General features: G+C 69.9%; 46 protein-coding genes, 3 tRNA genes and 6 pseudogenes (1 of these 55 running past the window's edge). 27 read left to right on the forward strand and 28 right to left on the reverse strand.

The features are described 5' to 3' along the window. The first annotated feature begins 1068 nt into the window (after nt 1–1068). The 4 genes and pseudogenes from FHX80_RS06915 to FHX80_RS36700 all read left to right on the forward strand — a co-directional run. A complete protein-coding gene (locus FHX80_RS06915) occupies nt 1069–1428 on the forward strand; it encodes a UBP-type zinc finger domain-containing protein (RefSeq protein ID WP_145763393.1) in 360 nt (119 codons plus the stop codon). Nucleotides 1429–1489: 61 nt separating this feature from the next. Beyond that, nucleotides 1490–2443 carry a DUF5996 family protein gene (locus FHX80_RS06920; RefSeq protein ID WP_145763394.1) on the forward strand — a complete coding sequence of 318 codons (954 nt, stop codon included), beginning with the start codon at nt 1490–1492 and terminating at the stop codon, nt 2441–2443. A 287-nt stretch (nt 2444–2730) separates the two neighbouring features. Continuing rightward, nucleotides 2731–3090: pseudogene (locus tag FHX80_RS35525) on the forward strand (transposase); the annotation flags it as partial. A 42-nt stretch (nt 3091–3132) separates the two neighbouring features. After that, nucleotides 3133–3273 (forward strand): annotated as a pseudogene (locus tag FHX80_RS36700) (helix-turn-helix domain-containing protein); the annotation flags it as partial. A 694-nt stretch (nt 3274–3967) separates the two neighbouring features. Here the strand turns inward: FHX80_RS36700 and FHX80_RS06940 are convergent. Then, a complete protein-coding gene (locus tag FHX80_RS06940) occupies nt 3968–4315 on the reverse strand; it encodes a hypothetical protein (protein ID WP_244318156.1) in 348 nt (115 codons plus the stop codon). A gap of 95 nt (nt 4316–4410) precedes the next feature. Then, entirely contained in the window at nt 4411–4800 is a 390-nt protein-coding gene (locus FHX80_RS06945) for a hypothetical protein (protein WP_244318157.1), read from the reverse strand. An 824-nt stretch (nt 4801–5624) separates the two neighbouring features. On the opposite strand from FHX80_RS06945, the gene FHX80_RS06950 reads away from it, so the two are divergent. Together FHX80_RS06950 and FHX80_RS06955 are read left to right on the forward strand one after the other, a co-directional pair. Beyond that, complete coding sequence (locus FHX80_RS06950) at nt 5625–6086, forward strand: helix-turn-helix domain-containing protein (RefSeq protein WP_145763398.1); 462 nt, start codon at nt 5625–5627, stop codon at nt 6084–6086. 3 nt (nt 6087–6089) lie between these two features. Continuing rightward, nucleotides 6090–6647 (forward strand): PIN domain-containing protein, encoded by a 558-nt coding sequence (locus FHX80_RS06955; protein WP_145763399.1) that lies wholly within the window; start codon nt 6090–6092, stop codon nt 6645–6647. A gap of 575 nt (nt 6648–7222) precedes the next feature. On the opposite strand, the gene FHX80_RS06960 is transcribed toward FHX80_RS06955, so the two are convergent. From FHX80_RS06960 to FHX80_RS06970, 3 genes are all read right to left on the reverse strand, one after another. Then, nucleotides 7223–7296 (reverse strand) — tRNA-Ile (locus FHX80_RS06960). Between the two features lie 245 nt (nt 7297–7541). Beyond that, a tRNA-Asn gene (locus FHX80_RS06965) sits at nt 7542–7614 on the reverse strand. 5 nt (nt 7615–7619) lie between these two features. After that, nucleotides 7620–7692: transfer RNA gene (locus tag FHX80_RS06970), tRNA-Asn, on the reverse strand. Between the two features lie 180 nt (nt 7693–7872). On the opposite strand from FHX80_RS06970, the gene FHX80_RS06975 reads away from it, so the two are divergent. The 4 genes from FHX80_RS06975 to FHX80_RS06990 all read left to right on the forward strand — a co-directional run bounded on the left by FHX80_RS06975 (nt 7873) and on the right by FHX80_RS06990 (nt 13606). Beyond that, entirely contained in the window at nt 7873–8172 is a 300-nt protein-coding gene (locus FHX80_RS06975; protein WP_145763400.1) for a YtxH domain-containing protein, read from the forward strand. Nucleotides 8173–8238: 66 nt separating this feature from the next. Then, the gene (locus tag FHX80_RS06980; RefSeq protein WP_145763401.1) at nt 8239–9684 is read left to right on the forward strand and encodes an FGGY family carbohydrate kinase; all 1446 of its coding nucleotides are present in this window, start codon (nt 8239–8241) and stop codon (nt 9682–9684) included. 257 nt (nt 9685–9941) lie between these two features. Then, nucleotides 9942–11675: an ABC transporter ATP-binding protein gene (locus FHX80_RS06985; RefSeq protein ID WP_145763402.1), complete on the forward strand. Its 1734-nt coding sequence runs from the start codon at nt 9942–9944 to the stop codon at nt 11673–11675. Further along, nucleotides 11675–13606, forward strand: a complete 1932-nt coding sequence (locus FHX80_RS06990) for an ABC transporter ATP-binding protein (RefSeq protein ID WP_145763403.1) — start codon at nt 11675–11677, stop codon at nt 13604–13606. Before FHX80_RS06985 ends, FHX80_RS06990 begins: the two co-directional genes overlap by 1 nt. A 61-nt stretch (nt 13607–13667) precedes the next feature. Here FHX80_RS06990 and FHX80_RS06995 read toward each other — a convergent pair whose 3' ends face one another. The 6 genes and pseudogenes from FHX80_RS06995 to FHX80_RS07020 all read right to left on the reverse strand — a co-directional run. Next, complete coding sequence (locus FHX80_RS06995) at nt 13668–14813, reverse strand: RNA polymerase sigma factor (RefSeq protein ID WP_145767120.1); 1146 nt, start codon at nt 14811–14813, stop codon at nt 13668–13670. A gap of 191 nt (nt 14814–15004) precedes the next feature. Then, nucleotides 15005–16912 carry a DNA primase gene (gene dnaG / locus FHX80_RS07000; RefSeq protein WP_145763404.1) on the reverse strand — a complete coding sequence of 636 codons (1908 nt, stop codon included), beginning with the start codon at nt 16910–16912 and terminating at the stop codon, nt 15005–15007. Nucleotides 16913–17039: 127 nt separating this feature from the next. Beyond that, the gene (locus FHX80_RS07005; protein ID WP_145763405.1) at nt 17040–18299 is read right to left on the reverse strand and encodes an NAD(P)/FAD-dependent oxidoreductase; all 1260 of its coding nucleotides are present in this window, start codon (nt 18297–18299) and stop codon (nt 17040–17042) included. 344 nt (nt 18300–18643) lie between these two features. Beyond that, a complete protein-coding gene (locus tag FHX80_RS07010; RefSeq protein ID WP_145763406.1) occupies nt 18644–19963 on the reverse strand; it encodes a deoxyguanosinetriphosphate triphosphohydrolase in 1320 nt (439 codons plus the stop codon). A gap of 44 nt (nt 19964–20007) precedes the next feature. Beyond that, a pseudogene (locus FHX80_RS07015) lies at nt 20008–20690 on the reverse strand (sirohydrochlorin chelatase); the annotation flags it as partial. 230 nt (nt 20691–20920) lie between these two features. Continuing rightward, nucleotides 20921–21718, reverse strand: a pseudogene (locus FHX80_RS07020) (Cof-type HAD-IIB family hydrolase); the annotation flags it as partial. Between the two features lie 224 nt (nt 21719–21942). On the opposite strand from FHX80_RS07020, the gene FHX80_RS07025 reads away from it, so the two are divergent. Beyond that, a complete protein-coding gene (locus FHX80_RS07025) occupies nt 21943–22677 on the forward strand; it encodes a SanA/YdcF family protein (RefSeq protein WP_145763407.1) in 735 nt (244 codons plus the stop codon). Nucleotides 22678–22707: 30 nt separating this feature from the next. Here FHX80_RS07025 and cutA read toward each other — a convergent pair whose 3' ends face one another. Both cutA and FHX80_RS07035 read right to left on the reverse strand, forming a co-directional pair. Further along, nucleotides 22708–23052, reverse strand: a complete 345-nt coding sequence (gene cutA, locus FHX80_RS07030; protein ID WP_244318158.1) for a divalent-cation tolerance protein CutA — start codon at nt 23050–23052, stop codon at nt 22708–22710. 68 nt (nt 23053–23120) lie between these two features. Then, nucleotides 23121–23765: an NADPH-dependent FMN reductase gene (locus FHX80_RS07035; RefSeq protein ID WP_145763409.1), complete on the reverse strand. Its 645-nt coding sequence runs from the start codon at nt 23763–23765 to the stop codon at nt 23121–23123. Nucleotides 23766–23853: 88 nt separating this feature from the next. On the opposite strand from FHX80_RS07035, the gene FHX80_RS07040 reads away from it, so the two are divergent. The 4 genes from FHX80_RS07040 to FHX80_RS07055 all read left to right on the forward strand — a co-directional run bounded on the left by FHX80_RS07040 (nt 23854) and on the right by FHX80_RS07055 (nt 27718). Continuing rightward, nucleotides 23854–24654: an aminotransferase class IV family protein gene (locus FHX80_RS07040; protein WP_145763410.1), complete on the forward strand. Its 801-nt coding sequence runs from the start codon at nt 23854–23856 to the stop codon at nt 24652–24654. Between the two features lie 204 nt (nt 24655–24858). Further along, a complete protein-coding gene (locus FHX80_RS07045) occupies nt 24859–25341 on the forward strand; it encodes a DUF5990 family protein (RefSeq protein WP_145767122.1) in 483 nt (160 codons plus the stop codon). Nucleotides 25342–25729: 388 nt separating this feature from the next. Beyond that, nucleotides 25730–26995: a hypothetical protein gene (locus FHX80_RS34615; RefSeq protein WP_167523332.1), complete on the forward strand. Its 1266-nt coding sequence runs from the start codon at nt 25730–25732 to the stop codon at nt 26993–26995. 99 nt (nt 26996–27094) lie between these two features. Next, nucleotides 27095–27718, forward strand: a complete 624-nt coding sequence (locus FHX80_RS07055) for a class F sortase (protein ID WP_145763411.1) — start codon at nt 27095–27097, stop codon at nt 27716–27718. A 180-nt stretch (nt 27719–27898) separates the two neighbouring features. Here the strand turns inward: FHX80_RS07055 and FHX80_RS07060 are convergent, their stop codons facing one another. After that, the gene (locus FHX80_RS07060; protein ID WP_145763412.1) at nt 27899–28687 is read right to left on the reverse strand and encodes a sulfite exporter TauE/SafE family protein; all 789 of its coding nucleotides are present in this window, start codon (nt 28685–28687) and stop codon (nt 27899–27901) included. Between the two features lie 712 nt (nt 28688–29399). On the opposite strand from FHX80_RS07060, the pseudogene FHX80_RS07065 reads away from it, so the two are divergent. The 3 genes and pseudogenes from FHX80_RS07065 to FHX80_RS07075 all read left to right on the forward strand — a co-directional run. Then, nucleotides 29400–30511 (forward strand): annotated as a pseudogene (locus FHX80_RS07065) (nitrite reductase large subunit NirB family protein); the annotation flags it as partial. 40 nt (nt 30512–30551) lie between these two features. Beyond that, a pseudogene (nirD, locus tag FHX80_RS07070) lies at nt 30552–30913 on the forward strand (nitrite reductase small subunit NirD). Between the two features lie 151 nt (nt 30914–31064). Continuing rightward, nucleotides 31065–31994: an oxidoreductase gene (locus FHX80_RS07075; protein ID WP_145763413.1), complete on the forward strand. Its 930-nt coding sequence runs from the start codon at nt 31065–31067 to the stop codon at nt 31992–31994. A gap of 55 nt (nt 31995–32049) precedes the next feature. Here the strand turns inward: FHX80_RS07075 and FHX80_RS07080 are convergent, their stop codons facing one another. The 4 genes from FHX80_RS07080 to dusB form a co-directional block, all read right to left on the reverse strand. After that, a complete protein-coding gene (locus FHX80_RS07080; RefSeq protein ID WP_145763414.1) occupies nt 32050–32460 on the reverse strand; it encodes a VOC family protein in 411 nt (136 codons plus the stop codon). A 174-nt stretch (nt 32461–32634) separates the two neighbouring features. Continuing rightward, a complete protein-coding gene (locus FHX80_RS07085; RefSeq protein WP_208764594.1) occupies nt 32635–33654 on the reverse strand; it encodes an ArsR/SmtB family transcription factor in 1020 nt (339 codons plus the stop codon). Between the two features lie 554 nt (nt 33655–34208). Continuing rightward, nucleotides 34209–36971, reverse strand: coding sequence for a pyruvate, phosphate dikinase (ppdK, locus tag FHX80_RS07090; RefSeq protein ID WP_145763415.1), 2763 nt, complete (start codon nt 36969–36971; stop codon nt 34209–34211). Between the two features lie 760 nt (nt 36972–37731). After that, nucleotides 37732–38880, reverse strand: a complete 1149-nt coding sequence (gene dusB / locus FHX80_RS07100; protein ID WP_145763417.1) for a tRNA dihydrouridine synthase DusB — start codon at nt 38878–38880, stop codon at nt 37732–37734. 277 nt (nt 38881–39157) lie between these two features. Between dusB and FHX80_RS07105 the strand changes: the two genes are divergently transcribed. Further along, a complete protein-coding gene (locus FHX80_RS07105; RefSeq protein WP_145763418.1) occupies nt 39158–40840 on the forward strand; it encodes an MFS transporter in 1683 nt (560 codons plus the stop codon). A 255-nt stretch (nt 40841–41095) separates the two neighbouring features. Here the strand turns inward: FHX80_RS07105 and FHX80_RS07110 are convergent, their stop codons facing one another. Continuing rightward, nucleotides 41096–41338, reverse strand: coding sequence for a DUF6243 family protein (locus tag FHX80_RS07110; RefSeq protein WP_145763419.1), 243 nt, complete (start codon nt 41336–41338; stop codon nt 41096–41098). 371 nt (nt 41339–41709) lie between these two features. On the opposite strand from FHX80_RS07110, the gene FHX80_RS07115 reads away from it, so the two are divergent. Together FHX80_RS07115 and FHX80_RS07120 are read left to right on the forward strand one after the other, a co-directional pair. Continuing rightward, nucleotides 41710–42723: an aldo/keto reductase gene (locus FHX80_RS07115; RefSeq protein WP_145763420.1), complete on the forward strand. Its 1014-nt coding sequence runs from the start codon at nt 41710–41712 to the stop codon at nt 42721–42723. Nucleotides 42724–42879: 156 nt separating this feature from the next. After that, a complete protein-coding gene (locus tag FHX80_RS07120) occupies nt 42880–43467 on the forward strand; it encodes a TetR/AcrR family transcriptional regulator (RefSeq protein WP_145763421.1) in 588 nt (195 codons plus the stop codon). 172 nt (nt 43468–43639) lie between these two features. Here FHX80_RS07120 and FHX80_RS07125 read toward each other — a convergent pair whose 3' ends face one another. Together FHX80_RS07125 and FHX80_RS07130 are read right to left on the reverse strand one after the other, a co-directional pair. Next, entirely contained in the window at nt 43640–43846 is a 207-nt protein-coding gene (locus FHX80_RS07125) for a hypothetical protein (RefSeq protein WP_145763422.1), read from the reverse strand. A gap of 91 nt (nt 43847–43937) precedes the next feature. Next, the gene (locus FHX80_RS07130) at nt 43938–45320 is read right to left on the reverse strand and encodes a glycine--tRNA ligase (protein WP_024491652.1); all 1383 of its coding nucleotides are present in this window, start codon (nt 45318–45320) and stop codon (nt 43938–43940) included. A 210-nt stretch (nt 45321–45530) separates the two neighbouring features. Between FHX80_RS07130 and FHX80_RS07135 the strand changes: the two genes are divergently transcribed. From FHX80_RS07135 to FHX80_RS07150, 4 genes are all read left to right on the forward strand, one after another. Beyond that, the gene (locus FHX80_RS07135; RefSeq protein WP_145763423.1) at nt 45531–46484 is read left to right on the forward strand and encodes a metal ABC transporter substrate-binding protein; all 954 of its coding nucleotides are present in this window, start codon (nt 45531–45533) and stop codon (nt 46482–46484) included. A 125-nt stretch (nt 46485–46609) separates the two neighbouring features. Further along, a complete protein-coding gene (locus FHX80_RS07140) occupies nt 46610–47392 on the forward strand; it encodes a metal ABC transporter ATP-binding protein (protein ID WP_145767124.1) in 783 nt (260 codons plus the stop codon). A 2-nt stretch (nt 47393–47394) separates the two neighbouring features. Next, nucleotides 47395–48288, forward strand: a complete 894-nt coding sequence (locus FHX80_RS07145) for a metal ABC transporter permease (protein WP_145767125.1) — start codon at nt 47395–47397, stop codon at nt 48286–48288. A gap of 64 nt (nt 48289–48352) precedes the next feature. Continuing rightward, nucleotides 48353–48787 (forward strand): Fur family transcriptional regulator, encoded by a 435-nt coding sequence (locus FHX80_RS07150; RefSeq protein ID WP_145763424.1) that lies wholly within the window; start codon nt 48353–48355, stop codon nt 48785–48787. A 40-nt stretch (nt 48788–48827) separates the two neighbouring features. Here the strand turns inward: FHX80_RS07150 and FHX80_RS07155 are convergent, their stop codons facing one another. The 5 genes from FHX80_RS07155 to leuA form a co-directional block, all read right to left on the reverse strand. Beyond that, on the reverse strand, nt 48828–49646 hold the full coding sequence (locus tag FHX80_RS07155) for an isoprenyl transferase (protein ID WP_145763425.1): 819 nt from the start codon (nt 49644–49646) through the stop codon (nt 48828–48830). Nucleotides 49647–49681: 35 nt separating this feature from the next. Continuing rightward, complete coding sequence (gene recO / locus FHX80_RS07160) at nt 49682–50428, reverse strand: DNA repair protein RecO (RefSeq protein ID WP_145763426.1); 747 nt, start codon at nt 50426–50428, stop codon at nt 49682–49684. A gap of 318 nt (nt 50429–50746) precedes the next feature. Beyond that, nucleotides 50747–51499, reverse strand: a complete 753-nt coding sequence (locus tag FHX80_RS07165; RefSeq protein WP_145763427.1) for a hypothetical protein — start codon at nt 51497–51499, stop codon at nt 50747–50749. Between the two features lie 80 nt (nt 51500–51579). Then, nucleotides 51580–52284 (reverse strand): TerB family tellurite resistance protein, encoded by a 705-nt coding sequence (locus FHX80_RS07170; RefSeq protein WP_145763428.1) that lies wholly within the window; start codon nt 52282–52284, stop codon nt 51580–51582. 180 nt (nt 52285–52464) lie between these two features. After that, a complete protein-coding gene (gene leuA / locus FHX80_RS07175; RefSeq protein ID WP_145763429.1) occupies nt 52465–54261 on the reverse strand; it encodes a 2-isopropylmalate synthase in 1797 nt (598 codons plus the stop codon). Nucleotides 54262–54585: 324 nt separating this feature from the next. Here leuA and FHX80_RS07180 point away from each other — a divergent pair, with 324 nt between their 5' ends. Together FHX80_RS07180 and FHX80_RS07185 are read left to right on the forward strand one after the other, a co-directional pair. After that, on the forward strand, nt 54586–55662 hold the full coding sequence (locus tag FHX80_RS07180) for a M4 family metallopeptidase (RefSeq protein ID WP_145763430.1): 1077 nt from the start codon (nt 54586–54588) through the stop codon (nt 55660–55662). Between the two features lie 41 nt (nt 55663–55703). After that, entirely contained in the window at nt 55704–55970 is a 267-nt protein-coding gene (locus FHX80_RS07185) for a protealysin inhibitor emfourin (RefSeq protein ID WP_145763431.1), read from the forward strand. A gap of 190 nt (nt 55971–56160) precedes the next feature. Here the strand turns inward: FHX80_RS07185 and era are convergent, their stop codons facing one another. Continuing rightward, the gene (era, locus tag FHX80_RS07190; protein WP_208764595.1) at nt 56161–57135 is read right to left on the reverse strand and encodes a GTPase Era; all 975 of its coding nucleotides are present in this window, start codon (nt 57133–57135) and stop codon (nt 56161–56163) included. Between the two features lie 63 nt (nt 57136–57198). Next, nucleotides 57199–57671: the 3' portion of a WxL protein peptidoglycan domain-containing protein gene (locus FHX80_RS07195; RefSeq protein WP_145763433.1), read on the reverse strand. 472 nt of this gene lie beyond the right edge of the window; 473 of the gene's 945 nt are visible here — the last part of the coding sequence; the start codon falls outside the window, past its right edge; its stop codon occupies nt 57199–57201.

The raw sequence follows: 57671 nt of genomic DNA on the forward strand, positions 1-57671 counted from the left end.
TCCACAGGCGCCGCCGCCGGCGCTTCCACACGGTCCCCACGAGGATCCGCAACAGAACCAGCTCGTTTCACCAGCCCACAGGCTGGTCGATCCGCATGCCATAGTGCCGCCTCTCTCAGTTGGATTGACGAGTTCATGTCAAATGCAGAAGTCGTGCTCGGAGCAACCCCATGATGCTGATGTCTACGCGCGTTGGCTAGAGGGCGCCTCAAGAGCCTGCCGGGACGCTCCCCACGGGCGGCCACGGTCCGGCACGCACACTTGTCGCGCCGTCGGGAGCCGGTACCGGGCTCGCCGGGAGCCGACGCCGGGTACCGCAGGAGGGGCTGATCCATACCGGGCGGGCCGGGGCTCGTTCGCCCCGAGGGGCCGGAACCGCCGAAGGCCCCCGCGCAGTGGTGTCAGCGAGAGGTCCGGGGCGCTGCGCCGCACTCACCGGGGGACGCCGACCGGCAGTCACCTGCGTCACGGCGAGTGGAAACGTTCCTGCCTGGGCAACGATTGGTGGGGCGGGTGGGACTCGAACCCATAAGCGTGACACGCCTCTCACCTGCAACGATGGCGAAACAACGGACATAGTCACCCGTTTCCATCCGGCTGCGTCCCCCTCGATCCCGCTCGGATGGGGATCGGTTAGGCGTTCGCCACACCACCCGTTCTCCGTCGCGTACGCGCCTGCTTCCGAGGTGCACGACGAGAATCTCACCTTGCAGCACTATCGGATCGTCTCCGCAAAGCGGTCGGCCGAGCTGTCCCTCTTGACCGTAAGAGGTGACGCTCCGTAGCGAGGCGCGTCTTTGCCTGCATCCGGCGGCAGGTCCGACCGACCGGTGATGGCGCTTCGTAACCGTCCGGCGGGAGGATCGAGGGGCGGCCTGTCCCGGTGCACCCCCGGCCCCGGCGGGTCACGCCACCACCTCTTCCTCGGGCAGATCACCCGGTGGTCGTTCGTCCCCGAGAGCGGCAACCGGGTGTGCGCGGCGGCGTCACCGCTCCCGCCGGCAGTGGCGTGCAACGCGGACCCGGGGGACGCTGAGCGGGGGGCTGGACCAGACCGAGGAGGAGCACATGGCCGATGAGCGGATACCTGGCATCGATCCGGGCGTCCCGCCGAGCGGTGACGGCTGCGATGAGTGCCTGGCGGGCGCCGACCCCGGCTGGTGGTTCCACCTCCGCCGCTGCGCCGCCTGTGGGCACATCGGCTGCTGCGACTCCTCCCCGGCGCAGCACGCCACACGACACGCCCGCGAGTCCGGGCACGCCTTCCTGACCAGCTTCGAACCGGGCGAGGACTGGTTCTGGAACACCGGGACCCAGGAGTACTACGACGGCCCCGGCCTGGCCCCGCCCAGTTCCCACCCGGCCTCCCAGCCCACGCCCGGCCCTGCGGGCAGGGTGCCCAAGAACTGGGAACAGCTGCTGCACTAACCCTGTCCGTCGTCGGCTGTCGCCTTCGGCCTGACCCCCTCGACACACTGGGAGGCTCTCCGTGAGCGAATGTCGCAATGCGTGGCCGCCGCTGGTCTATGAGGATCTGGCGCCCATGGTCGGATACGTCAACCGCGTGGTACAGGTCGCAGGGAAGTACACCCTCGACGAGCCCTTCGAAGTCGGCTGGGGAAACATTGTCCTCGACGTCACCCCCCGCGGGCTCAGGACACCGACGTTGCGGCAGCGAGGGGTGACCTTCTCGGTGCATTACCGCCTGCTCGACGGCGACGTGGTCATCGAGTCCGACGCGGGCTCACGGGCGGTGCACTTGTCAAAGGGATCAGTCGCCACGTTCTATGGGGCGTTCTGCGACGCGGCGGCCGAGCTGGGCATACACCGGCCGCGTACCTTGCTGATCTGCGAGATTCCAGATTGCGCGCCGACTTTCGAGGACGATCACGTCGAACGCAGCTGGGATCCTGGCGCGGCTCGGCTGATGTGGGAAGCGTTGAACCTCACCGCCGACGGGCTCGAAACGTGGCAGGCGTCCTTCCTCGGGCACCGCCCCCGGGTCGGTGTGATGTGGGGCGGCTTCGACCTGTCCGCCACGCGGCACCGGGTGCAGCCCACTGAGCCACCGCCCGATCGTCCGACGTTTATGCAGAACGCCCAGCTCGAGGGGTATGTGGCGGTGGGGTTTTCCTTCGGTGCTGCAACGGCGCCCAGCGCCGGTGTGTACGCCTACATCTGGCCGCAGCCGGACGGTCTTGAAGGCCGGTCCTGGGGTGTCGACGGCGCGTTCTGGAATGCCGATGCCGGTCTGGTTCTTCTGCCGTGGGACAAACTCAGGGAGAGTACCGACCCGCATCAGGCGATCGTGGCGTTTGGTGACGCCGTCTACGACGCCGCTGTGGAGCTGGCAGGCTGGCCGTCCGACCTCATCGCGCCCCGCGTCGACGGTTGGTACATGAGTAGGACAGCGCCGGAGGTTGTTCGGGCCCAGCACCACTGAGCTCAGTCACCCCGCTTCGGGTATGAAGGCAACCACTGTGGTAGCCAGCGAACCCGACCTGAGGCGGGACTGTAAAACGTTCGGTGTAACTCCCGATCATGGAAGATGCATCGATGACCAGCAACAACGTGACCGAGGTCGAGACTGTCGAGCCGTCTGAGGCGGGGCCGGCGAAGTCTGTGGACGACCGGCTGATTGACGAGCTGGTGGGCCGGGCTCAGGCCGAGGGCTTGCAACTGACCGGCGAGGGCGGGCTGCTCCAGCAGCTGACCAAGCGGCTCCTGGAGTCGGCCCTCGAGCGGTTCGCCGAGTTCGCCGACGCGTGGGGCCGAAAGTATCCGGCGATCGTCCGGCTCTGGGAGAACGCGTGGGAGGAGTTCACCCCGTTCCTTCGCTTCGACACCGAGATCCGCCGCATCGTCTGCACAACGAACGCGATCGAGTCCGTCAACGCCAGGATCCGGCGGGCGGTCAAGGCCCGCGGACACTTCCCGAACGAGCAAGCCGCCTTGAAGTGCGTCTACATGGCGATCATGTCGTTGGACCCGACCGGCAAGGGCCAGGCCCGCTGGACCATGCGCTGGAAGACAGCCTTGAACGCCTTCGACATCACCTTTGACGGCCGACTTTCCGCGGCCCGTCAGTAACCCTCAACAACCCGAGTTACACCGCTCGTTTGACAGACCCGTATTCGAGGGTGGGGCCTGACCGCTGAGCGTCGGGCGTTTCGTGAGGAGATCCGGCTTCAGGCCGGGCAGCGGTTCGCGGCGGGTGAGAAGACCTCGGTGATCGCGAAGGACTTGCGAGTGAGCGTGCGGTCGGTGGAGAGAGAACCCTCCTCCAGCTCGCGAGCCTTCTTCCGCAGGGCGGCGTTCTCCGCCTCCAGGTCCTCCGTCCCGCCCGATGTGATCGAGCGCGGTCCCGGCAAGATCACCGTTGGACAGCGGTCAAGCGCGGACGTCTCGCTGCTGCACCTCCTTGAGGGCACCGCCAGCGTGTTGACGTCGTTGTCCACGTGGAGCACGGTGTGACCGTGGTGGACCGCTGTCGCACACACCACAAGGTCGCCGGCATGGTGAGCTTGCCGTTGCGTTCAATGGCTGCCTCTTCGGCGTCGTGATCGAATGCCCGGTATAGCTCGAACAGTGCCCGCATCGCTCCCGGAGCCTCGAAGTAGCGAGCGGTAGTACTCCAGATCCTCAGGCAGGACGGCGTCGGGGGTGGAGGAGAGGTCGTCGAAGGAGCGCTTGATGTAGAAGCGCTCTTTGCCCTCCGTGAGGATCTCCGGGACGTCGCGGGCGGCATGAAAGTTGAAGTGCCACAGCCCCTTGCTGCCCTTCTGCTCGTACTGCGAGGTGCCGGGTACCGCTCAATGCCGGCCGGCATGAAATCGGCTGCCTGGAACCGCCCACTGCGGACGATTGCCCGCCGGCGCGGGCCGGATGCCACCGCGCCCCGGCGCGGCACCCGGGGCGCGTCCCTCGTCTCTCTGCCATGACCGAGGCGGCAGCCCGGCGCCTGCGGTCAGACCCTCTCCACCCGGATGCGATGGTCCGCCAAGAACTTGTCCATGTCGTCGACATCCGAGGTGAAGACGGTGACCTCGAAGCCGCGCCCCGCCATCTTGACGGCTACGGCAGCCAAGACGGCGTCGACGGCGTACTTGTGCCCGTGCAGCCCAGTGGTCTTCAGCATGCCGCGGGCGAGGGAGATCACCTGGTCATCAGTGTGCTGCACATCGATCCGGGACAAGGCCCAGTCCCACAGCCCTTCGCGCGCACCCTGCTGAGGGTTCCACGCCTCCAGCGTGGTGAGCGCGCTGGTGACGACAGCGATGTCCAGGCGTGGCGCCGCCTTCACCAAAGCCGTCATCCTACGGTCGCCCTGGACTGTCTTGGACAACGCTTGCGAGTCGAGGACGAAGGCGCGCCGACGCGCGGATGGAACACCGGCGCGCTTCGAACGGCTCACGCCGCGGCGCCGGGCGAGCGCTGCTCGTCATGCCAGTCATCGATGGCCGCGATGCGCTCCAGCGCCGCCCCTTCTTCCTCGGCCGATACCGGACCGAACTCTGTCTCCAGGCGGTCCGTCAACTCCCGGAGCCGGTCCATGGCATCCTGATGCGCCGCAGCTGCCGCGATATAGGCGGACACCCCCCGGGCATCAACCCGCCCCTTGATCGATTCGACCAGCTCATCCGGCACTGTGATCGTAATCTTCCGAGTTGCCATATTCGGAGTATGCCACGCGATCTCACCGGTGCGTACGGCACAACACCAGTCGTGCACGAGATCCTCCGCGCCGGCCGGGGCAAGGTCGACCCCATCGCCTTCCCGGGCGGCCGTGGGACCGGCCACCACCCATCCCACCGAGGAACCCACCAAAACCCAAGGTCACGGACCTGCACGGGTTCAGGGACCGATGCCACGGTGCACGTTCGCTGCACCGAATTCCCGGCTCCCACGCCTCCGGAAACCGCGTTTCCGCAGGTCAGAACGTTTTTCCTGCGCCTGCGAGGGTGGGGCGGGTGGGACTCGAACCCATAGGCGTGACGCCTCTCACCTGCGACGATGCCAAAACAACGGACATAGCCACCCGTTTCCATCCGACTGCATCCTCCTCGATCCGGCCCGAAGGGGGATCGGTTAGGTGTTCGCCACACCACTTTTCTCTCCACCCAGCACAATCACCACCCCCCGAAGAGCGATGGGAGCACGGCGCCCAGGGCCGCGGGCCGCCCTCCGCTGCAACGGGACTCGTGAGCCTCCATCCTCACCATTGATCACGGTGCGCGTGGTGACCCTACGTAGCAGAAGACCGCACGGCGGAAGCATCGGGCGGAGTCGGTCATACCCATCGGCCTGGGCCTCAGCCGTACGCCGGACCAGCACCACGACCCCGGGCACGACGAAAACTGGACAGAAATAGCTGACCATGCGCCAGAGCATCCCGCAGCCGCAGGGTCAACGAAGCAGCCGGGGCGATCCTGGCCTGGACCAGCGGGCCATCCCAGCAGGAGCGGAAGTGAGCCTCCGCACGGCCGCTTGCGGGGGCGGGGGTCGGCGGCAGCTTCCTACGTTCGACCCAGCCGTGTTTTATTTATTGCGTATGCTGCGGATATTGCGGATACTGGACACCTCAAGCAATGACGCCCACCCGCCACGAAATTTAGGGGCGCACCGTGACGAAGACAGACATCAGGCCCGTGAAGCTCCCGCCCGAGAAGACCGCCACAGCGAACCGTGCTCTCACTCGTGTCCGCGGTTACCTCACCGAGCACCCCGACCTCGGACAGATCGCCGTTAAGCCACTCGACGACAACGAGCTTGAGCCCCTCACTCTGCCCCGCGAAGCCGTCGAGCTCCTCGCCGGTCTCCTCGCCCACCTAGGGGCAGGCCGAGGCGTGTCCATCGTCCCCAGCACCGCGGAGCTCACCACCCAGCAAGCGGCAGACATCCTCAACGTGTCCCGGCCCTTCCTCATCGGCCTCCTGGACGCCGGCGAAATCGAGTGCCGTCTAGTCGGAACGCACCGCAGAATCACAGCGTCGTCGCTCATGGAGTACAAGCAGGCAGACGACCGGCGTCGCCGTGAAGCAGCAGACGAGCTCACTCAGCTCGGCCAGGAGATGGGATTGATGTAGTCGATGGCCTTCGTCGCCGTTTACGACGCGAACGTGCTCTACCCGAATATCCTCCGCGACGTGCTCATCCGCGTCGCGGAGGCCGGCCTTGTGCAGGCGAAGTGGACCGAGACAATCCTTGACGAGACGTTCCGCAACCTGAAGGCCAACCGGCCGGACCTGGACCCCGGAGCCCTCGACAGGACACGGCGGCTGATGAAGGCAGCCGTACGGGACTGCCTCGTCAAGGGGCACGAGCCGCTCATCGACATACTGGAACTCCCCGACAAGGACGACCGGCACGTCCTGGCCGCGGCGATCCGCGCCAAAGCCCAGGTGATCGTGACGTTCAACCTCAAAGACTTCCCCGCGGAAGCCCTGGCGCCATGGGACGTTGAAGCCGTCCACCCGGACGCCTTCCTCGAAGCGCAGATAGATCTGGCGCCGGAGGTCGTGTACGCAGAGATCCAGCGCATCGCCGACAGTTGGAAGAATCCGCCCGGCACGGTCGCCGACGTGATCGAGCGTCTCGAGAGGAACCGTCTCGTTTCGTCCGCGGCGGCCCTGAGGGCCCTCGCCTGATTCCGTATGACTGGCGGCCATCCCCGGCCAGGCTGCGGGAGATCAGCCACCGGGCGACCCCCGCGACAAGGTCGTATGTCGGTCCCGGCTCATCGGGCGGCGGCGAATAGAGCACGCGGGGCCCGGGGCCGACCCTGGCACCCGGTCCCACACCTGCTGTCCGCCCAGGAAATGACCCGGCCTGGCAGCGGACCCGGCGAGCGCTGCTCGCCACGCCAGTCATCGTTGCGCGCTCCACCACCGCTACTCCTCCGCGGCCGATACCCGGCCGCACTCCGCCTCCAAGTGGTCCGTCAGCCCCCAAAGCCGGTCCATGGCGCCGTGATGCTCCGCAGCTGCCGCGATATAGGCCGACACCTCGGGCGTCAACCCGCCTTCCCGGGCGGCCGTGGGACCGCTGTTAACCCTCCCACGACCGCGAGAACAGAAAAGACCAGGTCACAGCCGTGCAGGAAACGCCCTCGACGCGTGAAAACCCACGTCCGCCACACCTCCGTGAGGCGAACACCTAACGCAGAATGACCCCAGAAAACGCGTTTCCCCAGGTCAGAACGATTCTGACTAGGGACGCTAGGTGGGGCGGGTGGGACTCGAACCCACGGCCGACGGATTATGAGTCCGCTGCTCTAACCGGCTGAGCTACCGCCCCTTTTCGGCGTGGCGCGTACATGTGTGCGCCCCGTCTGCCGCAGCATAGCCGGTCATACGATCTCTCGCTCCGGATGCCCGGGTACTCGTGACCATGAAGACTGCGCTGCTCCGTGCCCGGTTCCGGGCGACGCGAAGTTAGCGCGAAAGAGTCACCCCCGCCCCGCGTGCACCACGGTGGCGGACCTCAGGTGGACCGGTTCCGGGCACACGAAAAAGGACCCCTCGGGGCCCTCTTCCGTTCTGCTCCCCCGACTGGACTCGAACCAGTAACCCTCCGGTTAACAGCCGAATGCTCTGCCAATTGAGCTACAGGGGATCGCGCTCCCCCGACTGGACTCGAACCAGTAACCTGCCGGTTAACAGCCGGCTGCTCTGCCAATTGAGCTACAGGGGATTGCTGCGTCGCCTCGAACGTACCTGCCTGGCGGCTGCCGGGCGGCGGACGTTCGCTGCGACACATACATTAGCGCAAGCAGGGGGGTGCTTTGCCAATCGGTATCGGCCGGGGTGATCTCCGGTGCCTGCGGGTAGGCGAGCAACACACGTCGCACGGAGCGAAGGAAGGGTGGCAGCCATGCGGTACCGGCTCACGTTCATCGCCGGAATGGCCCTCGGTTACGTGCTCGGCACGCGGGCCGGGCGCGAGCGTTACGAGCAGCTGAAGAAGTCCGCACGCCAGTTCGCCCAGAACCCGGCCGTGCGCAACACCTGCGAGTCGGCGGCCCAGAGCGGCCGCGATTTCGCCGGCAAGGCGTACCACGCGGTGGGCGACAAGGTCGGCGAGAAGGTGCCGGACTCGGTTGCGGACCGGGTGCGTTCGATGCGTGGGCGCGGTTCGAGGGGTGAGGACGACTGGGGAACGACCAACACCTGAGGGCTCGTCGTCGCGTCTGCCGTGCCGCCGGTGCAGGAACCTCCGGCGGTACGGCAGAATCTGTGTATGGGCATAGTCGCCGGCTTGGACAGTTCTTCCGCCTTCACGCACATCGTGGTCTGCGATGCGGACACGGGTGCCGTACTGCGCCAGGGGTACGCCGCACATCCCGTGGAGGCGAAGGCCACCGAGGTCGATCCGCAGGTGTGGCTGCTCTCACTCGGTGAGGCGGCCACCGGCGGGCTGCTCGAAGGTGTGCAGGCCATCGGGGTGTCCGCGCAGCAGCACGGGCTGGTGCCGCTGGACCGCCAGGGCAATCTCGTACGTCCGGCACTGCTGGGCAACGACAAGCGGGCGCAGGTCGCCGCGGCCGATCTGATCGACGGGCTGGGCGGGCGGCAGGCCTGGGCCGAGGCGGTCGGGGCGGTGCCACAGGCCGCGCAGCCGGTGTCGAAGCTGCGCTGGCTGGCGCGGACCGAGCCGGAGATGGCGCAGCGGGTCGCCGCCGTGCTCCAGCCGCACGACTGGCTGGTGTGGCAGTTGCTGGGCCGCCCGGCCCGGCGGACCACCGACCGGGGTGCCGCGTCCGGGACCGGTTACTGGTCGGCGGGCAGCGAGTCCTACCGGCCGGAGCTGGTGGAGCTCGCGCTGGGGCACCAGGCGGCGCTGCCCGAGGTACTCGGGCCCTGTGACACGGCCGGGACGACGCCCGAGGGGCTGCTGATCTCGGCGGGTACCGGCGAGACGATGGCGGCGGCCTTCGGGCTCGGGGTCGGGGTCGGTGACGCGGTGGTGTCGCTGGGAGCCTCGGGCTCGGTGATGGCGGTGCACCACGAGGCGCTGGCCGATCCGTCCGGGATGATCACCTCGTTCGCCGACGCCACCGGGATGCATCTGCCGGTGGTCCACACGTCGAACGCGGTACGGGCACTGCGTGGCACCGCCGAGATGCTGGACCTGGAGGGACTGGAGGAGCTGTCGACGCTGGCGCTGAAGTCGACTCCGGGCGCCTCGGGCCTGGTGCTCCTGCCGTATCTGGAGGGTGAGCGGACCCCGCGTCTGCCGCACACCGCAGGGACGTTGAGCGGGCTGCGGCGCGAGTCGATGAAGCCGGAACACCTCGCGCGGGCCGCCTTCGAGGGCATGCTCTGCTCACTGGCCGACGCGCTCGACGTACTGCGCGGCCGCGGGGTCGAGGTGCGGCGGGTGTTCCTGCTGGGTGCCGCCGCCGAGTTGCCGGCCGTGCAGGCGTTCGCGCCGACGTTGCTGGGGACCGAGGTGGTCGTGCCGGAGCCGGCCCAGTACGCGGCGCTGGGTGCGGCCCGGCAGGCGGCCTGGGCGCTGGGGGTCTCGCAGGGGAACCTCGATCCGCGCACTCCCCCGGCCTGGCAGGACGCCGCGGCGCAGGTGCTGGATCCCGGCGAGGAGCTGTCGGTCGGCCAGGCGGTTCGCCAGCAGTACGTGGCGACGCGGGAGCAGATCCACCCCGGGGCGTTCGACGCCACGCGTTGAGGCGTCGGCGTCCGACGCCTCGTGCTCAGCCGCCGGGCAGGCCTCGATGCCGCGCGTTGACGACCCAGGACTTCAACGCTGCACACCGAGACGACTACGTTCAGTGACACGACCGGGCCCCGAAGTGGGGTTCGGCGGAAGAATTATGGACTCGGTCTGTTTTTTGACCTGGACTTGAATAAATACGTTCGCGGTCCCGGCGGGCGGTGCCCGAAGATGAGTCGACCCCCGACCCATGCCGACTCCGAGAGACACGCGTGCTCATAAAAATCCTGCGGGCCTATCTCGGTCCGTACAAGAAACCGATCGCGCTGCTGGTGGTCTTCCAGCTGCTGCAGACCTCCGCCGCCCTCTATCTGCCCACCCTGAACGCCGACATCATCGACAACGGTGTCGTCAAGGGGGACACGGGTTACATCCTTCAGTACGGCGGCGCCATGATCGTCGTCAGCATCGCCCAGGTGGTCTGCAACATCGGGGCCGTCTACATCGGTGCGCGCACCGCGTCCGCGCTCGGCCGCGACGTCCGGGCGTCGGTCTTCGACCGGGTCCAGTCGTTCTCCGCGCGTGAGCTCGGCCGGTTCGGCGCCCCTTCACTGATCACCCGTACGACCAATGACGTCCAGCAGGTCCAGATGCTGGTCCTGATGACGTTCACGCTGATGGTCTCGGCGCCGATCATGTGTGTCGGCGGCATCATCATGGCGCTCGGCCAGGACGTCCCGCTGTCCGCGGTGCTCCTCGCCGTGGTGCCGGTCCTCGGGATCGCGGTGAGCCTGATCGTGAAGCGGATGCGTCCGCTGTTCCGTCTGATGCAGGAGCGGCTCGACACGGTGAACCGGGTGCTGCGCGAGCAGATCACCGGCAACCGGGTCATCCGCGCCTTCGTCCGCGACGAGTACGAGGAGAAGCGTTTCCGCGGCGCCAACACCGAGCTGACGGACGTGGCACTGTCCACCGGCCGGCTGATGGCACTGATGTTCCCGACCGTGATGACGGTCGTGAACGTGTCGTCGATCGCCGTCGTCTGGTTCGGTGCGCACCGGATCGACAGCGGCGGGATGCAGATCGGGGCGCTGACCGCGTTCCTCTCCTATCTGATGCAGATCGTCATGTCGGTGATGATGGCCACCTTCATGTTCATGATGGTGCCGCGCGCCGAGGTCTGTGCGGAGCGCATCCAGGAGGTCCTGGAGACCGATTCCAGCGTGGTGCCGCCGGTGGACCCGGTGACCGAACTGCGCGCCCACGGGCACCTGGAGGTCCGGGGTGCGAACTTCCGCTACCCCGGCGCCGAGGCGTCGGTGCTGCGGTCGGTGGATCTGGTGGCCCGGCCCGGCGAGACGACCGCGATCATCGGGTCGACGGGCAGCGGCAAGTCGACGCTGCTCGGTCTCGTACCCCGGCTGTTCGATGTGACGGACGGCCAGGTGCTGGTCGACGGGACGGACGTGCGGACGCTGGATCCGGCGCTGCTGGCGAGGACCGTGAGCCTGGTCCCGCAGAAGCCGTATCTGTTCTCCGGAACGGTCGCGAGCAATCTGCGGTACGGAAACCCGGACGCGACCGACGAGGAGCTGTGGCACGCGCTGGAGGTCGCACAGGCCAAGGAGTTCGTCGAGGGTCTGGAGCACGGTCTCGACGCGCCGATCGCGCAGGGCGGCACCAATGTCTCCGGCGGGCAGAGGCAGCGGCTGTCGATCGCCCGGACGCTGGTTCAGCAGCCGGAGATCTACCTCTTCGACGACTCGTTCTCCGCACTGGACTACGCCACGGACGCCGCGCTGCGCGCGGCACTGCTGCGGGAGACCGCCACCGCGACCGTGGTGATCGTCGCGCAGCGGGTGTCCACCATCCGTGACGCCGACCGGATCCTGGTGATGGACGAGGGCCGGGTCGTCGGCACCGGCAGTCATCACGAGCTGATGGACGGCAATGAAACATACCGGGAGATCGTGCTCTCCCAGCTGACGGAAGCGGAGGCCGCGTAATGGCAGGGCCTGGCGGACGCATGATGGCGGGCGGGGCGCCGACCGAGCGGTCCATGGACTTCAAGGGGTCCACGAAGCGGCTGCTGAAGCGCTTCGCCTCGGAGAAGACGACGCTGTACGTGATGCTGGTGGCCGGGGCGCTGAGCGTGGCGCTCTCGGTGGTCGGGCCGAAGATCCTCGGCAAGGCCACCGACCTGGTGTTCGCCGGGGTCGTCGGCCGGCAGATGCAGGCGGGGACGACCAAGGAGCAGGCCATCGAGGGCCTGCACAAGTCCAACAGCGGCCTGGCCGACATGCTCTCCAAGGTGGACTTCACCCCGGGCAAGGGCATGGACTTCGACGCGATCGGCCATGTGCTGCTGGCGGCGCTGATCACGTACGTCGGTGCCGGGCTGCTGATGCTGGTGTCGACGCGGCTGTCGATCCGGGTGATCAACCGGGTCGTGTTCCAGATGCGCGAGGACATCCAGACGAAGCTGTCGCGGCTGCCGCTGTCGTACTTCGACCGGCAAAAGCGCGGCGAGGTGCTGAGCCGGGCGACGAACGACATAGACAACATCTCGCAGACGATGCAGCAGACGATGGGCCAGCTCATCAACTCGTTGCTGACCATCGTCGGCGTGCTGATCATGATGTTCTGGATCTCGCCGCTGCTGGCGGTCGTCGCACTGGCGACGGTGCCGCTGTCGGTGGTCGTGGCGACCAAGGTGGGCAAGCGTTCGCAGCCGCAGTTCGTCCAGCAGTGGAAGGTGACGGGCACGCTCAACGCCCACATCGAGGAGATGTACACCGGGCACACCCTGGTGAAGGTCTTCGGCCGGCAGGAGGAGTCCGCGCGGGACTTCGCCGAGCAGAACGACGCACTGTACGAGGCCGGGTTCAAGGCGCAGTTCAACAGCGGGATCATGCAGCCGCTGATGATGTTCGTGTCGAACCTCAACTATGTGCTGATCGCCGTGATCGGTGGCCTGCGGGTCGCTTCCGGCTCACTGTCGATCGGTGATGTGCAGGCCTTCATCCAGTACTCGCGGCAGTTCTCCATGCCGCTGACCCAGGTCGCCTCGATGGCGAACCTGGTGCAGTCCGGGGTGGCGTCGGCCGAGCGTATCTTCGAGCTGCTGGACGCCGAGGAGCAGGACGCCGGTCCCGCACCCGGCAAGGGCGCGCACCCGGAGGAGCTGCGCGGCAACGTCTCGCTGGAGAACGTGTCGTTCCGCTACGACCCGGAGAAGCCGCTCATCGAGGACCTGTCGCTGAACGTCGAACCGGGTCACACGGTCGCGATCGTCGGCCCGACCGGCGCGGGCAAGACGACGCTGGTCAATCTGCTGATGCGGTTCTACGAGGTGACGGGCGGCCGGATCGCCCTCGACGGGGTCGATGTCGCGACGATGTCGCGCGCCGATCTGCGGTCGGGGATCGGCATGGTCCTCCAGGACACCTGGCTGTTCGGCGGGACCATCGCGGAGAACATCGCGTACGGGGCATCGGGCGAGGTCAGCCGGGAGGAGATCGAGGAGGCGGCGCGGGCGGCCCACGCCGACCGCTTCATCCGCACCCTGCCGGACGGCTACGACACGGTGATCGACGACGAGGGCACCGGCGTCAGCGCGGGTGAGAAGCAGCTGATCACCATCGCGCGGGCGTTCCTGTCCGACCCGGTGATACTGGTCCTCGACGAGGCGACCAGCTCGGTCGACACCCGTACCGAGGTGCTGATCCAGAAGGCGATGGCGCGCCTGGCGCACGGTCGTACGAGCTTCGTGATCGCGCACCGGCTCTCCACCATCCGGGACGCCGACGTCATCCTGGTGATGGAGAACGGCTCGATCGTCGAACAGGGCACGCACGACGAGCTGCTGCAGGCACAGGGCTCGTACGCCGGGCTGTACGCGGCCCAGTTCGCGCAGGCGGTCGCCGAGGTCGACTAGGCGATCACCGGTCGGCGCCGTTCCGCGGCTGCCCCGGGCGGATGTGCGCGGGTACGCGTGCTCAGTCGAGGTAGCCGCGGAGCTGGTCGGCGAAGGCGTGGTCCCGCAGCTTGTTGAGGGTCTTGGACTCGATCTGGCGGATGCGTTCCCGGGTCACGCCGAAGATCCGGCCTATCTCCTCAAGCGTGCGGGGCCGCCCGTCGGCCAGCCCGTACCGCAGCTGGACCACCTTCCGCTCGCGCTCGTTGAGCGTGGAGAGCACCGCTTCCAGGTGTTCGCGCAGCAGCAGGAAGGCGGCGGACTCGACCGGGGACGCGGCGTCGCCGTCCTCGATCAGGTCGCCGAGCGACACGTCGTCCTCCTCGCCGACCGGGGCGTGCAGGGACACCGGTTCCTGGGCGAGGCGCAGCACCTCGCCGACCCGCTCCGGGGTGAGGTCGAGCTGGGCGGCGACCTCCTCGGGCGTCGGCTCGTAGCCGCGCTCCTGGAGCATCCGGCGCTGGACGCGCACGACACGGTTGATCAGTTCGACGACATGGACCGGGACCCGGATGGTCCGCGCCTGGTCGGCCAGCGCGCGGGACATGGCCTGCCGGATCCACCAGGTCGCGTACGTGGAGAACTTGTAGCCGCGGGCGTAGTCGAACTTCTCGACCGCCCGGATCAGCCCGAGGTTTCCCTCCTGGACCAGGTCGAGCATGGTCAGTCCGCGGCCGATATAGCGTTTGGCCACGGAGACGACCAGGCGCAGATTGGCCTCGATGAGGCGGCGTTTGGCCGTCCGGCCCATGACCACCAGCCGGTCCAGATCGACGGCCAGCCGGGTGTCGGGGTCCGGGGTGCGGGCGAGGCGCTCCTCGGCGAACAGGCCGGCCTCGACGCAGCGGGCGAGCTCCACCTCGTCGGCGGCGGTGAGCAGCGGGATGCGGCCGATCTCCCGCAGATACTGCCGGAACAGGTCGGACGACGGCCCGCCCGGGTCCGGCCGGCCGCGCTGCTCCGGGGGGTCCGGGAGCTCTGCCGACTCCTCCATGACCGCCTCGGGTGGGTCGGGTACGTCCTGTGGGTCCGGTGGCGCCTGGGGTGGGTGCGGCCGTTCGGGCACGGGTGGCGGGGGGTCCGCCGCGGCCTCCGGATGACGTACGGCCCGGTGCTGCGCGGGGATTGCCGAGACACGCTCGGTTTCGGTCACGGTCCGGGTCTGCACGGGGGCGACCTCCAGGTGATCGCTGCCGGACCGCGGGATGGAGGACCACCGTTCGGTGGGCCGGTCGCGCTCCGATGACTCAGGCACCGCCACCCAGTGTGGGGTACGACACACAGCCGCCACGAGGGGCGTGCGGGCACTTTCTGAGTCCGTCGCGTGACCGGGCGGCTACCCGGTGGCCCGGCGGCCGGTCAGAGCGCGTCGGCTCCGCTGTTGCGCAGGGACTGGGCGTACTGCTGGAGGACCCAGACCTCGTTCTGCGCGGCGGCCAGGTGTTCCGGTGCGACATTGCTGCCGAGCCGGGCGAGGCTGCCCTGGACATCGTTGATCCGGCGGTCGACGGCCCGCAGCCGGACCTTGACCAGGTGCTCGCCCGCGTACGCCTCGTCGATGGACTTGCCGTGGAAGACCTCGACCGCCAGCTCGGTGACGAGCTTGCGCACCGTTTCGTTGGGGGTCGCGTCGAGCACCTGGACGAGGTATTCGCGGGTCTCGGCGACACCCAGTTCCGCGCCGCCGACCTCCGCGATGCACTGGCGGACCGCCGCGTACGGCGGGGCGGTGAACTCGTCCATTCCGTAGGCGTCGAAGGCCGGGGAGACCAGGGCGGGCCGCTGCAGGGCGAGCTTGAGCAGCTCGCGCTCGGTGCGGTGGGCCGGGCTGCGGAGGTTGAGCGCGGGGCCGGAGGGGCCGGTGGGGGCCTGGATCTGCCGGCGCTGCGCGTCGGCTCGGGAGGAGGACCGCGCGGGTCCTCGCTGGTCGCCCCGGCCGCGGGCCCACTGGGCGAGCTGGTTGACCCGGTGCACGACGTACTCCTGGTCCAGGATGCCGACGAAGCCGGCCAGCTGGACGGCGACCTCGCGCTGCACGCTGCCCGTCTTGATCTTGGCGACGACGGGGGCTGCCTCGTCGAGCGCGGCGGCGCGGCCCGCCGGGGTCTCCAGGTCGTACCGGCCGACGATCTGGCGGAGTGCGAACTCGAAGAGCGGGGTGCGGGGTTCGACCAGGTCGCGGACGGCCTCGTCGCCCTTGGCCAGCCGCAGATCGCACGGGTCCATATTGTCCGGGGCGATCGCGATGTAGGTCTCGGCGGCGAATTTCTGGTCGTCCTCGAAGGCGCGCAGGGCGGCCTTCTGGCCGGCTGCGTCACCGTCGAAGGTGAAGATCACCCGGGCGCTGCCGTTGTCCATCAGGAGCCGGCGGAGGATCTTGATGTGGTCGCCGCCGAACGCCGTGCCGCAGGTGGCGATGGCGGTGGTGATCCCGGCGAGGTGGCAGGCCATCACGTCGGTGTAGCCCTCGACGACGACGGCCCGGCTGGCCTTCGCGATGTCCTTCTTGGCCAGGTCGATGCCGTACAGCACCTGGGACTTCTTGTAGATCGCGGTCTCGGGGGTGTTGAGGTACTTCGGGCCGTTGTCGTCGTCGCGCAGTTTGCGGGCGCCGAAGCCGACGATGTCACCCGCGGTGTCGCTGATCGGCCACATCAGCCGGCCGCGGAAGCGGTCGATGGGGCCGCGCCTGCCGTCCTGGGAGATGCCGGAGGCGATCAGCTCCTTGTCGCTGAAGCCCTTGCCGCGCAGATAGCGGGTGAGGTGGTCCCAGCCGGCGGGGCTGTAGCCGACGCCGAAGTGGGCGGCGGCGGCCTGGTCGAAGCCGCGCTCGGCGAGGAACTTGCGGCCGATCTCCGCCTCGGGGCCGTCAAGCTGCTCCACGTAGAACTGGGCGGCCGCCTTGTGTGCCTCGACCAGCCGGATCCGCTCACCGCGCTGGTGGGAGGGGTTGTACCCGCCCTCCTCGTAGCGCAGGGTGATGCCGGCCTTGGCGGCGAGCCGCTCGACCACCTCGGAGAACTGGAGGTGATCGATCTTCATCACGAAGGCGATCGTGTCGCCGCCCTCCTGGCAGCCGAAGCAGTGGAAGAGACCCTTGCTCGGACTGACCTGGAAGGAGGGGGACTTCTCGTCGTGGAAGGGGCACAGGCCCTTGAGGTTTCCACCGCCCGCGTTGCGCAGCTGGAGGTACTCGGAAACGACGGCGTCGATCGGGACCGCGTCCCGGACCGCCTTCACGTCGTCGTCATTGATCCTGCCTGCCACGAGTGAAGTCTACGGGTGGGCGGTGACAGTGGTGGTGCGGGCGGGGTGTGATGCGGGCCGCCCGCGGTGCCCGGGTGCGTCCGTGCCGGGGCCCGCCGGGCTCCGGCACGGGGACGGCCCGGATCGCTCAGATCAGTGACTCCAGCGGCACCGTCGGATCGGCCAGCGCGTCCGGGTCGACCGGCTGACCGGCCTTGATCAGCTCCTGCACGGTGTCGGTGACGTCCCACACGTTCACGTTCATACCGGCGAGCACCTTGCCGTCCTTCAGCCAGAAGGCGATGAACTCGCGCTTGCCCGCGTCACCGCGGATCACGACCTGGTCGTAGCTGCCGGGCGGCGCCCAGCCCGAGTACTCCAGGCCGAGGTCGTACTGGTCGGAGAAGAAGTACGGCACCCGGTCGTAGGAGACGTCCTGGCCGAGCATGGCGCGGGCCGCCGCGGGGCCGCCGTTCAGCGCGTTGGCCCAGTGCTCGACCCGCAGCCGGGTGCCGAGCCGCGGGTGGGCCACGTTGGCGACGTCACCGGCGGCGTAGATGTGCGGGTCGCTGGTGCGCAGGGAGGCGTCGACGGCGATGCCGCCGCCCTGGGCGCGGGGGGCGATGTCGAGGCCGGCGGCCTCGGCGAGCGCGGATCGCGGGGCGGCCCCGATCGCGGCGAGGACGTCGTGGGCGGGGTGCTCCTCGCCGTCGTCGGTGCGGACGGCGAGGACCATGCCGTCCTGGCCGACGATCTCGGTGAGCCGGCGGCCGAAGTGGAAGCGGACGCCGTGGTCGCTGTGCAGATCGGTGAAGAGCTGGCCGAGCTCGGGGCCGATGACACGGTGCAGCGGGGTCGGCTCCGGTTCGACGACGGTGACCTCGGCGCCGTATCCGCGGGCCGCGGCCGCGACCTCCAGGCCGATCCAGCCGGCTCCGGCGATCACCAGATGGCCGTTGTCGCGGCCGAGCGCGGCCAGTACGTTGCGCAGCCGGTCGGAGTGGGCGAGGCGGCGCAGATGGTGGACTCCGGCCAGGTCGGTGCCGGCGATGTCGAGGCGGCGCGGCTCGGCGCCGGTGGCCAGGAGCAGCTTGTCGTAGTGGATGACGGTGCCGTCGCCGAGCTCCACGGAGCGGTCGTCGCGGTTCAGTACGGTGACGGGCTGGCCGAGGTGGAGCTCGATGTCGGCCCCCGCGTACCAGGCCGTCTCGTGGACGAAGACGCTGTCGCGTTCCTCCTTCCCGGACAGGTAGCCCTTGGAGAGCGGCGGGCGTTCGTACGGATGGTCGCGCTCATCGCCGATCAGGATGACGCGGCCGCTGAAACCCGCCGAGCGGAGCGTCTCCGCCGCCTTCGCTCCGGCCAGTCCTCCGCCGACAATGACGAACGTCCGATGTGCGTCGACCACTTGATGCCTCCTCGGTGCTTGCTGCGCGGCGCCAACTGCGAGCGTCCCGCACGCAGCGTGATGGCGAAAGAGGGTGTGGCCCGATCAGGTCACACCCAGTGGTCATGGGCCGGTCCGCAAACCGGTGCCGCACCACGGGGAACAGGGTGGCAGGTGCGAGGTCGGGGCCCGGCGCCACGCGGTACGCGCGCCCAGCACACCACCTGTCACTTTGCCGGCCGGCGCCGCCGCGCCCCATGGCTCCGGGACAGGCCCTGGGCGGGACGAACACGGGGTGCTCACCGGCGCGGGCCGGGACGGTCTTCGCCGGCGCCGCGACGGTGCGGGAGTGCTCCGGTGCCTGGTCATCGGCGGCGGGCGGTGAGCGAGTGGTGCAGGGTGCGGGCCGACGCGTCGGTCAGGGCGGCGATCTGGTCGACCAGGACGCGCTTGCGGGACCGGTCGTCGGGGGCGGCCTCGTACAGCGCCCGCAGCTGCGGCTCCAGTCCCTCCGGCGCGCGGGCGGTCAGCGCCGCGGCCAGTTCGGCGATGACGATCCGCTGTTCGGCGCGGATGGCCTCCTGTTCGGCGCGCTGCATGACGTAGCGGTCGGCGATCGCCTTGAGCACCGCGCACTCGTTGCGCGCCTCGCGGGGTACGACGAGCTCGGCGCCGTACCTGCCGAGCCGGCCGGTGCCGTACGCCCGGCGGGTGCCGCTCTCGGCGGCGAGGCAGAACCGGCCGATCAGCTGGCTCGTGGCGTCCTTCAGCCGGGCCTGGGCGACGGCCGAGCCGTCGTAGCCGTGCGGCCACCAGTCCTGGCCGATGAGCCGGTCCAGCGCGTCGGAGAGCTCCTGCGGGTCGGTGTCCGCCGGGACGTACCGTCCGACGGCGACCTGCCAGATCTCCTGCCGCTCCGGCTCGGCGTCCAGGCAGTTGGGGTCGATGTGGCCGGCGTGCAGCCCGTCCTCGAAGTCGTGGACCGAGTACGCCACGTCGTCGGACCAGTCCATCACCTGGGCCTCGAAGCACTTGCGGTCCTGCGGGGCGCCCTTGCGGAACCAGTCGAAGACCGGCAGGTCGTCCTCGTAGACCCCGAACTTCGGCGAGCCGGGGTCGGTGGGGTGTGCGCCGCGGGGCCAGGGGTACTTGGTGGCGGCGTCGAGCGCGGCGCGGGTCAGGTTGAGCCCGACGCTGACCAGCTCACCGGTACGGGTGTCGGGCACGAACCGCTTCGGTTCGAGCCGGGTGAGCAGGCGCAGCGACTGGGCGTTCCCCTCGAATCCGCCGCAGTCGGAGGCGAAGTCGTTGAGCGCCTGCTCGCCGTTGTGGCCGAAGGGCGGGTGGCCCATGTCGTGGGAGAGGCAGGCCGTCTCGACCAGGTCGGGGTCGCAGCCGAGTGCGGCGCCGAGCTCGCGGCCGACCTGGGCGCATTCCAGTGAGTGGGTGAGCCGGGTCCGGGGGCTGGCGTCCCAGGCGTAGCTGCGGGTGCCGGGGGTGACCACCTGGGTCTTCCCGGCGAGCCGGCGCAGCGCGGCGGAGTGGAGCACCCGGGCTCGGTCGCGCTGGAAGGCGGTGCGGCCGGGCCGTTTGTCCGGTTCGGTGTCCCAGCGCTCGGCGTCGGCGGCGCCGTAAGGTGCCGTGTCTGATTCCTGCGTGCCGTGCGTGCCGTGCGTGCCGTCCATGGGCTCGACATTAATCGGCCGGGCCGACATTGGGGGCTCAGGCGCAGTACGGGCACCCCGCCGAGCCGTTCGCCGAGCAGCTGCGCGGTGCGACGGGTGTCGGCGGCCGATTCGGGGTCGCGCGAACCGGCGGCGGCGAGGACCACGGCGCTGTTGCGGTTCCCGTCGTCCGAGGGCTGCCAGCCGGCCTCGGCGAGCCGGCCGCGGAGCGCCTCGACCAGCAACGGGTGCGGTCCGAGCGGTGCGGCGGTCCTGGTGCGCAGGGCGGGGGCACCGGCGACGGCCTCCGGGATGTCCTGCTTGACGTGGTGGCCGCGGCCCAGCAGCAGCGGCACCAGGACCGCCTCGCCGTCGCCCAGGGTGTCCAGGGGCTCCGGCAGGAGGGGTGCGTTCAGCTCGATGTGCCCGAGCCGGACGTCGAGCCCCGGCCGCAGCTCCCGCACCCGGTCGAGCAGCTCCGTCACCGTGCGCAGCGCCTGCGGGTCCCGGCTGCCGTGTGCGACGGCGACCAGGGCGGGGGCGGGGGCCAGTGCGGTGGCGGCTGGGCCAGGGGGCTCATGTCGCCCTGTGCGGGCCGGGACCGGGTGCGGTGCATGGGCCGTCGGGTTCCGTTCAGGGAGACGAGGCTGAGCTGGGTGCCGAGCTGTGCGGTGATACGGGTCAGCAGTTGCGCCGTGCTGTCGAGGGGCGGGGACTCCTGAGGGTGTTCCGGTGCCGGCTCCGTCATGAACCGATGGTGCCGGGCGCAGGTTGCCGCGTCGTTGCGGGCCGGTCACGGGTGTCTACCGCGGCCTCACGGCACGGCCGGGGGCGCTGTCAGACGCCGTCGGCCCCTGGCCGGTCGGACCCGGGCCGGTCGGTCCCGGGCCGGTCGGACCCGGGCCGGTCGGACCCGGGCCGGTCGGACCCTGGCCGGTCGGACCCTGGCCGGTCGGACCCTGGCCGGTCGGACCCTGGCCGGTCGGACCCGGCGAGCAGGCGTTCGATGACGTGGGCGACGCCGTCCTCCTCGTTGCTGACGGTGTGCACCGGTACGGCGGCCAGCACGGCCGGATGGGCGTTGGCCATGGCGTAGCCGGTGCCGGCCCAGCTGAGGACCGTGAGGTCGTTGGGCATGTCGCCGAAGGCGATGACCTCGGCGGCGGCGATGCCCCGCCCGGCGCACAGCATCGACAGGGTGCCGGCCTTGGTGACGCCCGGCGCGCTGATCTCCAGCAGTCCGCGCCCGCCCGAGTGGGTGAGCTGCACCTCGTCGCCCGCGCCATGCCGGGCCGCGGCCAGCAAGGTGTCCGCGTCGAGCCGCTCCGACCAGGCGAGCAGCTTGGTGACGGGGGCATCGGTCAGCCAGAGGTCGGCGAGGGACGGTACGGGGAGTTCGGCGTCGATGTCCTCGCAGAGGCGCAGCCGGTAGGCCGGTTCGTACAGCACCTGGTTGCCGGTCTCCAGGGCGAAGCCCACCTCGGGCACCGCGGCGGCGAGTGCGGTGGCCACCCGCCGGGCGGTGGTCAGGGGCAGGGTGCGGGAGGAGACGACGGTGCGCGTGGCGATGTCGTAGACGAGGGCGCCGTTGCCGCACACCGCCGTGCCGACGAGGCCGGTGGCCTCCGCGAGCCGGTCGACGAACCTGGGCGGGCGGGCGGTGACGATGACGATCTCCGCCCCGGCGCCCTCGGCCGCGCGCAGGGCACGCAGTGTGCGGGGCGAGAGCGTGCCGTCGTTGCGCAGCAGGGTGCCGTCGAGATCTGAGGCGATCAGCCGTGGGAGCGACATCGGCCGATGCTACCGACGGCCGTCCGCGGAGAACCCTTTTGAGCCGTCCCGTCGTCAAGGCAGGAGACGTGAAGGCAGGAGACGTGAAGGCAGAAGAACCCTTTGGGCCGTCCTGTCGTCGAGTCGGGCGAACCCTTTGAGCCGTCCTGTCGTCAAGGCATAGAGGGACACTTCCGCACGGCACAGGACAGACAGGAACGAGGGCGCTCATGCGGCTGAACCGACAGGGAGCAGGGGCGGGGCGGGGCCGGCTGCGGAGAGCGGCCGGCCGGCTGCGGCCCCGGCTGCCACGGACCCGACGGGGGCGGCGCCGGGCCGTGCAGGCGGTGATGGTCGCCTGTGTGCTGGGCCTGGCACCCGCCACCTGGATGCACTCGGTCGCCGACGCCCGGGTCAGGACGACGGCGGACGTGCCCGCGCGTCAGGTCGCCGTGGTGTTCGGGGCAGGGCTGTGGAACGGGAAGCCGTCCCCGTATCTCGCGAACCGGCTGCGGGCCGCGGCCGAGCTGTACCGGGACAAGAAGGTGAGGGTCGTGCTGGTGACCGGTGACAACAGCCGGGTGGACTACGACGAACCGGACGCGATGCGCAAGTTCCTGGTCGGGCACGGGGTGCCGGACAGCAGGATCGTCAGCGACTTCGCCGGCTTCGACACCTGGGACTCGTGCGTCCGGGCCAAGAAGATCTTCGGGGTGGATCGGGCCGTGCTGGTGACCCAGGGCTTCCATGTCCGGCGGGCGATCGCGCTGTGCCGGGCGGCGGGGATCGACGCGTACGGCGTCGGGGTCGACGCCGTACACGATGCGACCTGGTACTACGGCGGGACACGGGAGGTCTTCGCGGCGGGGAAGGCGGCCCTCGAGGTGCTGTTCAAGCCCGACCCGCGCTTCCTGGGCCCCCGGGAGCCGGGCGTGGGAACGGCCCTCGCGGCGGACGCCGGGTGAGCGCGCCGGTCACCTCGGGTGCGGGGGCCCTCAGCTCCCTCCCGAGGTGACCGGTGCGGTCTCCGCCGACACCCAGCCGAGGTAGCGGGCGCTGCCCCGTACCACCGGCATCGCGATGATCTCCGGGGCGTCGTAGTCGTGCGCTTCCTGGAGATGGGCCTCCAGTTCGTCGTACCGCTCGGCCGTCGTCTTGAGGAGCAGCTGCCACTCCTGGGTGGTCTCGATGGCGTTCTGCCACCGGTAGACCGAGGTGACGGGCGCGGAGATCTGTACGCAGGCGGCGAGCCGCGCCTCCACCACGCCCTGCGCCAGCAGCCGGGCCTTCTCCTCGCTGTCCGTTGTGGTCAGAACGGTCAGCCATGCGGTCGACGTCACCTTCGGTCTCCTCGGATTCGGCAGCGGTCCTCCCCCGATTGTCGGTCGCGGGGCCCTCTGCCGCCCGGTCATCCGCCGTACGGCCGCACCTTCTTCGCGTCCCGCAGCGCCCGGCCCCACCACACCAGCAGGTCGATCACCGTCTTCGCGGCGGCGTCGGGACCGGCCGGGTCACGGTGTCTGCCCTCGTCGTCGAACTGCGCGCCGGCGTTGTGGAAGGAGACGGTGTCGCGGATCGAGACGGCGTGCAGTTCGGCGAAGACCTGCCGCAGGTGCTCGACCGCGCGCAGCCCGCCGGAGACCCCGCCGTAGGAGACGAAGGCGACGGGTTTCGCCTGCCATTCGACGTGGTGCCAGTCGATGAGGTTCTTCAGCGGGGCCGGGTAGGAGTGGTTGTACTCGGGGGTGATGACGACGAAGGCGTCGGCGGCCGCCAACCGGCTCGCCACCGCGGCCAGTGCGGCCTGCGCCTCGGGGGCGGGGCGGTACGAGTGCACGGTCGGGAGGTCGAGTCCGGCGACATCGATCAGGTCGGTCACGACGGCGGGGTGGCCGTCGGTACGGGCGAGGAACCAGTCGGCGACGACGGGCGCGAAGCGGCCCTCGCGGTTGCTGGCGAGGATGACCGCGACCTTCAAGGGTGCGTCGGCGGAGGCGGAAGCGGAGGTGGAAACCGTGGCGGTGGCTGCGGATCCAGCTGTGGTGAGGTCCATGGGAAGACGCTCACACCTCAACCATGGTTGATGTCAAGCGCCGGGCGATCAGCCCTTCCTCCCGGCGTGTCGGCCTACGGTGGATCACATGACGACTCCAGCAGCCGCACCGTTCCCGTACGCCGAGTTCGACGGGCATCCGGCCACCGAGGACGATCTGCGGACAGCCGTTTTCTTCAACTACGGCCATTTCACCGCCATGCAGGTCAGGGCGGGCCGGGTACGCGGACTCGGGCTGCACCTGGACCGGCTGGACAGCGCGAACCGGGCGCTCTTCGAACTCCCGCTGGCCGGCGAGCGGGTGCGCGAACTGATCCGGCACGCGCTGGGGAGCGCGGGGGTGGTGGACGCCTCGGTGCGGGTGCACGGATTCCTGCCGCCGGGCGACAGCGCGACGACCGTCATGGTCACGGTGCGCGGACCGGCGAGGATGCCCACCGACCCGAAGAGCATGATGTCCGTCCCGTACGCCCGTACGCTGCCGCACCTCAAGCGCCCCGGCGAATTCGGCCAGACGTACTACGCACATCTCGCGTCCCGCGCGGGCTTCGACGATGCGGCGCTGACCCTGCCGGACGGCTCGGTGACCGAGGGATCGTTCACCAACATCGGTTTCTGGGACGGCGATTCGGTCGTCTGGCCGCAGGCTCCCGCGCTGCGCGGCATCACCATGGCTCTGCTGGAGCAGGAGTTTCCCGGCGCGGGGATCCGGTCGCGGCATCGTCCGGTGAGGCTGGACGGGCTGGGGAGCTACCGGTCGGCCTTCGTGACCAACTCACAGGGCATCGCTCCGGTACGGCGGATCGACGAGGCCGCGTTCACGGTGGACGAGGAACTGATGAAGCGGCTGGACGCGGCCTACGAGAGGGCGCCCTGGGACACCATCTGAGGGCTCCCGCCCCGGCACCGACGGGGTCCGGGGCCCGCCTCAGGGGCCGGGACGCGCCTCAGCCCACCGCAGCATCGGGGCGGGACGCTTCGGCGCACCGGCGGTCGGGGACGGGACGCTTCGGCGCACCGGCGGTCGGGGTCGGGGCCGCGAGAGGGGACCATGGGGCACATGCAGATCCCCGCCGAAGGCCCGCAGTCGCGCATGCAGATCCATATCGAGGGCTCACGCCTCCCCGGCCGCGTCTGCCGGCCCGGCGGCGACTTCGCCGGCTACGAGAACATCCACGTGGGCGTGCAGCGCAAGGACCGGCCCGGCGAACTCTTCGGGCTGCTCCCGGGCGACGCCCCGTCCGCCTCCTGGACCCTGGACTGCACCGCCACCCTCACCGCCACCACCGCTTCCGCCACCGCGGACGGCGTCGAGATCAGCGGGCCGTACGTACAGGACCGGCTCGGCGGGCGCTTCGTCTACCTGTCATGGGGCACGGTCGACGAGAACGGGCTCTTCTCCATGTTCCGGCGGGCCAAGCTGATGTTCGCCGACATCGGGCCGGACGTCCTCGAAGCAGCCGCACGCTCCGGGCACCTCACCGCACGACTGCCGCTCTCCGACGCCAAGGGCCAGCCGCTCTGCGCCCGGGTCCGGCCGCCGGTCATCGAGTGGTCCGCCGCCGCTCCGGCATGAGCGCGCTCCCCTCCTGAAGCACCCCGGACAAGGAGCCGCCCTCACCGGGTCCAGGGGGGGTGGGCCCGGTGAGGGCGGCGGCCGGGGGCGGCTGAAGGACACCGTCCCGTGGGGGGTGTGATGCGTGTGCCCCTCGACCACAAGGTCACGCATGTGACGTGCACCACATCGCCTTCGGGGTCCGTCACCCGATCGGCACGGAATACCGAAGGGTGCCGCACCTTCCTCACCATCACCGCTCTGACCTGCACGCATGCCGCGTGGCAAGGAGGCGGCGCCGGTCCGGTCGGGTGACAGCTGACTTGGTGTCAGCAGGCGTGGGCGATCGCTCGGCCGTTAGCTCGGACCCAGGACACACCCGACAGCGCCCCTTGCTCGGAGGAACCTCATGCGCAGTCCTGCTCGCCTCGTGACCGGCACCGCTGCCGCGGCCCTCGCCGCCGCCGCGCTCGGCCTCAGCGCCGCCGCACCGTCGGCGTACGGGGACGAACTGGGCCCGCTGGAGATCACCCCGGCGAGCGCGGTACCGGGGGCCACGGTCACCGTGAACACCGACGCCTGCGGGGGCGACACGGGCGCGACCGGCGATGCGAGCTCCATGGACGCCTCCCGCTTCGCGCTGGCACCGGCCACCCTCAAGGAGGTCCTGGCAGGTTCGTTCCGGGTACCGGGCAACGTCAGGCCCGGCCCGTACAGCATCGGTGTGGCCTGTGAGAACGGCAAGAAGGCCACCGGCGAGATCGAGGTGCGGGCCGCCGGCACCGCGGGCAAAAAAAGTGACGACCCCGCGGGCAAGAACAGCGGCGCTGCCCGGACGGACACGGCCCCGGGCGACTCCGCGGGGGACTCCCCCACGGGCCCCTCCGCCTCCGCGGGCCCCTCCGATTCCACGGGCCCCTCCGCCTCCGCGGGTCTCGACGAGGCCGAGGGCACCGGTTCCGCCCTCATACCGGACTCCGGCACGGCCCCGGGTCGCGAATCCTCCGGCGAGCGACCGAGCCCGTCGGAGCAACCGGGCAGCACCACCCCACGTGACAATGCCGCCCCGGACAACAACACCGCCCCACGTGACGACACCGCGCGCGAGAAAGCCTCCCCGGAGGACAACACAGCCGCACGCGACAACGTCACCGCGGACGACAGCACCTCCGCGCGCGAGGACACCACCGCCCGTGAAAACACCTCGCCGGACAACAACGCCACCCCACGCGAGAACACCACCGCCCGCGAAAACACCTCGCCCGACAACAACGCCACCCCACGCGAGGACACCACCGCGCGCGAAAACACCTCGCCCGACAACAACACCACCCCACGCGAGAACACCACCGCCCGCGAAAACACCTCGCCCGACAACAACACCACCCCACGCGAGGACACCACCGCGCGCGAAAAGGCCTCCCCGGACGACGGCACCTCCGCGCGCGACGAGACTTCCGCGGACAACAGCTCGTCGGGCTTCGAGACGTCCTCCGACCCCCGCACCTCGGCCGCACCCACCGGCCCCACGGGGCGCGTCAACGCCGGTGTCGGCGGCAGTGTCGGCACGGACACCACCCAGATCGCGGCGGGCGCCGGCGTTCTCGCCGCGACCGCCGTCGGCGGAGCCTGGCTCCTGCGTCGCCGGGCGAGCGGCACGCAGGACGACGGCTGACGGAGACTTCCACCTCTCCGTACCGCCTGGTTTCCGTCCCGGTGGCCCAGTGCCACCGGGACGGGACCGCATCCACCTTCGCAACCCCGGAGGACGACCGTGTCCCAGAAGGCCAAGGGCTGGCTGCTCGTCGTCGCGGCGCTGGCCGGTGTCTGGCTGGTCCAGAACGGTGCGAACACCCGTCTGACCCCGCCGGGCCCGGCCTCCGCCGAGGCCTTCGCCGCCGGACCGGAACTGCTGCCGGGTTCGCCGGTCGCCGAACCGCTGCGCCCGTCGGCCCCCGTCCGCATCAGGATCCCCAGCATCCGGGTGGACGCCCCGATGATGCGGCTCGGGCTCGGGGCGGACGGCAGCCTCGATGTGCCGCCGTCCGGGAACACCGACATCGTCGGCTGGTACAAGGACGGCACCCCGCCGGGCGCCAAGGGCACCGCGATCGTCGCCGGCCATGTGGACAACGGCCGGGGCCCGTCCGTCTTCTACAACCTGGGCGCGCTGAAGAAGGGCAGCACCGTCGAGGTGCTCCGGCAGGACGGGCGCACCGCCGTCTTCTCGGTCGACGCCATCGAGGTCTACGACAGCAAGGACTTCCCGGACAAGCGGGTGTACGGGGCCTCGGAACACGCCTCGCTGCGACTGATCACCTGCGGCGGCGGATTCTCCGAGTCGACGGGTTACGAGGGCAACGTGGTGGCGTACGCGCACCTCACCTCAGTGCGCTGACGCCGAGTGCGCTGACGCCGGTGTGCTGACGCCGGTGTGCTGACGCCGGTGTGCTGACGCCGGTGTGCTGACGCCGAGTGCGCCGAGACCGAGTGCGCCGACACCAGGTACGCCGAGGCCGAGAGCTCAGAGAGCGCCGAAAGCGCCGAGACCACGTGCCTGATGCCGGGGCCCCACCGCTCACGCGTTCCACTGGTCGAAGGCGAGCTTCGCGACCAGCGAGAACACCACCACCAGCAGCACCCCGCGGACGAACTCGCTGCCCCTGCTCAGCGCCATCCGTGCCCCGACCAGGCCGCCCGCCAGGTTGAACACCGCCATCAGACCGGCCAGTTGCCACATCACGTTGCCCTGGTAGGCGAACATCGCCAGCGCGCCGCCGTTGGTGCAGACGTTGACGATCTTCGCGTTGGCGGAGGCCGTCACCAGATCGAGGTGGAGCACCGCGGTCAGCGCCAGCACCAGGAACGTGCCGGTGCCCGGTCCGAACAACCCGTCGTACAGGCCGATGCCGCCACCCACCAGGACGATCGCGGTGACGGAACGAGCCCGGGTGACGCGGGGCGCCGTGCCGTCCTCGGGCGCCCTGCCGAACCGGGGCCGCAGCATCACGAACGCGGCGACCGCCAGAAGCACCACCATGATCACCGGGCGCAGCACCTCGCTGCTGATCCCCGCGGCGAAGAACGCACCCGTCATCGATCCGGCCAGTGCCGCGAGGCCGATGCGCAGCGCCCTGCCGACCTTCACCGGCGCTTTACGCGCGTAGGTGACGGCCGCGCCGGACGTACCGACGATGGCGACCGCCTTGTTGGTGCCGAGGATGTGCGCGGCGGGGACGTTCGGCAGGCCCAGCAGCAGGGCGGGCAGCAGAAGCAGTCCGCCGCCGCCGACCACCGCGTCGATCCAGCCGGCCGCGCCCGCGGCGAGGCACAGCACAACGAGGGTGGTCACGGTTATGTCAGGCATGATCGCGACCCTAAGGAAACGGTACGTGTCGCGTCCAACCGTCTTGCCGCCACGGCGGAAAAGTTGAGCGAATCCTGAGCCTGCCGCGGCTCCCCGGCCCGCACCGGCCGTTGCCACCGGCCCCTTCCACCGGCCGGCGCACGCCGCTGCCGCCGCCCCTCACAGGCCGCCTGCGCCGGTGCTGAGCGCAAGGTTCCTCCCGGGAAACCGGGGGGAACCGGACGGGTAACACCCGCCGGCCACGCTTGCGTCATGAGCACACAGGCCGAGGCGCCGCCTCCTTCATGAGCACCCAGGCCCAGTCGCCCCTGCCCCACCCGCTCACCAACGACGGAGGCTTCCGAGATGCCGGTGTCCACTCCCCCGACCGCCCACACCTCCGGCCCCGCGGCCGTGCCGACCATCGTGGTCGTCGGGCACGGGATGGTCGGCCAGCGGTTCCTGGAGGCCCTCGCCGACCGCGGGCTGACCGCCGCGGCCGGCACCGCCAGGGTCGTCGTGCTCTGCGAGGAGCCCCGCGCCGCCTATGACCGGGTGCGGCTGACCTCGTACTTCTCGGGGCGGACCCCCGACGACCTGTCGCTCGTCGAGCCCGGCTTCATGGAGCGGCACGGCTTCGAGCTGCGGCTCGGCGACCCGGCCGAATCCCTGGACCGGGAGGCGCGCACGGTCACCGCACGCTCCGGCGAGACCTTCGCGTACGACACGCTGCCGCGGCGAGCTGTACGAGATCGTCCGCGCCCTGGAGATCACCTCCTACGCCGAGCTGCTCGACTCGCACGGCCGCGACTCGGCGCGCGGCGGCGACGGCTGCGAGGTCTGCAAGCCGACGGTCGGCTCGGTCATCGCCTCGCTGGCCCCGACCGTCGGTGCCAGCGGCTACGTACTGGACGGCGAGCAGGCGGCCCTCCAGGACACCAACGACCACTTCCTCGCCAACCTCCAGCGCAACGGCTCGTACTCGATCGTGCCGCGCATCCCCGGCGGCGAGATCACCCCGGAGAAGCTGATCGTGATCGGCGAGGTGGCCCGGGACTTCGGCCTCTACACCAAGATCACCGACGGTCAGCGCATAGACCCGTTCGGCGCCCGCGTCGAACAGCTGCCACTGATCTGGACCCGGCTGGTCGACGCGGGCTTCGAGTCGGGGCACGCGTACGGGAAATCGCTGCGGACGGTCAAGTCCTGCGTGGGGCGGACCTGGTGCCGCTACGGCGTACAGGACTCGGTGCGGATGGCGATCGACCTGGAGCTGCGCTACCGGGGCCTGCGCTCCCCGCACAAGCTGAAGTCGGCGGTCTCGGCTGCGCCCGGGAGTGCGCGGAGGCCCGCGGCAAGGACTTCGGGATCATCGCCACCGCCGGCGGCTGGAACCTGTACGTGGGCGGCAACGGCGGCGCCACCCCGCGCCACGCGGACCTGCTCGCCCAGGACCTGTCCGACGCCGAACTGGTCCCGCTGATCGACCGGTTCCTGATGTTCTGCATCCGCACCGCGGACCGGCTGGAGCGCACCTCCACCTGGCTGGACCGCATCGAGGGCGGCCTGGACCACGTGCGGAACGTCGTCGTGCACGACTCGCTCGGGCTCTGCGACGAGCTGGAGCGGCTGTTGGCCGACCATGTCCGCGGCTACCGCGACGAGTGGGCCGAGACCATCAACGACCCGGAGCGGCTGCGCCGCTTCGTCACCTTCGTCAACGCACCCGGCACCCCCGACCCATCGGTGAGATTCGTCCCGGAACGCGACCAGATCAAGCCCGACCTGGACATCCTCGCCGGCCCGGTTCTCGCCATCCGCACTCATGAAGGGACCGCCTCCTGATGACGACCCGGACGATGGAGAGACTATGGAGACCCAGACGATGACGACCCGGACCATGGAGACCGCACAGGACACCCGGGTCATCCGGCTCGCCGCCGCCGGGGACGACTGGCCGGCGGTATGCGACCGTTCGCTGCTCACCCCGGGCCACGGGGTGGCGGTGCTGCTCCCGGGCGGCAGGCAGGTCGCGCTGTTCATGGACCGTGCGGGACACACCTACGCGATCGGCAACCACGATCCGTTCACCGGGGCCCATGTCCTCTCGCGCGGTCTGGTCGGATCGGACGGCGGGCAGCCGTTCGTCGCGTCCCACTGCTGAAGCAGCGCTTCGACCTGGCGACGGGTGCCTGCCTGGACGACGACGAGGTCTCCGTTCCGGTCTTCGAGGTCCGTGCGGACTGAACGGACCGAAGGGAGGCTGAGCGGGCTGGACGGGCTGGACAGACCGAACGGGCCAAGTGGGATTCCGCGTACCGCAAGCGGCCGGAGGGGCCCGGCGACCGGTCTCTTCCGGCCATCCGGCTGTCCGGCCGCCCGGCCGTAGGGTTGATCCATGACCCAGCGCCGGTATGCGAGCGACATTCCCGACCAGAGCGGCCGCACGGCCGTGGTGACGGGAGCCAACAGCGGTATCGGGCTGATCACCGCACGGGAGCTGGCACGACACGGGGCCCGGGTGCTGCTCGCCTGCCGTGACGAGCGGCGTGGCAAGGAGGCCGCGTCCCGGATCCGCGGCGCGGTGCCGGACGCGGACGTGGAGTTCGCAGCACTGGATCTGGCCGATCTGTCGTCGGTACGGGAGTTCGCCGAGGCGTACACCCCGGACCGGCTCGATCTGCTGATCAACAACGCCGGTGTGATGGCCCTTCCGTACGGGAGGACCGCCGACGGTTTCGAGACCCAGTTCGGCGTCAACCACCTCGGGCACTTCGCCCTCACCGGGCTGCTGCTGCCGAAGCTGCTCGGTACCCCGGGCGCGAGGGTGGTGAGTGTGTCCAGCGCTGTGCACGCGCTGTCCAACATCGACATGGGCGATCTCAACAGTGAGCGGAACTACCGCCGCTGGATCGCCTACGGCCGCTCGAAGACGGCCAACCTGCTGTTCATCCACGAGCTGGCCCGGCGGACCGCCGCCATCGGCAGCGCACTGGTGGCCGCCGCCGCGCACCCGGGGTATGCGTCGACCAATCTGCAGACGGCGGGCGTCCGTATGGAGAACCGCAGGGTGGCGGAGCGGGTCATCGAGCTCGGCAACCGGATCATCGCCCAGCCCGCGTCGACGGGCGCCCTGCCCACGCTGTACGCGGCCACCGCGCCCGGCGTACGGCCCGACTCGTTCACCGGTCCGCGGCTGCTCGGCTGGCGCGGTGCGCCGGCTCCGTCCTGGCGGGCGGGCTGGACGCTCAACGATGTGGCGAGCGAACGGCTGTGGGTGGCGTCGGAGCAGCTGACCGGGGTCACCTTCGCGGGCCTCGGCATCTGATTCCCCCCCCGGGGGGCGGAGGCGGGCCGGTCGCCCTCCCCCTTGCCCCGTGGGATCAGCCCTGGCCCTCGACGGCGGACGGGTCCATCCACACGACCTCCCAGATGTGGTGGTCCGGGTCCTGGAAGGACCGGCCGTACATGAAGCCGAGGTCCTGCGTCTCGTTGGCGGGCGATCCACCGGCGGCGAGTGCCGCGTCGGCCAGCTCGTCCACCTTCTCGCGGCTCTCGGCGCTCAGCGCCAGGAGCACCTCGGTGGACTTCGAGGCGTCCGCGATCTCCTTCTTGGTGAAGTCCTTGAAGCGCGGCTCGGTGATCAGCATGGCGAAGATCGTGTCGCTGATGACGAGACAGGCGGTGTTCTCGTCGCTGAACTGCGGGTTGAAGGAGAAGCCCAGCTTCCCGAAGAAGCCCTTGGTCGTCTCCAGGTCCTTGACCGGCAGGTTCACGAAGATCATCTGAGGCATGGCCGTCTCACTCTCTCTGTGGGTGAATCCCGGTGGGCGAATGCCGGCGGGTGAATCCCGGTGGGTGAATCCTGTGCGTGTTCTGCGAACTCGTTACGACAGGTAGACGCCGGGGCCGCCGGAAACTCATCGGTACCGGACGAGGAACCTACGCGGGGCGGGCCCCGTCCGGGCTCACGACACGGCGAGCGGCGCACCGCCGCGCAGCAGCGAGCCGCCGAGTGGAGTCACCGTGTGCAGGACCGAGCTGCCGTGGCGCAGGGTGTGCACCAGACCGGCCTCACGCAGTACGCAGGCGTGCTGGCTCGCCGATGCGAGGGAGACCCCGGCCCGGCGAGCGAGCTCACTGGTCGTGCAGCCGTCGCCGATGGTCCGCAGGACCGTCGACCGGGTCTTGCCGAGGAGCCGGCCCAGCCAGGGGCCCGGTTCGGCGAAGGCCGGGGCGCCGGCGTGGCTGACCGGATAGACGAGCACCGGCGGCAGCAACGGATCACGCAGGACGACCGGGGTGCCGCGGCAGAAGAACGACGGCTGGAGGAGCAGCCCGCGGCCGTCCAGACGCAGTTCGCGGTCGACCGGGTAGTCCGCCTCCAGTACCGGCGCCCGCCAGCGGAACACCGGCGGGAGCGAGGCGAGCAGTTCGTCCACGCCGCCGTCCAGAAGGGCGCGTCCACGGACGGCACGGTCGGCCTCGACGCCGGCCTGGATGTGCGGCCAGTACGGTTCGACGGCGGCGCGGTGGTAGCTGCGCAGCGCCCCGATGAGACGGCCCAGGGGCTCGGAGCGCCCTTCCCGCAACGCGTCCAGCCGCATCGGCCGTACTGCCCGCCGGGCCGTGGCAGTACGGCCGACGGCCGCTTCCTCGGCGCCCAGCAACGCGAGTTCGGCCCGCAGCCGCTCGGGCGGGGTGTCGCGCAGGGCTTCCATTCCGGTACTGAAGTCCAGTGGTTCCGAACCCTCTTGAGTAGGCGTCAGGAAGTCCGGGAAATAGCCACGGGGTGGAATAATGGCGGACAGCAGACGTACTTCACCATTCAACCTCGGGCGGGTTTCCGCGCGCCATTTCCCGAACACCGTGGAAGCGCGCCGGTCCCTCAGCCGGTGAAAACTGAGAATGGTCTCCCACAATGCGTCCGGCCCAGTGGCCATCCGCACCTTGGAAAGGTCCCATCCGGATACATGGATACGTAGCACCGAAACCCCCACCCGCTTGCATGTGCAATTACCCCCACGCAAGAGTATGCGAGTCGTAACACCACGTCACCACGAGGTTTCGGCCAGAGGTGAAACGTCTCGCCCCGACCCGGCGTCACCCGAAAGGCTGTACGACGTCGGGTGCGATTCCAGAGCCACCGGAAGAGCGGGTGAAGGCCGTGGGGGGTTTCGCTCGCTTGGCGGCGGTTGGCAATGGTGCGGCTCCGCACCCGGCGCCGTAAGCCGGGTGCGGTTCATGGATGGGGATCCATGAACCGCACCCCGGTCTGTTCCCGCCCATCTCTTTGCGCATTAAACGAAGCAATGGAGTGCCCGGAGCGCCCGGAATCAGGGAAAGCGCTCACTCACGGGCCTCGCCCAGCCCGTCCGGACCGGGCGCCACGCCGCCCGGTCCACGCATTCGGTGGACATGACAAGACGGCGGCACCCCCGCACTGGGTGCCGCCGCCTCCGGGAATTCCGCGGCCGCCGTCGGGTCGGTGAGGGTCTGGTGAGCCGACGGCGGCTCCGGAATCAGTGGATGGTGCCGCGGGTCAGCGGCTGTCGCTGCCGCGCGACTCCGCGGCCGCCCGGCCCGCCTCCAGACGGGCCACCGGGATGCGGAACGGTGAGCAGGAGACGTAGTCCAGACCCACCTCGTGGAAGAAGTGCACCGACTCCGGGTCGCCGCCGTGCTCGCCGCAGATGCCGAGCTTCAGGTCGGGACGGGTGGCCCGGCCGGCCTCGACGGCACTGCGCACCAGCGAACCGACGCCGTCCTTGTCGATCGTCTCGAACGGCGACACCCCGAAGATGCCCTTCTCCAGGTACGCGGTGAAGAACGAGGCCTCCACGTCGTCGCGCGAGAAGCCCCACACCGTCTGGGTCAGGTCGTTGGTGCCGAAGGAGAAGAACTCCGCCGCCTCCGCGATCTGACCGGCGGTCAGCGCGGCGCGCGGCAGCTCGATCATCGTGCCGATCTTCAGCTTGAGGTTCGTGCCGGAGGCGGCCTGGACCTCGGCGATGACCCGGTCCGCCTCCTCGCGGACGATCTCCAGCTCCTGGACCGTACCGACGAGCGGGATCATGATCTCGGCGCGCGGGTCGCCCTTGGCGTTCTTGCGCTCGGCGGCGGCCTCGGCGATCGCCCGTACCTGCATGGCGAACAGACCGGGGATGACGAGACCGAGCCGGACCCCGCGCAACCCGAGCATCGGGTTCTGCTCGTGCAGCCTGTGCACGGCCTGGAGCAGGCGGAGATCGTTCTCGTTGGAGTCCTTGCGGGACTCGGCGAGCGCCACCCGGACCGACAGCTCGGTGATGTCGGGCAGGAACTCGTGCAGCGGCGGGTCGAGCAGCCGCACGGTGACGGGCAGCCCGTCCATCGCCTCGAACAGCTCGATGAAGTCGGCCTTCTGGAGCGGCAGCAGCGCGTCCAGCGCCGCCTCGCGTTCCTGGTCGGTGTCGGCCAGGATCAGCTTCTCGACCATCTCGCGGCGCTCACCGAGGAACATGTGCTCGGTGCGGCACAGCCCGATGCCCTGGGCGCCGAAGCGACGGGCCCGCAGGGCGTCCTCGGCGTTGTCCGCGTTGGCCCGCACCCTCAGCCGGCGCACCCGGTCCGCGTACGCCATGATCCGGTGCACGGCGGCGACGAGCTCGTCGGCGTCGTCGGCGCCCGCGTGCATCCGGCCCTCGAAGTACTCGACGACCGGCGGCGGCACGACGGGCACCTCACCGAGGTACACCTTGCCGGTCGATCCGTCGACGGAGACGAGGTCCCCCTCCTCGACGACGGTCCCGCCGGCCGTCAGCCGGCGCCGCTTGGTGTCGACCTCGATCTCCTCGGCGCCACAGACACAGGTCTTGCCCATGCCCCGGGCGACGACGGCGGCGTGCGAGGTCTTGCCGCCGCGCGAGGTCAGGATGCCCTCGGCGGCGATCATGCCGTCGAGGTCGTCCGGGTTGGTCTCGCGGCGGATCAGGATGACCTTCTCGCCGGACCGGGACCACTTGATCGCGGTGTACGAGTCGAAGACGGCCTTGCCGACCGCCGCGCCCGGGGACGCCGCGATGCCGCGGCCGAGCAGCTGCGGCCCCTCCCCGCCGCGCGCTCCCGTGTCGTCGAAGCGCGGGAACATCAGCTGCGCCAACTGCGCGCCGTTGACCCGCTGCAGCGCCTCGGCCTCGTCGATGAGGCCCTGGTCGACGAGCTGGGTGGCGATCCGGAAGGCGGCACCGGCGGTGCGCTTGCCGACCCGGGTCTGCAGCATCCACAGCCGGCCGCGCTCGATGGTGAACTCGATGTCGCAGAGATCCCTGTAGTGGGTCTCCAGCGTCTCCATGATCGTGATCAGCTGGTCGTACGACTTCTTGTCGATGGACTCCAGCTCGGCGAGCGCCACGGTGTTGCGGATCCCTGCGACGACGTCCTCGCCCTGCGCGTTCTGCAGGTAGTCGCCGTAGACGCCCTGGTGGCCGCTGGCCGGGTCGCGGGTGAAGGCGACACCCGTACCGGAGTCGGGGCCGAGGTTGCCGAAGACCATGGTGCAGACGTTGACCGCCGTGCCGAGGTCGCCCGGGATGCGCTCCTGGCGGCGGTAGAGCTTGGCCCGGTCGGTGTTCCACGAGTCGAAGACGGCCTTTATGGCCAGGTCCATCTGTTCGCGCGGGTCCTGCGGGAAGTCACGTCCGGCGTCCCGCGTGACGATCCTCTTGAACTGCTTGACCAGCTTCTTCAGGTCGGCCGCGTCGAGATCCACGTCGACGGTGACGCCCTTGGCCTCCTTCGCGGCCTCCAGCGCCTCCTCGAAGAGGTCGCCGTCGACCCCGAGAACGGTCTTGCCGAACATCTGGATGAGGCGGCGGTAGGAGTCCCACGCGAACCGCTCGTCGCCGGCCTGGGTGGCGAGACCGACGACGGACGCGTCGGAGAGGCCGATGTTGAGGACCGTGTCCATCATGCCGGGCATCGAGAACTTGGCGCCGGAGCGGACGGAGACCAGCAGCGGGTCGTCGGACTGCCCGAGCTTCTTGGCCATCCGCGTCTCAAGGGCGTCGAGGTGCGCACTCACCTCGTCGCGCAGCGCGGCCGGCTCCTCACCGCTGCCGAGGTAGAGCTTGCACGCCTCGGTGGTGATGGTGAAGCCCGGAGGGACGGGGAGCCCGAGGTTGGTCATCTCGGCGAGGTTCGCACCCTTCCCGCCGAGCAGGTCCTTCAGATCCTTGTTGCCCTCGGTGAAGTCATAAACGAACTTCTGACCCGCAGGCTCCCGGGATTCCGGGGTGGATACGTGGGAATCTTTGTTTTCCGACACGGGTCTCGACTCCTCGAGGACGCGGTGGCTGCCCTGACGGCGAGGAACATACCCAGATCGAAGGTGTCTGGGTACGTCCACTTGCGCGTCGTGCGGCCGCAACCACCCATCCGCCAGCAGATCGAAAGCGGCTCGCCGGACGGGCCGTCCGAGCGAACGGTTTCACCTCTTGAACGGATAACCACGCAGCGCACCCGACGCGCTCGCGGATCACGACGGTCCGTAGCGGAAGTGTCGATCAATCGCCGATCGATCAAGGTGAAGCTCCTTGGCACCCAGTGCCATCATTTGAGAAATGCACCCCCTCCTGGAGTGCTCATCTGAGCGATACGGCCCTCAGGGGTGGTGAGGATCACGTCGGAGGCCGCGCTCAGATGTCACCATTCGGACGCCTTCTGGGCAGCTACGGGTGACCCGACAGTCACATGGCGCGACTCGACGACGAGTTCTGCGACCGTCGGAGCGTCAGGGCCGATCACCCTGGAGGCACCTGGCCGAATATCGGGCTGAATATCGCCGATCCTGGCCAGAGTTTGCGCTCAAACGAGCACTGGGGGTGGAGGGGCACGGGGTGCCCCTCCACCCCCAGTGGTACTCAGCCCGGTGACGCCCCAGCCACGCCACGCTCAGCCACGCGGGCGAGTCCGGTGCAGCGGGTCCCGGCCCGGCTGCCACCGTCCGGCTGCCTCGGCCCGGCGCGGTTTCCGTCCGGCTGCCTCGGCCCGGCCGCCTCCGTCAGGTGGTCTCCGTCCGGGCGGCCTCAGCCTCCCGACGTGTCCAGTTCCGCGTCCGCGCTGACGCCCGCGCAGTCGTACGGGTCCTTCAGCCATCCGTCCGGGAGGACCACCCGGTTGTTGCCCGAGGTGCGCCCACGAGGGCCGTCGGCACCGTCCGGCCACGGCTGGTCGAGCCGCAGCTCGTGCAGCTGTGAGCCCAGCTCCTCCAGCGAGGAGGTGACCGCGAGGTTCCTGCGCATCTCGGAACCGACCGCGAAGCCCTTGAGGTACCAGGCCACGTGCTTACGGAAGTCGATCACACCCCGGGTCTCGTCGCCGATCCACTCCCCGAGCAGCGTCGCGTGCCGCAGCATGACGTCCGCGACGGTGCGCAGGGAGGGCGTCTGCCTCACCCCCGTACCTTCGAAGGCGCTCACCAGGTCACCGAAGAGCCAGGGGCGGCCCAGGCACCCGCGGCCCACGACCACGCCGTCGCAGCCGGTCTCGCGCATCATCCGCAGGGCGTCGTCCGCGCACCAGATGTCGCCGTTGCCGAGGACGGGGATCTCCGGAACGTGCTCCTTGAGGCGGGCGATGGCGTCCCAGTCGGCGGTGCCGCCGTAGTGCTGCGCGGCGGTCCTGCCGTGCAGGGCCACGGCCGTGACGCCTTCCTCAACGGCGATCCGGCCGGCGTCGAGGTAGGTGAGGTGGTCGTCGTCGATGCCCTTGCGCATCTTGATGGTGACCGGCAGGTCGCCTGCGTTGGAAACGGCCTGCTGGAGGATCGCGCGCAGCAGCGGCCGCTTGTACGGGAGCGCCGAGCCGCCGCCCTTGCGGGTGACCTTGGGGACCGGGCAGCCGAAGTTCAGATCGATGTGGTCGGCGAGATCCTCGTCGACGATCATGCGGACGGCCTTGCCGACCGTGACCGGGTCCACTCCGTACAGCTGGATGGAGCGCGGCGTCTCACTCGCGTCGAAGCGGATGAGCTGCATGGTCTTCTCGTTGCGCTCGACCAGCGCCCGCGTCGTGATCATTTCGCTGACGAACAGCCCCTTGCCGCCCGAGAACTCCCGGCACAGCGTGCGGAAGGGCGCGTTGGTGATGCCGGCCATGGGGGCGAGGACCACCGGCGGCTGCACGGTGTGGGGGCCGATGCGGAGCAACTGGGGCGAGGGGGCGAGCGTGGTCATTGCCCCATTGTCGCGCACGCGAAGAACTGCTTCGGGCGGAGAACTGCTTCGACCGTACGCGGGGAACAGATCCGGGCGCACGAGGAAGGCGGCTCCGGGCATACGAGGGGCGGCTCCGACGGCCGGATGCGGCGTGTGTGGCCTGCGGGACTCCTGCGGGACGTGGCTGGACCTGGCCGGACCGGGCCGCACCTGGCCGGACCGGTCCCGGACCGGGATGACCTGAGATGGCTCCGTATCCCCAGCGGCGGTCGTTAGTTAGCCGTACTATCCATGTATGCCCGAGCTCAGCCACCGGAGAAGAATGCTGGTGCTGGCGATCTGCTGCATGAGTCTGCTGATCGTCAGCCTGGACAGCACCGTCCTGAATGTCGCCCTCCCCTCCATACGCCAGGACCTGCACGCGAGCGTCGCGGGTATGCAGTGGACGATCGACGCGTACACGCTCGTCCTCGCTTCGCTGCTGATGCTCGCCGGTTCCACCGCCGACCGGATCGGCCGGCGCAAGGTCTTCATGGCCGGACTCGTCCTCTTCACCCTGGGCTCGGCGCTCTGCTCCGTCGCGCCCAGCCTGGAAACGCTGATCGTGTTCCGGATGGTGCAGGCCGTCGGCGGCTCGATGCTCAACCCGGTCGCGATGTCGATCATCACCAACACCTTCACCGACCCGCGCGAACGCGCGCGGGCGATCGGCGCCTGGGGCGGCGTCGTCGGTATCTCGATGGCCGCGGGACCGGTGGTCGGCGGCACTCTGGTCGATTCGGTCGGCTGGCGGTCGATCTTCTGGATCAATCTGCCGGTCGGCATCATCGCACTGCTGCTGACCTGGCGATACGTCCCCGAGTCGCGTGCCTCGAGGGCCCGCCGCCCCGATCCGGTGGGCCAGCTGCTGGTGATCGCGCTGCTGGGCTCGCTGACGTACGCGATCATCGAGGCGCCGCAGAAGGGGTCGGCCTCCGCGGAGATCCTGCTGTTCGCCGCGGTCGCGGCGGCCTCGCTGATCGGCCTGCTGGTGTACGAACCCCGGCGCGCCGATCCGCTGATCGATCTGCGGTTCTTCCACAGCGCCCCGTTCAGCGGGGCCACCGTCATCGCGGTCAGCGCCTTCGCCGCGCTCGGCGGCTTCCTCTTCGTCAACACGCTCTATCTGCAGGACGTACGCGGGCTGAGCGCGCTGGGTGCCGGGCTGTACATGCTCCCGATGGCGGCGGTGGTCTGTGTTCTGCCGCCGATCTCGGGGCGGATCGTCGCCAATCGGGGGCCACGTATCCCGCTCCTGGTCGCGGGGGTCGCGATGGCGGCGAGCGGGCTCATGTTCGCGGTGTTCGACGCGGAGACCGACAACGTTCTGATGTTCACCGGTTATGTGCTGTTCGGCCTGGGCTTCGGCTCGGTGAACGCGCCCATCACCAACACCGCCGTCTCCGGCATGCCGCGATCCCAGGCGGGCGTCGCCGCGGCGATCGCCTCGACCAGCCGCCAGATCGGGCAGACGCTGGGCGTCGCCGTGATCGGGGCGGTGCTGGCAGCGGGGATGGTCGGCGCCGGCTCCTCGGCCGGCATCGGACCGGCCGACGATTTCGTGGCGGCGAGCAAGCCCGCCTGGTGGATCATCACCGGCTGCGGGATGTGCGTCCTGCTGGTCGGGGCGCTGAGCAGCGGGCGCTGGGCACGGGGCACCGCACGCCGGACCGCGGAACGGCTGGAGGGGGGCGCGACGGCGGACGGCCCGTGGGCGGGAAGTCGTTCTTCGGGGGCGGATGGCTCGCCGGCTGCGGGTGGCTCTTCGGCTGCCGGCGGCTCTTCGGCTGCGGGTGGTTCTTCGGCTGCCGGCGGCTCTTCGGCTGCGGATTCGGGGACGGGGCATGGTCCGGGCGGAGGGCAGGCCGGGGGCCGGTCAGGGGGTCAGGCCGGGGGCCTGTCCGGGGACCAGTCCTCGTCGGCGAGCGCCAGGGCCTGAAGCCGCTGGAGCCCGCTCGCGGGTCTCCTCGTCGCGCGGTACGCAAGTGACCAGCCGCGGCCCGGCCGACGGGCCCGAGCAGACGTCCGAGTCAGAGGCCTCCTCACACAGTGGCCCCACGTGCGCGTTGCGGAAGATCTTGGACCGGCCACCGGGGCCGACGACCTCGCGCCGCGCACAGGTGGCCCGGAACACCTGAGGTGTTCCGGGCCACCGGTCGTACGTGTGGTGCAGCCCGCTCTCCGCGAGCGGGCGTCAGCTCTGCGCCGGGGTGCCCGGCTCGGCGTCGTCCCGCTCCGGGGCGTCCTGCTCGGCGGCGTCGTCCGACTGCGCGGGGTGGCCGGCGCGCTCCCGCATCTTGCGCAGCAGCTCCTGCTTCTGCTCGGCGGCCGTCATCCGGTCTGCGTTGCGCCCAGGACCTGCGCCCTGCTGCTCGGCGCGGGACAGCTTCTTGCGCTGTCCGCCGACGCCGAGAAGGTTGTTACGGCTCTTGGCCACGAGGTTCTCCCATTCGCGGTGAAAGTGAGGTCAGAAACGACCCTGGATCGATCCGGTGGGCGGCGGGTGGTCGGACCCGCCGCGCGCTCACTCGTAGATCTGGAAGAACGAAGACATGCCGAAACGGTACCCCGCGCGGAGCGGCCCCAGCACCGAGATTTCATCCGGCCGGAATCACCCCGAAGAGGGAACAAGTGATGACAGATATTGAAATCTGTCATCGCACATGCCACAGTCGATATACAGGCAAGACTCCGGCACGACTCACCACGTACACCCACCCCCCTTCGCTCCCTCTACTCCCTCCGCTCCCTCCACTTCTGTCCGTTCCGTCCGCTCCGCCGCATTCCTCCGCCCACCGGGAGTTCCTCATGACCGCCCTCCGCACCCACGCCCTCGGCTCCACCGGCCCGCAGGTCTCCGCACTCGGCCTCGGCTGCATGGGCATGTCCGCGTTGTACGGCGAGACCGACCGCGCCGAGTCGGTCGCCACCATTCATGCCGCGCTCGACACCGGCATCAACCTGCTGGACACCGGCGACTTCTACGGCATGGGGCACAACGAGCTACTGATCAACGAGGCCCTGCGCACCGCCCCCGCCGCCGCCCGGGAACAGGCCCTTACCAGCGTGAAGTTCGGTGCGCTGCGGACTGTCGAGGGCGGCTTCAGCGGCTATGACGGCCGCCCGGCAGCGGTCAAGAATTTCGCGGCCTACTCACTCCAGCGGCTGGGCCTCGACCACATCGACGTCTACCGGATCGCCCGGCTCGACCCCGACGTCCCGATCGAGGAGACCGTCGGCGCCATCGCCGAGCTGGTCGATGCCGGGCACGTCCGCCACATCGGCCTCTCCGAAGTCGGTGCGGAGACGATCCGGCGGGCGGCATCCGTCGCCCCGATCTCCGATCTGCAGATCGAGTACTCGCTGATCTCCCGGTCCATCGAGGCGGAGATCCTGCCTGTCTGCCGCGAGCTGGGCATCGGCGTCACGGCGTACGGGGTGCTTTCGCGCGGGCTGATCAGCGGCCACTTCACCCGTGACCGCAAGCTGGCCGCCGGTGACTTCCGGACCATGAGTCCCCGCTTCCAGGACGAGAACCTCCAGCACAACCTCGACCTGGTCGACGCGCTCCGCGAGATCGCCGGGCAGAAGGACGTCACGGTCGCGCAGATCGCCATCGCCTGGGTCCTCGCCCAGGGCGCGGACATCGTGCCGCTGATCGGCGCCCGCAGGCGCGACCGGCTGGCCGAGGCCCTCGGCTCGCTGGACGTCGAGCTGACGGCGGCCGATCTCGCCGGGATCGAGGAGGCCGTCCCGGCCGGCGCGGCGGCGGGCGCCCGCTACCCCGACAGCCAGATGGCCCACCTGGACAGCGAGCGCTGACGCCCGGGTACGGTCACAAGGGTTTCGCCGACACCGCCGGGAAGCCTCACACGAGCGCCCCGCCCCCGGCAGCCACCCGAAGCCACCCGAAGCCACTCGACACCGCTCGACACCGCTCGACGCCGCTCGACGCCCCCGAAAGGCAGCACACCCACGATGACGCCGCCGTCCGACCCGCTGACTCCCGAGCGCATCCTCGAAGCCACGGAGGACGTGCTGCGCCGCTACGGCCCCGCCAAGGCGACCGTGGTCGACGTGGCCCGGGCTCTCGGCGTCAGCCACGGCAGCGTGTACCGCCACTTCCGTACGAAGGCCGCCCTGCGCGAGGCCGTGACCGGTCGCTGGCTGACCCGTACGGAGCTTGCGCTCACCGAGATCCTGCACGCCTCGGCCCAGCCCGCCCCGGCGAAGCTGCGGAAGTGGCTGGAGACGCTGTTCGAGGCCAAGCGGCACAAGGCGGGTGACGATCCGGAGCTGTTCGCCACCTACGAGGTACTGATGGGCGAGAGCACCGTGATCGAGGAGCACATACGCGAACTGGTCGGCCAGCTGCGGGAGATGATCGAGGAAGGGGTGACCGAGGGGCAGTTCGCCGTGGACGACCCCGCCGCGGCCGCCCAGGCGGTCTTCGACGCGACAGCGCGCTTCCACGACCCGGCGTATGCCGCCGATTGGCAGAAACCCGCCATCGCTGCGGAGTTCACCGCCGTCACGGACCTGCTGTTGCGCGGCCTGCGCGCCTGAGGAACAGCGCAGGCCAGGACAGAGCGGGGCAGGACAGAGCAGGGCAGGACAGGGCGGCACAGGACAAGCCAGCGCACGACCGGGCAGGGCGGCGCAGGACAAGACAGGGCCAGGCACGACCGGGCAGGACAGAACAGGACCGGGCGCCCAAAGAAGGCCGGCGGGGCGCGCGCTACGACGCGGTCGGGTCGACCGTCGCCTGGTGTGCCTCGGCGAGATGCTCCTCGGCCTTGAGCCAGGGCAGGAACTGCGCCCCCTTGCGCCAGTCGCAGGTGTCGCAGCTCAACTGCCGCTGCATCCCCGACTTCCTTACGTGGACTACGTGTTCACGGCCGTGCTGGTCCCATCTGCTGACCTTGCTCGTGGTCATGGACGGCATCCGGGCCTCCTGTGGACGAGTGTGCCCAGTGTGCACGAAGCCCCCGGTCCCATACGGGGAACCGGGGGCTTCGTACAACGAATGGAACGGGTCAGCAGCCGAGCAGTCGGGCGCCGAGGTACGCCTGGATCTGGTCCAGCGAGACGCGCTCCTGCTTCATGGTGTCGCGCTCGCGCACCGTCACCGCGTTGTCGTCGAGGGTGTCGAAGTCGACGGTGACGCAGAACGGCGTACCGATCTCGTCCTGGCGACGGTAACGGCGGCCGATGGCACCCGCGTCGTCGAACTCGATGTTCCAGTTCTGCCGCAGGTCGGCCGCGAGGCCCTTGGCCTTCGGCGAGAGCTGCGGGTTGCGGGACAGCGGCAGGACCGCGACCTTGACCGGCGCCAGGCGCGGGTCGAGACGCATCACGGTGCGCTTCTCCATGACGCCCTTGGCGTTGGGCGCCTCGTCCTCGATGTAGGCGTCCAGCAGGAAGGCCAGGACCGAGCGGCCCACGCCCGCCGCCGGCTCGATGACGTAGGGGGTCCAGCGCTCGCCGGCCTCCTGGTCGAAGAAGGACAGGTCCGTACCGGAGGCCTTGGAGTGCGCCTTCAGGTCGTAGTCCGTGCGGTTGGCGACGCCCTCCAGCTCGCCCCACTCGCTGCCGCCGAAGCGGAAGCGGTACTCGATGTCAGCGGTGCGCTTGGAGTAGTGGGAGAGCTTCTCCGCCGGGTGCTCGAACCACCGCATGTTCTCCTCGCGCATGCCGAGGCCGGTGTACCAGTTCCAGCGCTGCTCCATCCAGTACTCCTGCCACTGCTCGTCCTCGCCCGGCTTGACGAAGAACTCCATCTCCATCTGCTCGAACTCGCGGGTGCGGAAGATGAAGTTGCCCGGAGTGATCTCGTTCCGGAAGGACTTGCCCATCTGCGCGATGCCGAACGGCGGCTTCTTGCGCGAGGTCTGCTGCACCTGGCCGAAGTTGGTGAAGATGCCCTGGGCGGTCTCGGGGCGCAGATAGGCGACCGAGCCGGAGTCCTGGGTCGGGCCGAGGTGCGTGGAGAGCAGGCCGGAGAACTGCTTGGGCTCGGTGAAGGTGCCCTTGTTGCCACAGTTGGGGCAGTTGAGGTCGGCGAGGCCGTTGACCGGCGGCTTGCCGTGCTTCTCCTCGTACGCCTCCTCCAGGTGGTCCGCGCGGTAGCGCTTGTGGCAGGAGGTGCACTCGGTCAGCGGGTCGGAGAACGTGGCCACGTGACCTGAGGCCACCCACACCTCGGGGGCCAGGATGACCGACGAGTCGAGCCCGACCACGTCCTCGCGCGAAGTGACCATGTAGCGCCACCACTGGCGCTTGAGGTTCTCCTTGAGCTCAACGCCCAGCGGTCCGTAGTCCCAGGCGGCGCGCTGACCACCGTAGATCTCGCTACAGGGGAAAACGAAGCCACGGCGCTTGCTCAGGCTGACGATGGAGTCGATCTTGTCGGCGGCCACGGTGCTCTCTTCATTACGACGACGAAATTGGACAGGGGCGGCGCGAAGCCCGCCTCGGTGGGGGGTGGCGGTCGGGAGACGGGCGAGCGAATACCTCAGATTACCGGCGGGCACGCCCCTTCGATCAAATCGGTATCGGGACAGCCGCTCCCGGAGGCATCTCATCAGCCTTGTTGACAATCGTTTCCACTTTTGTTGAAAATGACTGTCATGAACAAACGCCGCCTCATACCCACCGCAGCCGTCGCCGGAGCCGTCGTCCTGGGCCTCACCGCCCTCTCCGCCTGCTCGGCATCCGACGTCGCCGACCGCAAGAGCGGTGACAGGCTGAACGTGGTGGCGTCGTTCTACCCGATGCAGTTCCTGGCCGAGCGAATAGGCGGGAGCCATGTCTCCGTCTCCACGCTCACCAAGCCGGGTACGGAGCCGCACGACCTGGAGCTCAGCCCCCGACAGATCGGCGGGCTCAGCGACGCCGACTTCATCCTGTACCTCAAGGGCATCCAGCCCGCCGTGGACGACGCGATCAAGCTCTCCGAGTCGAAGCACACCGTCGACGCCGCACAGCTGACCACGTTGGAGGCCCACGGCACCGAGGCCGGCGGCGAGGAACACGGCCATGAACACGAGGGCGACGGGCCCGGCGCCGACCCGCACATCTGGCTCGACCCGGTGAAGTACGCCGAGGTCGCCAAGGGGGTGGGCAAGTCCCTGGAGAAGGCCGACCCGGATCACGCCACGGACTACCGCAAGAACACCGACGCCCTGGTCAACGAACTGGGCGCGCTCGACACCGCGTACAAGGAGGGGCTGCGGAACACCACCACCAGGACGTTCATCACCACCCACTCCGCCTTCGGATACCTGGCCGAGCGCTACGGCCTCACCCAGGAGGGCATCGCCGGCATCGACCCCGAGGCCGAGCCCAGCCCCGCGCGGATCAGCGCCCTGCACTCCATCGCGCAGAAGCGGAAGGTCACCACCGTCTTCTTCGAGACGCTCGCCAGCGACAAGACGGCGAAGACCGTCGCCCGGGACACCGGTCTGCGGACCGACGTGCTGGACCCGCTGGAGGGAATCACGGACAAGTCCAAGGGCGATGACTACATCGAGGTCATGAGGTCCAACCTCGCCGCGCTGCAGAAGGCACTCGGCGCGAAGTGAGCGACACGAGCAACACGAGCGGCGTGAGCGACCCGAGCGGCGTGAGCGACACGACCGCCCAGCCCGGCCCGACCGTCCAGCCCGGCCCGACCGGCCCGAACCCCGCAGCAGCACCGGAGGCGCTCATGCCCGAGCCCACGAGCCACACCCCCGAACCAGTGATCGTCCTGCGCGACGCCACGGCCACCCTCGGAGCACGCCCCGTGCTGCGCGGGGTCGACCTGACCGTGCACCGCGGCAAGGTCGTCGCGCTGCTCGGCGCCAACGGCTCCGGCAAGTCGACCGCCGTACGCTCCGCCATCGGCCAGGTCCCGCTCACCGGCGGCACCGTCGAGCTCTTCGGCACCCCGCTGCGCCGGTTCCGCGCGTGGGCGCGAGTGGGCTACGTGCCGCAGCGCACCACGGCGGCAGGCGGCGTACCGGCCACCATCCGCGAGGTCGTCTCCTCCGGGCGGCTGTCCCGGACCAGGCTGGGCCTGCCCCGCAAGGCCGACCGCGCCGCCGTCGACCGGGCCATCGAGCTCGTCGGTCTCGCCGACCGCGCCAGGGACTCGGTGAACGCACTCTCCGGCGGCCAGCACCAGCGCGTCCTGATCGCCCGCGCGCTCGCCGCCGAACCCGAACTGCTGATCATGGACGAGCCGATGGCCGGCGTCGACCTGGCCAGCCAGGAGATCCTCGCCGCGACCCTGCGCGAACAGGTGGCGGCCGGCACCACCGTGCTGCTCGTCCTGCACGAGCTGGGCCCGCTGGAGCCGCTGATCGACCGCGCGGTCGTACTGCGCGACGGCTGCGTGATGCACGACGGACCGCCCCCGAAGGCGCTGGGCCAGCACGCACTGCCCGGCCACGACCACGTACACCCCCACGCGGCTTCCGAGCCCGTCCGGACGGGACTGCTGAGCTGATGATGGAATTCCTCACCCCTCCCTTCATGCAGCGGGCGCTGATCGCCGCCGTGCTGGTCGGCGTCATCGCCCCCGCCGTCGGCATCTATCTGGTGCAGCGCCGGCAGGCCCTGATGGGCGACGGCATCGGCCATATCGCGATGACCGGCGTCGGCCTCGGCTTCCTGCTCTCCACCAGCCCGGTCTGGATGGCCACCGCCGTCGCCGTCGTGGGCGCGGTCGTCATGGAGCTGATCCGCTGGTACGGACGCACCCGCGGCGACATCGCGCTGGCGATGCTCTTCTACGGCGGCATGGCGGGTGGTGTCCTGCTGATCAACCTCTCCGACACCGGCTCCAACGCCAACCTCACCTCGTACCTCTTCGGCTCTCTCGCCACCGTCTCCTCCGAGGACATCACCGCGATCGGCCTGCTGGCGGCGTTCGTGCTGCTGGTGACGGTGGGGCTGCGGCGGCAGCTGTTCGCGGTCAGCCAGGACGAGGAGTTCGCCCGGGTCACCGGGCTGCCGGTGCGGGTGCTGAACCTGCTGATCGCGGTCACCGCGGCGGTCACCGTCACCGTGGCGATGCGGGTCGTCGGACTGCTGCTGGTCAGCGCCCTGATGGTGGTCCCGGTCGCCGCCGCGCAGCAGATCACCCGGTCCTTCAAGGTGACGTTCGTGCTGTCGGTCGCCGTCGGGGTCGCGGTGACCCTGGCCGGCACCGTGACCTCGTACTACCAGGACGTACCGCCCGGCGCGACGATCGTGCTGCTGGCCATCGGCGTCTTCGTCGCGCTGACGCTGCTCGCCGCCCCGCTGGCCAGAAGTCGCGCGCGCAGGAGCGAATCGGGATCGGACCGGTGCACCCTGGAGGTACCGGCAACCCGCCGGGCCGCGGACGATGTCCACGTCTGACCCCGTGGGCGGGCCGGGCTGGCACAATGGCCCGACAACGTACGGGCGACACGAGGAGGCTCCTGTGGCGACGGCGCCGATCAGTGGAACGAACGCGGCACCGGTACGCGGCCGCTCGACCCGGCAGCGGACGGCGGTGGCCGCCGCGCTCGACGAGGTGGACGAGTTCCGCAGCGCGCAGGAGCTGCACGACGTGCTCAGGCACCGCGGCGACTCGGTCGGGCTGACCACGGTCTACCGCACCCTGCAGTCCCTCGCGGACGCGGGCGAGGTCGACGTGCTGCGCACCACCGAGGGCGAGTCCGTCTACCGGCGGTGCTCGACCGGTGACCACCACCACCATCTGGTGTGCCGGATGTGCGGCAAGGCCGTCGAGGTCGAGGGCCCGGCGGTGGAGCAGTGGGCGGAGACGATCGCGGCGCAGCACGGCTTCGTGAACGTGGCGCACACGGTGGAGGTCTTCGGTACCTGCGCGGAGTGCGCGAGCGCGGAGAAGTGATCCGTGCCTGCGGGAGCGCCGCCCCCGCAGGCATCACTCCTCAGCTGCCGGATGCCTCGGCGTCCACCGCACCGCCGAAGCGCCGGTCGCGCTGGGCGAATTCCAGACAGGCCCGCCACAGGTCACGGCGGTCGAAGTCCGGCCACAGCACGTCCTGGAAGACCATCTCGGCGTACGCGCTCTGCCAGATCAGGTAGTTGGACGTGCGCTGCTCGCCGCTCGGGCGGACGAAGAGGTCGACGTCCGGCATATCCGGGTAGTAGGTGTACTTCGCGAAGGTCTTCTCGTTGACCTTCGCCGGGTCGAGCTTTCCGTCCGCGACATCCTGCGCGATCCGCTGCGCGGCGTCGGCGATCTCGGCCCTGCCGCCGTAGTTGACGCAGAAGTACAGCGTCATCCTGTCGTTGTCCTTGGTCTGCTCCTGGGCGACCTGGAGCTCCTGGACGACGGACTTCCACAGCTTCGGCATGCGGCCGACCCAGCGGATCCGGATGCCGAGCTCGTCCATCTCGTCACGGCGGCGGCGGATGACGTCCCGGTTGAAGTTCATCAGGAACTTCACCTCCTCCGGGGACCGCTTCCAGTTCTCGGTGGAGAAGGCGTACAGCGAGAGGTTCTTGACGCCCATCTCGATGCAGCCCTTGAGCACGTCCATGACGACGCCCTCGCCGACCTTGTGCCCCTCGGTGCGCGGCAGGCCGCGCTCCTTGGCCCAGCGGCCGTTGCCGTCCATCACCACGGCGACGTGCTTGGGCACCAGCTCACCGGGGATCTTCGGGGGCACGGCACCGGACGGGTGCGGCTCGGGGGTCTTGTAGTCGCGCCGGTTACGGCCGCCGAGAATCCCGCGTACTGCCATGAACTGTCTCGCTCCCTCTGCCTGATCTGCCTGTGTCAATTCTCTACGTACCGCAGTGAGCGCAGTCCGCGCTCCAGATGCCAGTGCAGATAGGCGGACACCAGCCCGCTCCCCTCCCTGACGTGACGCGCCTCGCACGCGTCCGCCGTCTCCCAGTCACCGGTGAGCAGTGCGCTCAGCAGGGTGACGGCCTCAGCCGAGGGTACGACGCTGCCGGGTACCCGGCAGTCGCCGCATATGACGCCGCCCGCCGCGACGGAGAAGAACCGGTTCGGTCCGGACATTCCACACCGGGCGCAGTCGTCGAAGCTGGGTGCGTAGCCGTTGACGGCGAGGGAACGCAGCAGGAAGGCGTCGAGGATGAGATTCGGCTCGTGCTCCCCGCGGGACAGCGTGCGCAGTCCGCCCACCAGCAGCAGGTACTGCTGGACCGCGGGCTCGCCCTCGTGGTCGGTGAACCGCTCGGCGGTCTCCAGCATCGCGGTGCCCGCGGTGTAGCGCCCGTAGTCGGTGACGATGCCGCCGCCGTAGGGGGCGATCGTCTCGCTCTGGGTGCAGAGCGGCAGACCCCGTCCGACCAGCTCGCTGCCGCGTGCGAAGAACTGCACGTCCACGTGGGAGAACGGCTCCAGCCGGGCCCCGAACTTCGACTTCGTGCGCCGTACCCCGCGCGCGACGGCCCGTACCCGGCCGTGGCCGCGGGTCAGGATCGTGATGATCCGGTCGGCCTCGCCCAGCTTCTGCGTGCGGAGCACCACGCCGTCGTCCCGGAACAAGCTCATGGCTCCATTGTCCGGTACGCGGGCAGCCCGCCGGGGCCGCCCCCGTGACCCGGTCCGCTCAGTCCCCGTCCGCTCCGCCGCCGGCGGCCGCGACCGGCCCGGATTCGTACGCGATGATCACCGACCGGGCGCGGGCTACGAGCGGCAGCAGTGCGCTCAGGACTCCGGATGAGCGCCGGCAGCACCGCCAGGAGCGCGCACGGCGCCCTCGCGGCGGCGATGGGTCCCATTCCATGACCGCCGGTGAGTTCGGCCGCCAGGAGGCGCAGGGGGCCCGTCGTGACGGGTCGCCGGGACGTGAGCCGCGTGACCGCCGGTTCAGTAGGGCCCGCCGTCCCAGCCGGGGTCCTCCCAGCGGTCGGCGCCGGGGAGGCCGAGCAGCCGTATCCGGTTGAGCAGCTCCGGCGGTGCGCCGTGGGCGCGGAGCCTGGTGGGTGCGTTGCGGACCAGCCAGGCGGTCAGCTCGGTGCGGATCTCCTCCTCGTTGTCCCAGCCGCTCCAGGGCAGTTGGTCGCCGATCAGCTCCCACTCCCACCGTTCGGCCAGGACGGCCAGGTGCGCGTCGGCCGGCGGCCCTGTCAGCGTCTCCCAGACGCCGAGCCAGGGGCCGACGGCCGCGGACGCCTCGGTGATCACGACGAGGACGTCATGGACGGGCACCGCGGGAGACGGGTCTGTGAGGGTGTCGGCCCACCAGGCGTGCAGGAACTCCCGGACCGCCCCGGCCTGCTCGGCGGGCCAGCACTGCCATCGGCCCCGGGCGAACGAGCGGCCCGCCTCCGCCTGCCAGGGGTCGACGGGACCGCCGACGAGGGTCCGGGCGAACTGAGGCAGGATCCGGCGCAGGACGGACGCGTGGTCGGTCCAGTCGGGGGCGTCCCAGGTGCGCCGCAGGAGGTCGGGGTCCAGCTCCGTGTCCGCCGTCTTGAGCAGCGCGAGCTCTTCGGCATCGCCCCAGTGGCACACGCAGTTGTGCTCGTCGGGCCGGGCGGTCAGACCGGCGAAGGTGAGGGCCAGGCGGTCCAGCGCGGCATGGAGGCGCAGTCGTTCGAGGGAGGGTTCGGCGCTCATCGTGGAGCTCGCAATCGGGGCTCCGGGAGCTCTCGCCGCCCGAAGGGAGCCAAGCTACCGGACCGCCCCGCCGGAAGGGCTCAGGAGGGCGTGCGCGCCGCTGCGGCGAGCAGCCGGACCGTGTCCTCGGCGCGGAGCTGGAGCGCCCCGCCGACCGTGGTCAGCACCTCGCGTTCGGCCTGGCTGTACGGGCCGTCGGCGAGCGCGATCCTGGCGCCCTGGAGCAGAATCGATTCGCGTCCGGCGGGGGCCAGATGCGGGGCCAGGGGCTCCAGCGCCTCGTGGAGCTCGATAGCGAGGGCCGCGCCGCAGGCCTCGGCGGCCGGGTCGAACGCGGAGCCGTGGCCGATGTCGACGGAGAGGACCTCGACGACGGTGGCCAGCTGTTCCTGCGTGCAGTCGTCGAACCCGGCGCCGCGCACGGTGGCGACCGCGGTCTCCAGGACGGTGCGGGAGGTGGCGCCGCCGGCCGCCAGGACGCCGAGCGCCACGGTGTGGACGGCGTCCTTGAGCATCGCGGAGAACCGGGTGGTGGTGGGGTGGTCGAGCGTGTCGGGGTCGAAGTGGTGGTGGCACGCGGCGCATTCGACGACCGGTCCCACGGTGCCGCGCCGCAGCAGCGGTACGCCGAGGACGGCGAACCGGCGACGTCCGTTGAGGCGGCGGTAATTGCGGTCGCCCCCGCAGCCGGGGCAGAAGAACTCGCCGTCACCGACGGTGTCCCACATGGTGCGGATGCCGCAGATACGCAGCTTTGTTGCGCGTTGTCCCAGGGCTGACCGCACGTCGCACACCTCCGTAACGCTCCGGCAACATTGCCGTGTTGACGTGATGTTAACCACATCCTCGATCCGGCGTCAGCACCTCACCCGTCACAACCGTCCGGAGATGGCCGAACCCCGCCCCCCGGGTGCGGGTGGGCGGGGTCACGGACCGTCCTGCTTCATGCCCTTTCGGGCACGGGATCAGCGGGTGGCGCGGTTGACGGCCGAGACGACCGCCTTCAGCGAGGCCCGCGTGGTGTTGGCGTCGATGCCGATGCCCCACAGGACCTTTCCGTCGATGGCGCACTCGATGTACGAGGCGGCCTGGGCGCTCGCACCCTCGCTCATCGTGTGCTCGGTGTAGTCCAGCAGCCTGGCGTCGATGCCGATGGCCTGCAGCGCTTCGAAGAACGCCGAGATGGGACCGTTGCCGGTGCCGGTGAGCACGGTGTCCGTGCCGTCCACGGTCGCCTCGACGGTGATCGTGTCCTGGCCGTCGGTTCCGGTGACGGTCTGGCCGGAGCGGATCTGCACGCGACCCCACTGAGCCGCGGCGCTCCCGGGGCTCGGCAGGTACTCGTCCTGGAACGTCGTCCAGATCTGCGCCGGCGTGACCTCGCCGCCCTCGGCGTCGGTCTTGGCCTGAATGATCCGGGAGTACTCGATCTGCATCCGGCGCGGCAGGTCCAGCTTGTGGTCGTTCTTCAGGACGTACGCGATTCCGCCCTTGCCGGACTGCGAGTTGACTCGGATGACCGCCTCGTAGCTGCGGCCGACGTCCTTCGGGTCGATCGGCAGGTAGGGCACCGCCCACTCGATGTCGTCCACCGTCTTGCCCTGGGCGGCCGCGTCGGCCTCCATGGCGTCGAAGCCCTTCTTGATGGCGTCCTGGTGGGAGCCGGAGAAGGCGGTGTAGACCAGGTCGCCCGCGTAGGGGTGGCGCGGGTGGACCTCCATCTGGTTGCAGTACTCGCTGGTGCGGCGGATCTCGTCGATCTGCGAGAAGTCGATCTGCGGGTCGACGCCCTGCGAGAAGAGGTTCATGCCCAGCGTCACCAGGTCGACGTTGCCGGTGCGCTCGCCCTGGCCGAACAGACAGCCCTCGATCCGGTCGGCGCCGGCCATCAGGGCCAGTTCGGCGGCGGCGACGGCGGTGCCGCGGTCGTTGTGCGGGTGGACGGACAGGCAGACGAACTCGCGGCGCGACAGGTTGCGCGACATCCACTCGAACCGGTCGGCGTGCGTGGACGGCGTCGAACGCTCCACGGTGGCGGGCAGGTTGAGGATGATCTCGCGGCCCTCCTCGGGCTGCCAGACGTCACATACCGCCTCGCAGACCTCCAGGGCGAAGTCCAGCTCGGTGTCGGTGAAGATCTCCGGGCTGTACTGGTAGCCGAAGATCGTCTCCTCGCCCAGGATCTTCTCGGCGTACTCCATGACCAGCCGGGTGCCGTCCACGGCGATCTGCTTGACCTGCTCCTTGGAGCCGCGGAAGACCACACGGCGGAAGGTGGGGGCGGTCGCGTTGTACAGGTGGACGGTGGCGCGGTGGGCCCCGACCAGTGATTCGACGGTGCGCTCGATCAGCTCCTCGCGGGCCTGCGTCAGGACGGAGATCGTCACGTCCTCGGGGATCGCGCCCTCTTCGATGATCGAGCGGACGAAAGCGAAGTCGGTCTCGCCGGAGGACGGGAAGCCGACCTCGATCTCCTTGTAGCCCATGCGCACCAGCAGGTCGAACATCTCGCGCTTGCGGGCCGGCGACATCGGGTCGATCAGGGCCTGGTTCCCGTCGCGCAGGTCCGTGGAGAGCCAGCGGGGTGCGACCGTGATCCGCTGGTCCGGCCAGGTGCGGTCGGGGATCTCGACGGCCTCGTACCGGCCGTACTTCCCGATCGGCATCCCGGACGGCTTCTGCAGTGCCGTGGCGTTGGTGATCGGCGTGGGGCGGCCGACGGAGTTCTCGGCGGCGGTCTGCGCGGGATTCACTGCGGTCATGACGTGGGGCTCCTCGGGTCCGGCAAGGAAAGGGGTCCCCCTGCTCCTCAAGAGCTCGGGGGAGGCCGACCGTGTCGCTGCAACACCAGACTCCGCGGGGAGGGGGTCGGCCTACGACTACAGGCCCTCGCCGCGGCAGCTAAGAAGAAGCAGCCCGAAACGCATGATGCGAAGACCCTAGCCGAGCAGCACCCGAGACGTCGGTGCCGTATCAGTATGCGGGACCGAGCGCCGGTAACGGGTGAACAGTGACCGATCACTCTATTTCGTCAATCCTGGTGGCAACCAGTGACATGACGATCACGCGCTGCCACAGTCGGGTGCATGCAGCCTTCAACGCAGCACGGGTTCCACCCGGTCTTCTGCACCATCGTGCCGCCCCACGTCCTCGACAAGCTGTCGCAGTCCGACGACCCCGCCCTGGCGGGCCCGGCCCGCCGCACCCTGGAGTCGGACGCCGCCCGGCGCACCCGCCGCCAGGTGATGACCCCCGTCCCGACGCCCGTCGCCCCCGCACCCGAGGACGACCGTTCCGGCAAGCCCGACCGCACCCTCTACGACTGCCGCCACCGCACCGCCCTGCCCGGCACCAAGGTCCGCGCCGAGGGCCAGGACCCCACGGGCGACGCCAGCGTCAACCGCGCGTACGCGGGCTTCGGAGCCACCTTCGAACTGCTGCTCAAGGCCTATGGGCGACGTTCGATCGACGGCAACGGGCTGCCGCTGATCGGCTCCGTGCACTACGACAAGAAGTACAACAACGCCTTCTTCGACGGCGAACAGATGGTGTTCGGCGACGGGGACGGGGAGATCTTCCTGGACTTCACCGTCGCCATCGACGTCATCGCCCACGAGCTGGCGCACGGCCTGACCCAGTACACGGCCAATCTGAGCTACTACGGCCAGTCCGGCGCGCTCAACGAGTCGGTCTCGGACGTCTTCGGCTCCCTGGTCAAGCAGTACTCGCTGGGCCAGACCGCCGAGCAGGCCGACTGGCTGATCGGCGCGGGGCTGCTGGCGCCCCGGGTCCAGGGGGTGGCGCTGCGCTCGATGAAGGCGCCCGGCACCGCGTACGACGACGATGTGCTCGGCAAGGACCCGCAGCCCGCGTCCATGGACGACTACATCCGCACCCGCGACGACAACGGCGGGGTGCACCTCAACTCGGGCATCCCGAACCGCGCGTTCTACCTGCTGGCGACCGCGCTCGGCGGCAGTTCCTGGGAGCGGGCCGGACAGCTCTGGTTCGATGTGCTCACAGGTGGTGAACTGGCGGTGGACGCGGACTTCGCGGACTTCGCCCGGCTGACCGTCGCGGCGGCACGCGGCCGCTTCGGCGCGGGCGACGAGGTGGAGGCGGTCCTCAAGGCCTGGTCGGAGGTGGGCGTACCGGCCGCGTAGACGACACACGACAGAGCCCGTCCGTAGGGGAAGGACACCGTATGCGGATCCAGGTGAGCAGGACCGGCGGTTTCACCGGCATCGCACGCCACCGCGAGATCGACACCTCCGGGCGGGCCGACGCCCACGAATGGGAGACCCTGGCCGAATCTGCGCTCACCGGTGGCCGGGACACCCCGCCTGACGGTGTTCCGGACGGCTTCCGCTACCGGATCACGGTCGGCGACCGGACCGTGCACTGCGCGGACCCGCGGCTGACCGACGCCCAGCGCGCACTGGTCTCACGCGTCCTGAAGGAGGGCGCGTGAGACCGGCGCGGCACCTGCCGGGGCTCAGAGCCTGTCGGGTGACCTCTGACCGGGCGGCCACGCCCTGGCAGGCACGCTTCCCGCGTCGCCGAAATACCCTCGTAGCTCCGCTACGAGGACCTTCCGGCGCCTTGGAATCGCATGCACCGGACCGCGTCCGCTTTCCAGTCGAAGGTCACCCGACGGACTCTCAGAACCCCAGTTTGCGCAGCTGCTTGGGGTCCCGCTGCCAGTCCTTGGCGACCTTCACGTGCAGGTCCAGGAAGACCGGCGTACCGAGCAGCGCCTCGATGTGCTTGCGCGACTTCGTGCCGACGTCCTTGAGCCGCTTGCCCTTCGGGCCGATGATGATGCCCTTCTGGCTGGGCCGCTCGATGTAGACGTTGGCGTGGATGTCGAGCAGCGGCTTGTCCGCCGGACGGTCCTCGCGCGGCAGCATCTCCTCGACGACGACCGCGATGGAGTGCGGCAGCTCGTCCCGTACGCCTTCGAGTGCGGCCTCGCGGATCAGCTCCGCGACCATGACCATCTCGGGTTCGTCGGTGAGGTCGCCCTCCGGGTAGAGCGGCGGGCTCTCGGGGAGCAGCGGGGCGATCAGGTCGGCCAGCAGGCCGACCTGGTCGTCCTTGACGGCCGAGACCGGGATGATCTCCGCCCACTCGAAGCCGAGCTCCTCGCCGAGGCGGGAGACGGCCAGCAGCTGTTCGGCGAGCTGCTTGGACTCGACCAGGTCGGACTTGGTGATGATCGCGATCTTGGGCGTCTTCTTGATGCCCGCGAGTTCCTTGACGATGTACTTGTCGCCGGGGCCGAGCTTCTGGTCGGCGGGCAGGCAGAAACCGATGACGTCGACCTCGGCCCAGGTGGTGCGTACGACGTCGTTGAGACGCTCGCCCAGCAGGGTGCGCGGCTTGTGGAGGCCGGGGGTGTCGACCAGGATCAGCTGCGCGTCCGGCCGGTGCACGATGCCGCGGACCGTGTGCCGGGTGGTCTGTGGCCGGTTGGACGTGATCGCCACCTTCTGGCCGACCAGAGCGTTCGTAAGGGTGGACTTGCCCGCGTTGGGACGGCCCACGAAGCAGGCGAAACCGGCCCGGTGAGGGGCGGTGTTCTCAGCCTGCTGCGCAGCAGCTTCTGGGTTAGGTCGAGCGCTCATGGCGCCCATTGTCCCCGATCCCGGCGGCACTGCCGCACCAAGGCGGCCGGCGGGGCCGCCGGGCCCCTCGTCTCAGGCCGTGCGGTGACGGCTCCGACGTGCCCGAATCCACACCCCCGCACCCCCGGCAAGAATCACCAGCAGCACCCCGGCGACCAGCCAGGGCAGCGCGAAGTACCCGGCGGCGGCGGACTCGCGGGTGTCGCGGGCGCTGGCGGTCAGCTTGATCTCGCCCCACTCCAGCTGCGGCGCGCCCTTCCACTCCTCGGTGAGCCGGACCTCCTGGCGTGGCAGCAGCTCGGACGGGATGCGCTTCAGGTCGCGGGCGAGCAGGGTGCGGCCGAAGAGCCCCTCGGCCTTGAGCGCGACCTTGGGGCTGAGGGTTACGTTGCCGCGGTTGCGGAGCGTGTACGAGATGACGGCCCGGGACGTGCCGGTGCCCGGGACCAGTGGCTGGGTGTGCTCGACCTTGACGTCGTCGACGGAGAGCGCGGGCATCGTCGGACCGTTGACCCGCAGATAGATCCGGGCACCGACCGCCTTCT

It is taken from the genome of Streptomyces brevispora, assembly GCF_007829885.1.
Taxonomy (GTDB): Bacteria; Actinomycetota; Actinomycetes; order Streptomycetales; family Streptomycetaceae; genus Streptomyces; species Streptomyces brevispora.

Excerpts from the sequence above, each read along its gene's own strand:
- FHX80_RS06915 (WP_145763393.1), top strand. The coding sequence starts at position 1,069 with ATGGCCGATGAGCGGATACCTGGCATCGATCCGGGCGTCCCGCCGAGC.
- FHX80_RS06940 (WP_244318156.1), bottom strand. The coding sequence starts at position 4,315 with ATGACGGCTTTGGTGAAGGCGGCGCCACGCCTGGACATCGCTGTCGTC.
- FHX80_RS06955 (WP_145763399.1), top strand. The coding sequence starts at position 6,090 with ATGGCCTTCGTCGCCGTTTACGACGCGAACGTGCTCTACCCGAATATC.
- FHX80_RS06975 (WP_145763400.1), top strand. The coding sequence starts at position 7,873 with ATGCGGTACCGGCTCACGTTCATCGCCGGAATGGCCCTCGGTTACGTG.
- FHX80_RS06980 (WP_145763401.1), top strand. The coding sequence starts at position 8,239 with ATGGGCATAGTCGCCGGCTTGGACAGTTCTTCCGCCTTCACGCACATC.
- FHX80_RS06990 (WP_145763403.1), top strand. The coding sequence starts at position 11,675 with ATGGCAGGGCCTGGCGGACGCATGATGGCGGGCGGGGCGCCGACCGAG.
- FHX80_RS07010 (WP_145763406.1), bottom strand. The coding sequence starts at position 19,963 with ATGGACGGCACGCACGGCACGCACGGCACGCAGGAATCAGACACGGCA.
- FHX80_RS07025 (WP_145763407.1), top strand. The coding sequence starts at position 21,943 with ATGCGGCTGAACCGACAGGGAGCAGGGGCGGGGCGGGGCCGGCTGCGG.
- FHX80_RS07035 (WP_145763409.1), bottom strand. The coding sequence starts at position 23,765 with ATGGACCTCACCACAGCTGGATCCGCAGCCACCGCCACGGTTTCCACC.
- FHX80_RS07040 (WP_145763410.1), top strand. The coding sequence starts at position 23,854 with ATGACGACTCCAGCAGCCGCACCGTTCCCGTACGCCGAGTTCGACGGG.
- FHX80_RS07045 (WP_145767122.1), top strand. The coding sequence starts at position 24,859 with ATGCAGATCCATATCGAGGGCTCACGCCTCCCCGGCCGCGTCTGCCGG.
- FHX80_RS34615 (WP_167523332.1), top strand. The coding sequence starts at position 25,730 with ATGCGCAGTCCTGCTCGCCTCGTGACCGGCACCGCTGCCGCGGCCCTC.
- FHX80_RS07060 (WP_145763412.1), bottom strand. The coding sequence starts at position 28,687 with ATGCCTGACATAACCGTGACCACCCTCGTTGTGCTGTGCCTCGCCGCG.
- FHX80_RS07075 (WP_145763413.1), top strand. The coding sequence starts at position 31,065 with ATGACCCAGCGCCGGTATGCGAGCGACATTCCCGACCAGAGCGGCCGC.
- FHX80_RS07080 (WP_145763414.1), bottom strand. The coding sequence starts at position 32,460 with ATGCCTCAGATGATCTTCGTGAACCTGCCGGTCAAGGACCTGGAGACG.
- dusB (WP_145763417.1), bottom strand. The coding sequence starts at position 38,880 with ATGACCACGCTCGCCCCCTCGCCCCAGTTGCTCCGCATCGGCCCCCAC.
- FHX80_RS07105 (WP_145763418.1), top strand. The coding sequence starts at position 39,158 with ATGCCCGAGCTCAGCCACCGGAGAAGAATGCTGGTGCTGGCGATCTGC.
- FHX80_RS07115 (WP_145763420.1), top strand. The coding sequence starts at position 41,710 with ATGACCGCCCTCCGCACCCACGCCCTCGGCTCCACCGGCCCGCAGGTC.
- FHX80_RS07120 (WP_145763421.1), top strand. The coding sequence starts at position 42,880 with ATGACGCCGCCGTCCGACCCGCTGACTCCCGAGCGCATCCTCGAAGCC.
- FHX80_RS07125 (WP_145763422.1), bottom strand. The coding sequence starts at position 43,846 with ATGCCGTCCATGACCACGAGCAAGGTCAGCAGATGGGACCAGCACGGC.
- FHX80_RS07135 (WP_145763423.1), top strand. The coding sequence starts at position 45,531 with ATGAACAAACGCCGCCTCATACCCACCGCAGCCGTCGCCGGAGCCGTC.
- FHX80_RS07140 (WP_145767124.1), top strand. The coding sequence starts at position 46,610 with ATGCCCGAGCCCACGAGCCACACCCCCGAACCAGTGATCGTCCTGCGC.
- FHX80_RS07145 (WP_145767125.1), top strand. The coding sequence starts at position 47,395 with ATGGAATTCCTCACCCCTCCCTTCATGCAGCGGGCGCTGATCGCCGCC.
- FHX80_RS07155 (WP_145763425.1), bottom strand. The coding sequence starts at position 49,646 with ATGGCAGTACGCGGGATTCTCGGCGGCCGTAACCGGCGCGACTACAAG.
- recO (WP_145763426.1), bottom strand. The coding sequence starts at position 50,428 with ATGAGCTTGTTCCGGGACGACGGCGTGGTGCTCCGCACGCAGAAGCTG.
- FHX80_RS07165 (WP_145763427.1), bottom strand. The coding sequence starts at position 51,499 with ATGAGCGCCGAACCCTCCCTCGAACGACTGCGCCTCCATGCCGCGCTG.
- leuA (WP_145763429.1), bottom strand. The coding sequence starts at position 54,261 with ATGACCGCAGTGAATCCCGCGCAGACCGCCGCCGAGAACTCCGTCGGC.
- FHX80_RS07180 (WP_145763430.1), top strand. The coding sequence starts at position 54,586 with ATGCAGCCTTCAACGCAGCACGGGTTCCACCCGGTCTTCTGCACCATC.
- FHX80_RS07185 (WP_145763431.1), top strand. The coding sequence starts at position 55,704 with ATGCGGATCCAGGTGAGCAGGACCGGCGGTTTCACCGGCATCGCACGC.
- era (WP_208764595.1), bottom strand. The coding sequence starts at position 57,135 with ATGGGCGCCATGAGCGCTCGACCTAACCCAGAAGCTGCTGCGCAGCAG.